57 protein-coding genes and 3 tRNA genes (2 of these 60 only partly in view) are annotated in these 54,494 nt (G+C 55.1%); 29 read left to right on the top strand and 31 right to left on the bottom strand.

Annotated elements, in window-relative coordinates; all coding sequences use genetic code 11:
* Window positions 1–131, bottom strand: partial view of a hypothetical protein gene (locus ACR0EO_RS06075; RefSeq protein ID WP_480687975.1) — the 5' portion only. Its footprint begins 52 nt before the window's first position; the window shows 131 of its 183 coding nt (coding positions 1–131); the start codon lies at window positions 129–131; its stop codon lies beyond the left edge, outside the window.
* Window positions 132–290: 159 nt separating this feature from the next.
* Here ACR0EO_RS06075 and ACR0EO_RS06070 point away from each other — a divergent pair, with 159 nt between their 5' ends.
* Window positions 291–1,694, top strand: coding sequence for an MATE family efflux transporter (locus ACR0EO_RS06070; RefSeq protein ID WP_480687973.1), 1,404 nt, complete (start codon window positions 291–293; stop codon window positions 1,692–1,694).
* 4 nt (window positions 1,695–1,698) lie between these two features.
* Here ACR0EO_RS06070 and ACR0EO_RS06065 read toward each other — a convergent pair whose 3' ends face one another.
* From ACR0EO_RS06065 to ACR0EO_RS06030, 8 genes are all read right to left on the bottom strand, one after another.
* On the bottom strand, window positions 1,699–2,793 hold the full coding sequence (locus tag ACR0EO_RS06065; protein ID WP_480687971.1) for a M56 family metallopeptidase: 1,095 nt from the start codon (window positions 2,791–2,793) through the stop codon (window positions 1,699–1,701).
* Complete coding sequence (locus ACR0EO_RS06060) at window positions 2,780–3,175, bottom strand: BlaI/MecI/CopY family transcriptional regulator (RefSeq protein ID WP_480687969.1); 396 nt, start codon at window positions 3,173–3,175, stop codon at window positions 2,780–2,782. Before ACR0EO_RS06060 ends, ACR0EO_RS06065 begins: the two co-directional genes overlap by 14 nt.
* A 66-nt stretch (window positions 3,176–3,241) precedes the next feature.
* Entirely contained in the window at window positions 3,242–3,511 is a 270-nt protein-coding gene (locus ACR0EO_RS06055) for a DUF2160 domain-containing protein (protein ID WP_480688247.1), read from the bottom strand.
* A gap of 143 nt (window positions 3,512–3,654) precedes the next feature.
* The gene (locus tag ACR0EO_RS06050; protein ID WP_008759087.1) at window positions 3,655–4,452 is read right to left on the bottom strand and encodes a carbohydrate ABC transporter permease; all 798 of its coding nucleotides are present in this window, start codon (window positions 4,450–4,452) and stop codon (window positions 3,655–3,657) included.
* Window positions 4,449–5,312, bottom strand: coding sequence for a carbohydrate ABC transporter permease (locus ACR0EO_RS06045; protein ID WP_058280832.1), 864 nt, complete (start codon window positions 5,310–5,312; stop codon window positions 4,449–4,451). Before ACR0EO_RS06045 ends, ACR0EO_RS06050 begins: the two co-directional genes overlap by 4 nt.
* The gene (locus ACR0EO_RS06040) at window positions 5,309–6,385 is read right to left on the bottom strand and encodes an ABC transporter ATP-binding protein (protein WP_480687967.1); all 1,077 of its coding nucleotides are present in this window, start codon (window positions 6,383–6,385) and stop codon (window positions 5,309–5,311) included. The genes ACR0EO_RS06045 and ACR0EO_RS06040 overlap by 4 nt, the downstream gene beginning before the upstream one ends.
* A gap of 1 nt (window position 6,386) precedes the next feature.
* Window positions 6,387–7,436, bottom strand: a complete 1,050-nt coding sequence (locus tag ACR0EO_RS06035; protein ID WP_480687965.1) for an ABC transporter ATP-binding protein — start codon at window positions 7,434–7,436, stop codon at window positions 6,387–6,389.
* A gap of 82 nt (window positions 7,437–7,518) precedes the next feature.
* Entirely contained in the window at window positions 7,519–9,258 is a 1,740-nt protein-coding gene (locus tag ACR0EO_RS06030) for an ABC transporter substrate-binding protein (RefSeq protein ID WP_480687963.1), read from the bottom strand.
* 243 nt (window positions 9,259–9,501) lie between these two features.
* Between ACR0EO_RS06030 and ACR0EO_RS06025 the strand changes: the two genes are divergently transcribed.
* From ACR0EO_RS06025 to ACR0EO_RS05995, 7 genes are read left to right on the top strand one after another with little or no spacing between them, the layout of a single operon-like run.
* Window positions 9,502–10,863, top strand: a complete 1,362-nt coding sequence (locus tag ACR0EO_RS06025) for a V-type ATP synthase subunit B (RefSeq protein WP_480687961.1) — start codon at window positions 9,502–9,504, stop codon at window positions 10,861–10,863.
* Window positions 10,841–11,446, top strand: a complete 606-nt coding sequence (locus ACR0EO_RS06020; protein WP_480687959.1) for a V-type ATP synthase subunit D — start codon at window positions 10,841–10,843, stop codon at window positions 11,444–11,446. Before ACR0EO_RS06025 ends, ACR0EO_RS06020 begins: the two co-directional genes overlap by 23 nt.
* Window positions 11,443–13,239 (top strand): V-type ATP synthase subunit I, encoded by a 1,797-nt coding sequence (locus tag ACR0EO_RS06015; protein ID WP_480687957.1) that lies wholly within the window; start codon window positions 11,443–11,445, stop codon window positions 13,237–13,239. The genes ACR0EO_RS06020 and ACR0EO_RS06015 overlap by 4 nt, the downstream gene beginning before the upstream one ends.
* Complete coding sequence (locus ACR0EO_RS06010) at window positions 13,236–13,679, top strand: ATP synthase subunit C (RefSeq protein WP_170324458.1); 444 nt, start codon at window positions 13,236–13,238, stop codon at window positions 13,677–13,679. The genes ACR0EO_RS06015 and ACR0EO_RS06010 overlap by 4 nt, the downstream gene beginning before the upstream one ends.
* Window positions 13,679–14,356, top strand: a complete 678-nt coding sequence (locus ACR0EO_RS06005; protein ID WP_480687955.1) for a hypothetical protein — start codon at window positions 13,679–13,681, stop codon at window positions 14,354–14,356. The genes ACR0EO_RS06010 and ACR0EO_RS06005 overlap by 1 nt, the downstream gene beginning before the upstream one ends.
* A 1-nt stretch (window position 14,357) precedes the next feature.
* Complete coding sequence (locus ACR0EO_RS06000; RefSeq protein WP_480687954.1) at window positions 14,358–15,050, top strand: hypothetical protein; 693 nt, start codon at window positions 14,358–14,360, stop codon at window positions 15,048–15,050.
* The gene (locus ACR0EO_RS05995) at window positions 15,047–16,888 is read left to right on the top strand and encodes a V-type ATP synthase subunit A (protein ID WP_480687952.1); all 1,842 of its coding nucleotides are present in this window, start codon (window positions 15,047–15,049) and stop codon (window positions 16,886–16,888) included. The genes ACR0EO_RS06000 and ACR0EO_RS05995 overlap by 4 nt, the downstream gene beginning before the upstream one ends.
* Window positions 16,889–16,897: 9 nt before the next feature.
* Here the strand turns inward: ACR0EO_RS05995 and ACR0EO_RS05990 are convergent.
* The 6 genes from ACR0EO_RS05990 to ACR0EO_RS05965 form a co-directional block, all read right to left on the bottom strand.
* Window positions 16,898–16,972, bottom strand: a tRNA-Glu gene (locus tag ACR0EO_RS05990).
* Window positions 16,973–16,994: 22 nt separating this feature from the next.
* Window positions 16,995–17,069, bottom strand: a tRNA-Glu gene (locus ACR0EO_RS05985).
* Between the two features lie 98 nt (window positions 17,070–17,167).
* Entirely contained in the window at window positions 17,168–18,910 is a 1,743-nt protein-coding gene (recJ, locus tag ACR0EO_RS05980) for a single-stranded-DNA-specific exonuclease RecJ (protein WP_480687950.1), read from the bottom strand.
* A 91-nt stretch (window positions 18,911–19,001) separates the two neighbouring features.
* Window positions 19,002–19,985, bottom strand: a complete 984-nt coding sequence (gene glpX / locus ACR0EO_RS05975) for a class II fructose-bisphosphatase (RefSeq protein WP_480687948.1) — start codon at window positions 19,983–19,985, stop codon at window positions 19,002–19,004.
* Window positions 19,986–20,054: 69 nt separating this feature from the next.
* Window positions 20,055–21,341, bottom strand: coding sequence for a homoserine dehydrogenase (locus ACR0EO_RS05970; protein WP_480687946.1), 1,287 nt, complete (start codon window positions 21,339–21,341; stop codon window positions 20,055–20,057).
* A 127-nt stretch (window positions 21,342–21,468) separates the two neighbouring features.
* The gene (locus tag ACR0EO_RS05965; RefSeq protein WP_480687944.1) at window positions 21,469–21,717 is read right to left on the bottom strand and encodes a hypothetical protein; all 249 of its coding nucleotides are present in this window, start codon (window positions 21,715–21,717) and stop codon (window positions 21,469–21,471) included.
* A gap of 99 nt (window positions 21,718–21,816) precedes the next feature.
* Between ACR0EO_RS05965 and ACR0EO_RS05960 the strand changes: the two genes are divergently transcribed.
* Complete coding sequence (locus tag ACR0EO_RS05960) at window positions 21,817–22,404, top strand: TetR/AcrR family transcriptional regulator (protein WP_480687942.1); 588 nt, start codon at window positions 21,817–21,819, stop codon at window positions 22,402–22,404.
* 29 nt (window positions 22,405–22,433) lie between these two features.
* Here the strand turns inward: ACR0EO_RS05960 and ACR0EO_RS05955 are convergent, their stop codons facing one another.
* Entirely contained in the window at window positions 22,434–23,345 is a 912-nt protein-coding gene (locus tag ACR0EO_RS05955; RefSeq protein WP_480687940.1) for a pirin family protein, read from the bottom strand.
* Between the two features lie 156 nt (window positions 23,346–23,501).
* Between ACR0EO_RS05955 and ACR0EO_RS05950 the strand changes: the two genes are divergently transcribed.
* Window positions 23,502–23,972 carry a hypothetical protein gene (locus tag ACR0EO_RS05950; RefSeq protein ID WP_480687938.1) on the top strand — a complete coding sequence of 157 codons (471 nt, stop codon included), beginning with the start codon at window positions 23,502–23,504 and terminating at the stop codon, window positions 23,970–23,972.
* Here the strand turns inward: ACR0EO_RS05950 and ACR0EO_RS05945 are convergent.
* From ACR0EO_RS05945 to ACR0EO_RS05935, 3 genes are read right to left on the bottom strand one after another with little or no spacing between them, the layout of a single operon-like run.
* Entirely contained in the window at window positions 23,959–24,555 is a 597-nt protein-coding gene (locus ACR0EO_RS05945) for a TadE/TadG family type IV pilus assembly protein (RefSeq protein WP_480687936.1), read from the bottom strand. The two genes, ACR0EO_RS05950 and ACR0EO_RS05945, sit on opposite strands and share 14 nt — an antisense overlap.
* A gap of 4 nt (window positions 24,556–24,559) precedes the next feature.
* Window positions 24,560–25,090, bottom strand: coding sequence for a TadE/TadG family type IV pilus assembly protein (locus ACR0EO_RS05940; RefSeq protein WP_480687934.1), 531 nt, complete (start codon window positions 25,088–25,090; stop codon window positions 24,560–24,562).
* On the bottom strand, window positions 25,087–26,745 hold the full coding sequence (locus ACR0EO_RS05935) for a TadE/TadG family type IV pilus assembly protein (protein WP_480687932.1): 1,659 nt from the start codon (window positions 26,743–26,745) through the stop codon (window positions 25,087–25,089). Before ACR0EO_RS05935 ends, ACR0EO_RS05940 begins: the two co-directional genes overlap by 4 nt.
* A 406-nt stretch (window positions 26,746–27,151) precedes the next feature.
* Between ACR0EO_RS05935 and ACR0EO_RS05930 the strand changes: the two genes are divergently transcribed.
* The 4 genes from ACR0EO_RS05930 (at window position 27,152) to rpoD (ending at window position 33,145) form a co-directional block, all read left to right on the top strand.
* A complete protein-coding gene (locus tag ACR0EO_RS05930; protein WP_480687930.1) occupies window positions 27,152–28,582 on the top strand; it encodes a Glu/Leu/Phe/Val family dehydrogenase in 1,431 nt (476 codons plus the stop codon).
* A gap of 136 nt (window positions 28,583–28,718) precedes the next feature.
* Window positions 28,719–29,015, top strand: a complete 297-nt coding sequence (locus ACR0EO_RS05925) for a hypothetical protein (protein ID WP_480687928.1) — start codon at window positions 28,719–28,721, stop codon at window positions 29,013–29,015.
* An 80-nt stretch (window positions 29,016–29,095) separates the two neighbouring features.
* Window positions 29,096–31,042 (top strand): DNA primase, encoded by a 1,947-nt coding sequence (gene dnaG, locus ACR0EO_RS05920; protein ID WP_480687926.1) that lies wholly within the window; start codon window positions 29,096–29,098, stop codon window positions 31,040–31,042.
* Window positions 31,043–31,156: 114 nt separating this feature from the next.
* Complete coding sequence (gene rpoD, locus ACR0EO_RS05915) at window positions 31,157–33,145, top strand: RNA polymerase sigma factor RpoD (RefSeq protein WP_480687924.1); 1,989 nt, start codon at window positions 31,157–31,159, stop codon at window positions 33,143–33,145.
* Between the two features lie 179 nt (window positions 33,146–33,324).
* Here the strand turns inward: rpoD and ACR0EO_RS05910 are convergent, their stop codons facing one another.
* On the bottom strand, window positions 33,325–34,344 hold the full coding sequence (locus tag ACR0EO_RS05910; RefSeq protein ID WP_480687922.1) for a helix-turn-helix domain-containing protein: 1,020 nt from the start codon (window positions 34,342–34,344) through the stop codon (window positions 33,325–33,327).
* A 340-nt stretch (window positions 34,345–34,684) separates the two neighbouring features.
* Between ACR0EO_RS05910 and ACR0EO_RS05905 the strand changes: the two genes are divergently transcribed.
* The 6 genes from ACR0EO_RS05905 to ribD all read left to right on the top strand — a co-directional run bounded on the left by ACR0EO_RS05905 (window position 34,685) and on the right by ribD (window position 38,271).
* Window positions 34,685–35,122, top strand: a complete 438-nt coding sequence (locus ACR0EO_RS05905) for a thiol-disulfide oxidoreductase DCC family protein (RefSeq protein WP_480687920.1) — start codon at window positions 34,685–34,687, stop codon at window positions 35,120–35,122.
* Window positions 35,123–35,662 (top strand): DUF4166 domain-containing protein, encoded by a 540-nt coding sequence (locus ACR0EO_RS05900; RefSeq protein WP_480687918.1) that lies wholly within the window; start codon window positions 35,123–35,125, stop codon window positions 35,660–35,662. It abuts the gene before it with no gap.
* Between the two features lie 87 nt (window positions 35,663–35,749).
* Window positions 35,750–36,151: a hypothetical protein gene (locus ACR0EO_RS05895; protein ID WP_480687917.1), complete on the top strand. Its 402-nt coding sequence runs from the start codon at window positions 35,750–35,752 to the stop codon at window positions 36,149–36,151.
* Between the two features lie 18 nt (window positions 36,152–36,169).
* The gene (locus ACR0EO_RS05890) at window positions 36,170–36,583 is read left to right on the top strand and encodes a secondary thiamine-phosphate synthase enzyme YjbQ (RefSeq protein WP_480687915.1); all 414 of its coding nucleotides are present in this window, start codon (window positions 36,170–36,172) and stop codon (window positions 36,581–36,583) included.
* A gap of 120 nt (window positions 36,584–36,703) precedes the next feature.
* A complete protein-coding gene (gene nrdR, locus ACR0EO_RS05885; RefSeq protein WP_170324479.1) occupies window positions 36,704–37,174 on the top strand; it encodes a transcriptional regulator NrdR in 471 nt (156 codons plus the stop codon).
* Window positions 37,171–38,271, top strand: a complete 1,101-nt coding sequence (gene ribD / locus ACR0EO_RS05880) for a bifunctional diaminohydroxyphosphoribosylaminopyrimidine deaminase/5-amino-6-(5-phosphoribosylamino)uracil reductase RibD (RefSeq protein WP_480687913.1) — start codon at window positions 37,171–37,173, stop codon at window positions 38,269–38,271. The genes nrdR and ribD overlap by 4 nt, the downstream gene beginning before the upstream one ends.
* On the opposite strand, the gene ACR0EO_RS05875 is transcribed toward ribD, so the two are convergent.
* From ACR0EO_RS05875 to ACR0EO_RS05865, 3 genes are all read right to left on the bottom strand, one after another.
* Window positions 38,268–40,265, bottom strand: coding sequence for a capsular polysaccharide biosynthesis protein (locus ACR0EO_RS05875; RefSeq protein WP_480687911.1), 1,998 nt, complete (start codon window positions 40,263–40,265; stop codon window positions 38,268–38,270). The two genes, ribD and ACR0EO_RS05875, sit on opposite strands and share 4 nt — an antisense overlap.
* The gene (locus ACR0EO_RS05870; protein WP_480687909.1) at window positions 40,265–41,398 is read right to left on the bottom strand and encodes a polysaccharide biosynthesis/export family protein; all 1,134 of its coding nucleotides are present in this window, start codon (window positions 41,396–41,398) and stop codon (window positions 40,265–40,267) included. Before ACR0EO_RS05870 ends, ACR0EO_RS05875 begins: the two co-directional genes overlap by 1 nt.
* 91 nt (window positions 41,399–41,489) lie before the next feature.
* A complete protein-coding gene (locus tag ACR0EO_RS05865) occupies window positions 41,490–42,788 on the bottom strand; it encodes a capsule biosynthesis protein (RefSeq protein ID WP_480687907.1) in 1,299 nt (432 codons plus the stop codon).
* A 136-nt stretch (window positions 42,789–42,924) separates the two neighbouring features.
* Between ACR0EO_RS05865 and ACR0EO_RS05860 the strand changes: the two genes are divergently transcribed.
* From ACR0EO_RS05860 to ACR0EO_RS05835, 6 genes are all read left to right on the top strand, one after another.
* A complete protein-coding gene (locus ACR0EO_RS05860) occupies window positions 42,925–43,512 on the top strand; it encodes a riboflavin synthase (RefSeq protein WP_480687905.1) in 588 nt (195 codons plus the stop codon).
* A gap of 111 nt (window positions 43,513–43,623) precedes the next feature.
* Window positions 43,624–44,745, top strand: a complete 1,122-nt coding sequence (ribB, locus tag ACR0EO_RS05855; protein WP_480687903.1) for a 3,4-dihydroxy-2-butanone-4-phosphate synthase — start codon at window positions 43,624–43,626, stop codon at window positions 44,743–44,745.
* Window positions 44,746–44,747: 2 nt separating this feature from the next.
* Window positions 44,748–45,299, top strand: coding sequence for a 6,7-dimethyl-8-ribityllumazine synthase (locus ACR0EO_RS05850; RefSeq protein ID WP_170324486.1), 552 nt, complete (start codon window positions 44,748–44,750; stop codon window positions 45,297–45,299).
* On the top strand, window positions 45,296–45,778 hold the full coding sequence (gene nusB / locus ACR0EO_RS05845) for a transcription antitermination factor NusB (RefSeq protein WP_171121002.1): 483 nt from the start codon (window positions 45,296–45,298) through the stop codon (window positions 45,776–45,778). Before ACR0EO_RS05850 ends, nusB begins: the two co-directional genes overlap by 4 nt.
* Before the next feature lie 59 nt (window positions 45,779–45,837).
* Window positions 45,838–46,134 carry a hypothetical protein gene (locus tag ACR0EO_RS05840; RefSeq protein ID WP_480687901.1) on the top strand — a complete coding sequence of 99 codons (297 nt, stop codon included), beginning with the start codon at window positions 45,838–45,840 and terminating at the stop codon, window positions 46,132–46,134.
* A 146-nt stretch (window positions 46,135–46,280) separates the two neighbouring features.
* Window positions 46,281–47,660 carry a PIG-L deacetylase family protein gene (locus tag ACR0EO_RS05835; protein WP_480687899.1) on the top strand — a complete coding sequence of 460 codons (1,380 nt, stop codon included), beginning with the start codon at window positions 46,281–46,283 and terminating at the stop codon, window positions 47,658–47,660.
* 208 nt (window positions 47,661–47,868) lie between these two features.
* Here the strand turns inward: ACR0EO_RS05835 and ACR0EO_RS05830 are convergent, their stop codons facing one another.
* Complete coding sequence (locus ACR0EO_RS05830) at window positions 47,869–48,294, bottom strand: SRPBCC family protein (protein WP_480687897.1); 426 nt, start codon at window positions 48,292–48,294, stop codon at window positions 47,869–47,871.
* Complete coding sequence (locus ACR0EO_RS05825) at window positions 48,291–48,611, bottom strand: ArsR/SmtB family transcription factor (RefSeq protein WP_480687895.1); 321 nt, start codon at window positions 48,609–48,611, stop codon at window positions 48,291–48,293. The genes ACR0EO_RS05830 and ACR0EO_RS05825 overlap by 4 nt, the downstream gene beginning before the upstream one ends.
* A gap of 113 nt (window positions 48,612–48,724) precedes the next feature.
* Between ACR0EO_RS05825 and ACR0EO_RS05820 the strand changes: the two genes are divergently transcribed.
* Window positions 48,725–49,156: an MmcB family DNA repair protein gene (locus ACR0EO_RS05820; RefSeq protein WP_480687893.1), complete on the top strand. Its 432-nt coding sequence runs from the start codon at window positions 48,725–48,727 to the stop codon at window positions 49,154–49,156.
* Window positions 49,157–49,160: 4 nt separating this feature from the next.
* Here the strand turns inward: ACR0EO_RS05820 and ACR0EO_RS05815 are convergent, their stop codons facing one another.
* Window positions 49,161–49,349 (bottom strand): DUF6324 family protein, encoded by a 189-nt coding sequence (locus ACR0EO_RS05815; protein WP_480687891.1) that lies wholly within the window; start codon window positions 49,347–49,349, stop codon window positions 49,161–49,163.
* Window positions 49,350–49,426: 77 nt separating this feature from the next.
* Between ACR0EO_RS05815 and ACR0EO_RS05810 the strand changes: the two genes are divergently transcribed.
* Both ACR0EO_RS05810 and ACR0EO_RS05805 read left to right on the top strand, forming a co-directional pair.
* Window positions 49,427–49,909, top strand: coding sequence for a GNAT family N-acetyltransferase (locus ACR0EO_RS05810; RefSeq protein ID WP_480687889.1), 483 nt, complete (start codon window positions 49,427–49,429; stop codon window positions 49,907–49,909).
* Between the two features lie 47 nt (window positions 49,910–49,956).
* A tRNA-His gene (locus ACR0EO_RS05805) sits at window positions 49,957–50,033 on the top strand.
* Window positions 50,034–50,166: 133 nt separating this feature from the next.
* On the opposite strand, the gene ACR0EO_RS05800 is transcribed toward ACR0EO_RS05805, so the two are convergent.
* The 5 genes from ACR0EO_RS05800 to ACR0EO_RS05780 all read right to left on the bottom strand — a co-directional run.
* Complete coding sequence (locus ACR0EO_RS05800; RefSeq protein ID WP_480687887.1) at window positions 50,167–51,126, bottom strand: DUF6492 family protein; 960 nt, start codon at window positions 51,124–51,126, stop codon at window positions 50,167–50,169.
* A gap of 78 nt (window positions 51,127–51,204) precedes the next feature.
* The gene (locus ACR0EO_RS05795) at window positions 51,205–52,011 is read right to left on the bottom strand and encodes an ABC transporter permease (RefSeq protein ID WP_480687885.1); all 807 of its coding nucleotides are present in this window, start codon (window positions 52,009–52,011) and stop codon (window positions 51,205–51,207) included.
* Window positions 52,008–52,895: an ABC transporter permease gene (locus ACR0EO_RS05790; RefSeq protein WP_480687883.1), complete on the bottom strand. Its 888-nt coding sequence runs from the start codon at window positions 52,893–52,895 to the stop codon at window positions 52,008–52,010. Before ACR0EO_RS05790 ends, ACR0EO_RS05795 begins: the two co-directional genes overlap by 4 nt.
* A gap of 91 nt (window positions 52,896–52,986) precedes the next feature.
* Complete coding sequence (locus ACR0EO_RS05785; protein WP_480687881.1) at window positions 52,987–53,712, bottom strand: transporter substrate-binding domain-containing protein; 726 nt, start codon at window positions 53,710–53,712, stop codon at window positions 52,987–52,989.
* A gap of 32 nt (window positions 53,713–53,744) precedes the next feature.
* A protein-coding gene (locus ACR0EO_RS05780; protein WP_480687879.1) for an ABC transporter ATP-binding protein crosses the window boundary here: on the bottom strand, window positions 53,745–54,494 show its 3' portion. Its footprint extends 27 nt past the window's final position; only the last 750 of its 777 coding nucleotides appear in the window; its start codon lies beyond the right edge, outside the window; its stop codon occupies window positions 53,745–53,747.

Here is a 54,494-nt window from a genome sequence, read left to right as displayed (position 1 = left end):
TTCAACTCGGGGGCCGTGCGCCGAGCGTAAATAGCCGTGTTCAGTGTATCACCTGCCACGCCGACCCGAGCGTCTGAGCCGATGGCAGACAATTCAATCATTGCTTCTCCGATGCAGGCAATACGCACCATTTTTAATCCTTGGTTCCATGGACCCCGGTGTAGCTAATCAGGATTGCGTTTTAATTTGAAACGGAAATCCGGGAATGCCGGAAAGAACTCCGGATTTGTTGTTGCGGCGGTTGCCCAATCACGGGCAGTTTGTTGGCTAGGGAAAAGGCTAAGAGCATCATGGCAACACAATCCGAAGCTAAAGCGGTCTTTCTAACAGGCAGTTTGATGCGTCATGTCACTCGCATGTCGTTGACAACAAGTATCGGCTTGATGGCCATTTTCGCCGTTGATTTCGTCGACATGATTTTCATTTCGATGCTTGGCAATGACGCTCTGGCAGCGGCAGTCGGGTATGCAGGAACGCTGCTGTTTTTCACCAACTCGATTAATGTAGGCTTGTCGATCGCGGCAGGCGCATTGGTGGCTCGAGAGCTTGGCGCTGGGCGGCCCGAACAAGCGCGGCGGTTCGGAACCAGCGTCGCAATTCTGGGCATACTCATCGGCTTGGCTGTTTCCGCTATTACCTTGTTTAATATATCGTTCTTCTTGTCCTTGTTGGGAGCGGAGGGTGAGGTTCTGCACCTCGCGTCCAGATACGTTTCCATTATTTTGCCGACCATGTGGGTTATGGCGGTTGCGATGACCGGTATGGCTGTGCTGCGTGCGCACGGCGATGCAAGACGCTCAATGCAAGCTACGATTTACGGCGGGGTTGCGAATGCCGTATTGGATCCCATTTTGATTTTCGCTGTTGGGCTTGGATTGGATGGCGCAGCTATCGCATCAGTAATTGCACGTATCTGTATTCTTGTTGCTGCGGTCAGGCCGGCAGTGCGCGTACATCGTGGATTTGCTCGTCCATCGCTCGGGCAGGTTGCGTCAGACTTTGGTCCGGTTCGAGCGATCGCTATTCCCGCCGTTCTGACTAACGTCGCAACGCCGATCGGAAATGCAATCGTCATTCGGGAAATCGCCCAATTCGGAACTGATGCCGTGGCTGGCATGGCTGTCATCGGACGGTTAATACCTGTTGCCTTTTCAGTCGTCTTTGCGTTGTCAGGGGCTATCGGGCCAATAGTCGGACAAAACTTCGGCGCAGGACAATACGATCGTGTCAAAGAGGCCTTCATCGCAGGGGTCAAGTTCACCGCTGTTTATGTTTGCCTGATGGCAGCCACGCTGTTCCTACTGCGCGCACCGATCGCGGACTTGTTTCAGGCACAGGGCGAGACAAGAGCTTTGATCTACTTATTCTGTGGGCCTTTGGCCCTCGCGTCTTTCTTCAATGGTGTGATCTTTGTTGCGAACGCCAGTTTCAACAACCTAGGTCACCCGGTTTATTCAACTTGGGTCAACTGGGGGCGCCATACACTGGGGACATGGCCCTTTGCCGTCGCAGGGGCGTACATTGCAGGCGCACCAGGAGTTCTGTTGGGGCAAGCGTTAGGAGGCGTCATTTTCGCCGTAATATGTTGGTTTTTGGTCCGTCGTGTTGTTTCAAATCTGACGGCACCACAACCGGTCGATCCTTTTGCAGGGCAGAACCGGTTGCAGGCATTGTTCGGAAGACGCGGTTGGTAGTCGGTCAGTTCCCCTGATTCCGTGCTTCCAACCTTTCCAGATTGACCACGGTTGAGAGCATTAGACGATCATGACTCCAATCCTCGGTCTGCTGGACCGAGGCAGCACCGAGGCCTAGAACTACCGCGAACATGACGGTGAGGCCCAAGAACATGAAGGGTGTCGTCTGGTCTGACGGGGCATCGGCCAGGGCAATTACCCGTTGGCGCAAAACACGCTTGGCTTTGCCACCAGTGACCAGAGCCACGTTCAGAACTTTTGGGCTTCCGCGAACAACCGTGCGGGTACAGTAATCCAGCAGGCAACTTGTGTAATCTCGCGCATCTATTCCTTTGCGCGCGACCACGGATTGGTCACAGGCCAGTTCTCTTAGGCGGTCGAACTGGTACTTTAGGACCACATAGGCGGGGTTCCAGAACAACAGCGGACGCAAGAGTTCGAAGCCCAGCTCCCATTCAACGTCTCCGGCGCGAACGTGCTGAAGCTCATGGGCCAGCGCGAACCGGAGCTCTCGGGGTGTGTCCAGTAAGTGGCTGGGCAGTACGACATGACGTCGGCGTAAACCGCGAACGGCAAAAGGTACGGCAATTCGGTCGGACAAGCGGATGTCCACTTTGGCCGAGTGGCGCCACAAAAAGCTGGTGTTCACTGTCTCACGGATTGCCAGCCCGTCACGGATTACACGTAGGGCATAGACCAAAGCAGCCAGTGCCATCAGGACAAGGATCGCGGAGACCACAGGGTGCTCACCGCCGGCTAAAACATCCACCCAACGCTGGCGGGTGTTCAGAAGCGCTTCGAATTGGGTCGCAGGCATAGCGATGTCGCCGCGCAGATAGGCAGCTACGGCAATATCTCCGATCGCCAAGGTGCCCTTGGCCGACGTATGCGTAGCGAGCGCAGAAACGCCCAGGGCCAGTAGTGGGCTGAGGACCACGCAAAGGCAAAGCGCCTTAAGCGTACGCAACTGCGCCACAAATCCGTGGCTTAGTGATGTTCGGGATAAGACCCCTCGTGCCACCAGCCAGACAATCGCAGCCAGGCCAAGGACGAGATTCCATTCCAGATATGCTTCGAGAACCGGTTTAACCGCTGTCATTATGCAGTCTCCTCTCTACCAGTGCTCGAATTTCCTCCAGATCGGCTTCGCTAAGGCCTGCATCGTCGACCAAACGTGCAACCAGCGTGGCAGGCGTGTCGTCGAACAGTGTCCGCGACAGGTTCTGCAGCGACCGCGCTTGATACCTGTCCTTTTCCAGAAGAGGCGTATAAATCAGCGTTTTCCCGTCCTTGTGGCTTTCGACAAACCCTTTGTCGTCAAGAATCCGCAGGATGGTTGCACCGGAGGTGTAAGCCAGATTGCGCTCTGGAGGCAGGCGATCAAGCACGTCACGGACCGAGCCCTGACCAAGCGCCCAAAGTTCATTCATGAACTCAAGTTCTACTTCGGTCAGAAGGTTTGTTGTCTTTTTCTTTCGCATCGGTCTTTCGTGTCGCATTATTTAGTATGCCTGACAGACAAGCATCCTTTCGCTGTTTCGCAAAGCTTAAACTTTCCAGAAGACAAAGACGCCCCAGCCGATGGACAGGAAAAGTGGTGTCCAAACGGGCTGCCCCACCAATCCAAGCCAGGCCAGGAAGATATATGCAGAACCCAATAGGGTGATGAACAGCCGGTCGCCCAACGTGGTGGTCAGCCCGAGCACGCCTTTTCGCTCGATCCCGTCGCGGTATTTGAAACCTTCCAGAACACCTATCAGTGCGATCGCAGAGAAGATGCCGACAAACACAGCCAGCGTTGCCGGGGTCCAGGCCATCCAGAAATCTGGCCAAAGGGGATCGGTCCATGAGAACCCTTTTTCCTCCTGTTGGCCGACACTGCCCCAACCAGCCTGTGCCTGAGCAAAGGCCGCAGAAGGCATGAAGGGGAGGGTGAGAAGTAGTTTACGCATATCGAACCTCACACACGTCCCATCGCGAAACCACGCGCGATGTAGTTGCGGACAAACCAGATGACGATGGCGCCTGGGATGATGGTTAGAGTTCCGGCGGCAGCCAGCAAGCCCAACTCGTACCCGGCGCTGGATGCAGTGCGGGTCATTACGGCGGCGATGGGTTTCGCTTCGACAGCCGTGAGCGTCTTGGCCAACAGCATTTCCACCCATGAGAACATGAAGCAGAAGAACGCCGCCACGCCGACACCCGCTTTGATGTTAGGCAGGAAGATCGTCACGAAGAAGCGCGGGAACGAGTAGCCATCGACATAAGCGGTTTCGTCCAGTTCTTTCGGAATACCGCGCATGAAGCCTTCCAAGATCCACACTGCCAGCGGCACGTTGAACAGCGTATGCGCCAGAGCAACAGCCAGATGCGTGTCGAACAGACCGATCGACGAATAGAGCTGGAAGAAGGGCAGTGCGAACACTGCGGCAGGGGCCATACGGTTCGTAAGCAGCCAGAAAAACAGCTGCTTGTCTCCAAGGAATCTGTAGCGCGAGAACGCATAGGCCGCAGGCAGCGCTACACAGACCGAAAGCACTGTATTGATCGTCACGTAGATGATCGAGTTGATATAGCCCCAATACCAGGTTGGGTCGGTGAAGATGGTGATATAGTTCTCCAGCGTAAAGGTCTGGGGAAATAGGGAAAAGCCCGACAGGATCTCGTTCGTAGTCTTGAAGGACATCGCCACCAGCCAATAGATCGGCAGCATCAAGAACGCGATATAGAGGATCGGGATGAGGGACCGCTTCTTCATTGCGCGTCATCCTTTGTCATCAGAGTGTAGAAGACCCAGCTAACCAGCAGCGTGATAGCGAAATAGATCAGGCTCATCGCGGCTGCAGGGCCAAGGTCGAACTGTCCCAGAGCGATCTTCACAAGGTCGATCGACAACAAGGTGGTTGAGTTGCCGGGGCCACCACCGGTCAGAACGAAGGGCTCGGTGTAGATGTTAAAACTGTCCATGAAACGCAACAGAACGGCGATGGTCAGAACTGTCTTCATCTTAGGCAGCTGGATATAGCGGAACACCGACCACGGGCTGGCGCCGTCGATCTTTGCGGCCTGATAGTAGGCATCCGGGATCGATACGAGACCCGCGTAGCACAACAGCACGACCAGTGAAGTCCAGTGCCAGACATCCATGACGATGACTGTGATCCAAGCCGAGATCGGCTGTTGCGTCATGTCATAGTTGATGCCCAGAACATCATTCAGAAAGTACCCGAGCAGGCCGATCTTAGGCAGGGTGAAGATGTTCCACATCGAGCCGACCACGTTCCACGGGATGAGCATCGGCAGGGCCATCAGCACCAGACATACCGGCACCCAGAATCCTTTGCGCGGCATCGACAGGGCCACGATAATTCCTAGCGGAACTTCGATCAGCAAGATCAAGAAAGTAAAAAGAAATTGTCGGCCCAAAGCAGCCTGGAAACGGTCGGATCTGAGGATTTGTTCGAACCAACCTAACCCTTCCCAGAAGAACTGGTTGTTGCCAAAGGTTTCCTGCACCGAGTAGTTGACCACCGTCATCATGGGCACCAGCGCGTTGAACGCGACCAGTGCTAGAACCGGCAGGACAAAGAACCATGCCTTTTGGTTTTCTGTTCTCATTGCGCCCGCTCCTCGGTTGCGATCCAGCCGTCGCGGTAGACGCGGGATTGTTCAGGTTTGAATTGCAGGAAAACCTGCGAGCCCGGTTCAGGCACGCTGTGCTCAGTCACGGCCTTGAGGGCAGTGTTGCCGACTATCGCGCTAACAACGTAGTGGCGGCCAATGTCAGAAACCTTTGTCACGTGCGCCGGGATACCGTTGTCGCCAAAGCTCACATATTCAGGCCGGATACCCAGATCAGTTCGGCCTCCGTCGCCATGGGTTGGGCCTTCCAGCATCACTTCATGGCCTTCGAACACTGCTCGGTCGCCTTTGGCTTCACACGGCAGGACATTCATGCCGGGTGATCCGATGAAGTGGCCTACAAACGTATGCTGAGGGCGCTCGAACAGTTCGACCGGGGTGCCGATCTGAACCACTTCGCCTTCCTGCATCACCACAACCTCATCAGCAAAGGTCAACGCCTCGGTCTGGTCGTGGGTCACGTAGATCATTGTGGCTTTGACGCGCTGGTGTAGTTCTTTGAGTTTAGAGCGCAGCTTCCATTTCAGATGGGGATCGATCACAGTCAGCGGCTCATCAAACATCACCGCGTTAACGTCGTCGCGTACAAGGCCGCGGCCCATCGAAATCTTTTGCTTGTTATCCGGGCTGAGGCCGCTTGCTCGGGTATTCAGCATTTCCGTAACGTCCAGCATCTCGGCAATCTCATCGACGCGCCGCTTGATCGTTGTCGGGTCAACACCCCGGTTCTTTAGGGGAAAGGCCAAATTCTCGCCCACGGTCATGGTGTCGTAGATAACAGGGAACTGGAACACCTGCGCGATGTTGCGCTGATCGGGGGGCAGGGCGGTCACGTCCTTGCCGTCGAAAAGGATTTGCCCTTCTGACGGCGTCAAGAGACCCGAGATGATGTTCAGCAGAGTTGACTTGCCGCAGCCGGACGGCCCCAACAGTGCGTAAGCTCCGCCATCGCGCCAAGTCACGTCGATTTCTTTCAGCGCATAGTCCTCGGGGCCTTTTGGCGTCGGCATATAGCTGTGTCGCAAGTTTGAAAGTTTGATCTGTGCCATGTCAGGCCACCCTTTTGCCGTCTTGGCCGAAATACCGGCAATGGGCCGGGTTCATGTAGAAACTGTGGTCTTCGCCAACCTGATACGGATGCACACCCGCGGCGAGCGACACCCAGGCATCGTCTCCGTGTTGGAAATGCGCGCTGGAATCCGAGCCGGAGAGTTCGGTCACAATCACCCGGCCAGTCAGCTCGACGTCTGCATCAGAGGTCCGAAACGGAGTTACCCGGTGCGGGCGCACAGCCACCATGTACTCGCCATCCGTCATATCGGTAACAGGCCAGCCGCCTCCGCCTGCCAATTGAGCCTGAGCGCCTGATACGGTGATATGGGCCACATTGATTGGCGGATCCGAGAACACGCGCGCGGCGGCGATGTTTTCAGGGTTGCGGTAGATGTCGGCTGTTGGTCCGAATTGGGTTACGCGGCCATCCTCCATCAAGGCAGTGTACCCGCCCAGCAAGAGGGCCTCTTCGGGCTCTGAAGTCGCATAGACTACAACAGCTCCACGTCCTGCGAACAAGTCAGGCAGTTGCTCACGCAACTCTTCGCGCAGCTTGTAATCAAGGTTGGCCAGCGGTTCATCTAGGAACACAGCGCGGCTTTCCTTTGCGATGGCACGCGCCAGCGCGGTTCGTTGTTGTTGTCCACCCGACAGCTCATGCGGGCGGCGGTGCAGCATGGGGCGTAGTTGCAGCAGGTCAGCGGCCTCTTCAACACGGCCTTCGATCTCGGACTTTGCCATTCCTGCAACGCGCAGGGGCGAGGCGATGTTGTCAAAAACAGTCATATGCGGGTAGTTCACGAAGAACTGGTGGACCAAGCTGATCTGTCGCTTTTGCGTGTTCAACCGAGTTACATCCTGCCCGTCCATCAAGACCTTACCCGAGGCGATCGGGTCCAGCCCGGCCATCATCTTGATCAGAGAGGTCTTGCCCGATCCCGTCGCTCCCAACAGCACATTGAAATGGCCGGTTTGCAGCGTCAGGTTCGTGGGCTTGATATGTATAACGTTGCCAACCCGTTTGGTGGCATCTTGAAGTTCGATCATGTCCGTGGGTTCCGGTCCTGCAGTGCATCGCACTGGTCTTTTGGGTGGGGATGCCGCAAACGGCACCCCCGGGTTTCGTAAGTTACTGAGACTGCCAGCGCTGAACCAGTTCGTCATAGTTGACGGTCTGACCCTGCGGCTTTTCATTCTCAAGCTTGGCCTTGGGCGAACCCTCTTTCTCCAGCCAGAAGGCCGGGTCTTGTGGTTCGTTCAGGCGAGGACCACAGCCTCCGTAAACACCGGCGCTTTCATCCGCGGCCTGCATACGGGCCATGGTGATGTCCATCTCTTCAGCCAGACGGTCCATCGCCTCTTGCGGCGTGAAGGCACCCGAGTTCACGTCACCGATCTGCTGCCACCAGATCTGGGCCAGCTTCGGATAATCCGGAACGTTGATGCCGGTCGGCGACCATGCGACGCGATCAGGCGAGCGATAGAACTCGACCAGACCACCCAGCTTGGGTGCGCGTTCGGTGAACGACTCGTGGTTGACCGAGCTGTCGCGGATGAAGGTCAGACCCACATGGGACTTCTTCACGTCGACCGTCTTGGACGTCACGAACTGGGCATAGAGCCACGCTGCCTGAGCACGATCCTCGGGGGTCGACTTGAGGAACGTCCAGGAACCCACGTCCTGATAACCAACCTTCTGGCCGTCTTCCCAGTAGGGGCCGTGTGGGCTGGGCGCCATCCGCCACAGCGGCGTACCCTCATCATCCACGGTGTTGTTGCCTTCGGACTTCGGCTTCACCATGTCGGCAGTAAAGGCGGTGTACCAGAAAATCTGCTGAGCCACGTTGCCTTGGCTGAGTGCCGGTAGCGACTGGTAGAAGTCATAAGACGCCGCACCCGGAGGCGCATAATTCCGCAGCCATTCGTCCCACTTGCGGATCGCATAGACCGCAGCCGGACCGTTCGCTGCTCCACCACGCGAGACGGACGCACCAACAGGGTTACAGGTGCCCGCTTCCATGCGGATGCCCCATTCGTCAACGGGAATACCGTTCGGCTCTCCCTTGTCGCCTGCACCGGCCATCGACAGCCAGGCATCGGTCATACGCCAGCCAAGGTCAGGCGCGCGTTTGCCGTAGTCCATGTGCCCGTAGATCGCTACGCCGTCGACTTCCTTCACGTCATTGGTGAAGAACTCGGCGATGTCCTCGTAAGCTGACCAGTTGACTGGCACGCCAAGGTCATACCCGTACTTTTCTTTGAAGGCAGCTTTGTTGGCTTCATCATCGAACCAGTCTTTACGGAACCAATACAGGTTCGCGAACTGCTGGTCGGGCAGCTGATACAGCTTGCCGTCTGGGCCAGTGGTAAACTGAATGCCCATGAAGTCATCCAAATCTAGCGTTGGTGACGTTGTCGCGGCCCAATCACCGCTCATCATGTCGGTCAGCGGATAGGCCAACTGCAGACGAGAGTGCGTACCGATCAGGTCGCTGTCGTTGACGTAGCCGTCATACAGGTTCCGGCCGGTCTGCATCTGGGTTTGAACGGCCTGAACCACTTCGCCCTCACCGAGGATCTGGTGATTAACCTTGATGCCAGTGATCTCTTCGAACGCCTTGGTCAGAACCTCGGATTCATACGAGTGGGTCGGAATGCCTTCGGACAGGACGTTGATTTCCATGCCAGCATAGGGTTGTGCAGCTTCGATGAACCACTTCATCTCGCCCATCTGTTCGTCTTTCGACAGAGTCGATGGCTGGAATTCGTCGTCAATCCAACGTTGTGCTGCGGCTTCGTCGGCCCAAGCGGTACCGTGCCCCGCAATGACGGCAGCCGCCGCCACTGCGGAAAGTAGATGTCTCCGCATCTGTTTCCTCCCAAAAACTATGGTTGTCCGGCGCTAACCGGATGGCGATTAGCATCAGCGATTTTTTGCGTACGTGTCAAACTAAATTTTTAGTAAATGGATTCTTTGAGTGATCCTAAGCGGGTACTCATCATCGGTTGCCAATTTTTGAATTCGTTGTAAGCTGTGCCTACGATTGAAAAAATGCTGCCGACGATTGCAGCGCTGATTAGCGAAAATCACTTGGACGAATGAGGATAGGCAATGTCCCAGAGTCTGTTGAAATATACGCGTGTTCTAGAAATTGTGGGGGACACGATAAAGGTCAGAGTGCCCTTGGATGGCTCTGCTGACGCGGCGGTTCGGTTTAATGATTTGGCGGTCATCGAAACGGTCGATGGGCATAAAACCTTGGCTCAGGCGATCTTTATCGACCACGATGTCGTCACGCTGCAGGTGTTTTCCGGCACCAAGGGAATCTCCACCGAAGCGACGGCCACTTTCCTTGGCCACCCAATGCAGACACCTTACTCGGCCAACATCCTGGGCCGTGTTTTCGACGGTGCCGGAGTGGCTATAGACGGTGGTCCGGATCTGTCTGCCGAGCCAAGGATTGATATCGGTGGACCTACCGTGAACCCGGCTGAGCGCGCGGTTCCCAACAAGATGATCCGCACCGATGTGCCGATGATTGATGTGTTCAACACACTGGTAGAAAGTCAGAAAATTCCGATTTTTTCGGTGTCAGGCGAGCCGTTCAACGCGTTCCTAAGCCGAATCGGTATTCAGGCTGACGCCGATATTGTGGTGTTCGGTGGTCTGGGGTTGATCTTTGATGACTACCACACATTCCGGACGTCTTTCGAAGATGCAGGTGTGTTCTCGCGCACGGTGATGTTCGTCAATCAGGCTATGGATCCTTTGGTGGAGCGCCTGTTGGTGCCTGACATGGCGCTCGCTGTAGCCGAGAAATTTGCGGTGGAAGAGGGTAAGCGGGTGCTTGTCCTGCTGACAGACATGACCGCCTTTGCAGATGCTATGAAAGAAGTTGGCATTAGTCAGGAGCGCGTGCCCTCTCAACGCGGTTATATGGGTGATCTCTATTCTCAGTTGGCGCGGCGGTATGAGAAGGCGTGTGACTATGCCAAAGGCGGATCGGTGACTGTTCTGACGGTGACCACGATGCCCGGCAATGACGTGACCCATCCGGTACCGGACAACACAGGCTATATCACCGAAGGGCAGTTCTATTTGCACTCGGGTGTGATTGATCCGTTTGGTAGTCTGTCGCGCCTAAAGCAGAACGTGATAGGCAAGACCACGCGCGAGGATCACGGGCAGATCATGAATACCATGATCCGCTTCTACTCTGAAAGCCGTGATGCCGCGCAGAAACAGGCGATGGCATTTGATCTGTCGGACTACGATCACCAGCTGCTGAAATTCGGCGCATTGTTCCGCACGCGGTTCATGGACATCAACGTCTCAATCCCGCTGGAAGAGGCGCTGGATTTGGGGTGGAAAACCCTGGCCGAGTGTTTTGCGCCTGAACAATTGCTGATGAAGCAGGCTTTGGTCGACAAGTATTTCCCGAAGGATGCCAATGGCGCGGTTGCAGCTGAATAAATCGTCGCTGGCGCGCCAGCAGACGCAGCTGAAAAGCTATGAGCGGTTCTTGCCGTCGCTGGACCTGAAGCGCCAGCAGTTGATGGCTGAGCGCGCCAAAGCGCGTGAGGATGTGTCACGTCTGGAGCAAGAGGTGAATAACCTGGCCCAACAGGTTGGAGCCAAGCTACCGATGCTGGCGCAGCAAGGTGTTGATCTGGACGGCTTGGTCGAACTGAAGGACTACAAGGTCAAAGAGGTCAACGTTGTCGGCGTCAAAATGCCGGCTCTCGATCGGATTGAAGTGGCTGTGCGTCCTTACTCTTTGCTTGCCAAACCTCATTGGGTCGATGCCGCGGCGCAATTGCTGCACGACATGATCGAAGCGCGCCTGCGGGTCAAAATCGCCGAGGAAAGGGTCAAGATTTTCGATAAGGCGGTCGCCACGATTACTCAGCGCGTGAACCTGTTCGAAAAAGTTCTGATCCCGCGGGCTAAGGCCAACATCAAGAAGATCCGCATCTACTTAAGCGATGAGCAGATGCAGGCAGTCGTGCGCTCGAAGATTTCTAAACGTAAGCACGCGCAGGAGGCCGTGTCATGAGTGTTGCGCGTCTCAAGAAATTATCTTTGGTTGGACGCGCAGGGCAGAAGACCGAAACGCTTGAAGCGTTACAAGAGCTGGGATGTATGCACGTCTTGCCTTTGGCACCTCCGCCGGCTGAACCCGAAAAGATCAGTGAAAGGGGTGCAAGAGACGCCTATAAGGCTTTGCGTTTCCTGACAGATGTTCCTGAACCACGGCGGCAAATACAACGCGATCCAGAGTTCAACATGGACCAGTTCGTCAAGGATGTTCTGGATCTGATGCAGCGCACGCGCGACATGTCAGACAGAAGGGATTTTTTGGCTCATCGGATTGCACAAGTGCAGCCTTGGGGGGATTTGGATTTCCCACCTGATGATGTTCTGGCGGGCAATCGTCTGTGGTTCTACCAACTGCCGGTAAAGCATCGAGACGCGCTGTCTGAGCTAAAGCTGCCTTGGGCCATTTTACAGCAGAACCATCGGTTTATTTACGCCGTGTTGATTGCGCCAGAGGAACCGGCAGATGATGTTTTGCCAGTTCCTCGTACCCATACCGGTTCACTGCCGATTCACGAACTCGAAGCGCAACTGGAAGAGGCGGAGATCGCTATAGAAGCGCTCGAGGCTGAAAGGGTTGCGCAGACCCGGTATCTGACGCTGATGCGACGAAACCTGTCCGTGGCGGAAAGCGCTGCGGAACTGGCCCACGCAACTCAGAAGGTTCGCGACGAACAGGCAATGTTTGCCCTGCAAGGGTGGGTGCCAGAGGATCGTGTAGATGCCGTACTTGAAATGGCAGAGGCTAAAGATGCCGCCGTGTTAATCGAGGAGCCAGGCCCAGACGACTCGCCGCCCACATTACTTGAGCAACCTGAAAAGCGCAGTGCCGCCGTGGACTTGGCGCTGTTTTATCAAGTGCCTGGTTACAAAGATTGGGACCCGAGCGTCATCGTTGCCGCTTCCTTCGCGATCTTTTTCGCTATGATCGTGGCCGATGCCGGGTACGGCGTTGTTATTCTGCTGGGCCTGCTTCTTTTCTGGAAACGGATGGGTGGCACAGTCGGACACAGGTCATGGCGACGGTATTTGCTGATCATTTCTGGCGCGACGATTGTGTATGGTGTTCTGGTCGGCAGCTACTTTGGGGTTTCACCTCAGGACGGCTCAATTTGGGCCAAGCTTAAGCTGCTCGATATGAACAATTTTGGCGCCATGATGATGGTGTCGATTGTTGTCGGTGTTTTGCATTTGGTTCTGGCCAACGCATTGGCCGCTCGGGCGGCGTGGGGGCAACGGAAAGCTATCGCGAACCTAGGTTGGATCGCTGCGCTAATTGGCGGGTTTGTTCTGTGGCTCAGCTATATGAAAGGGAACTCCCCAACACCGGGGGTAGTGATCCTGTTGGTTGGAGTTTTGGCGATCCTGCTCTTCTCTAGCGAGAGGGTCATCAACAAGCCGACGGACTGGATTTGGCGCCTGATTGACGGTGTGCAAGGCCTTGCCGGGGCGATGGGCGCGTTCGGAGACGTGCTCAGCTATATGCGCCTTTTTGCACTTGGGCTGGCCTCTGCTTCACTAGCAATAACCTTCAACGATTTGGCCATGTCTGTGATCCATGCGCTGAAGGGGCCCGGTATTCTATTCGGTCTGTTGATCCTGATCATCGGCCACATCCTGAATTTTGCCCTCGCGTTGATGAGCGGTGTCGTTCACGGATTACGTCTCAATTACATCGAATTCTTTAAATGGGGTCTGCCGGACGAAGGCATCGTCTTTCGTCCGTTCGCCCGCAAGGAGGTTCAGGAATGAATGAGCTTGTTCTTACATTGGGTTGGCTGGGGATTTACGCGCCCATGGCGCTGGGTGCGGCGGCAAGTGCTATTGGTTGTTCCATCGCGGGGATGGCCAGTATCGGCGCCATGACCGAAACCGAAGGCGGCTATGGTCGGTTCGTCGGCGTATCGGCCTTTCCTTCAACGATGGTTATCTACGGAATTGTCATCATGTTCACCCTGAACAGGGATGTAACACCGGAAAATGCTGGGGGACTGTTTGGGATCGGTATCTTGTCCGGTATTGCCCTGATGTACTGCGGCATATGGCAAGGCCGGGCGTGTGCTGCAGCGATCAACGCGACCAAAGAAAAGCCTGAAATCTTCGGTCTTTCGTTAGCGCCTGCGGCGATAATCGAAGGCTTTGGCGTTTTTGCCTTTGTCTTTGCATTGGTCATTAGCGCGGGGATCAGCTGATGGCACAGGATGGCATGATTTCGCATGGTGTCGATGCCCTGATTGACAAGCTGCGGAACGATGGTGTGGCGGCCGGGCAGGCGGATGCTGAAAAGCTGCGTGCAGATGCCAAGGCCGAGGCCGCAAAGATACTGGCAGACGCGAAGCGAGAAGCGGACGAGTATCAAAAGAAGGCACGTAGCGAGTCCGACAACTATCGCGCAGCCGGCGAAGAGGCGTTGAACACAGCCATGCGTGATGCGGTTTTGACCATGAAGGCAGGGCTTACAGATCGCTTTCGTGAGGACGTTGAGCGGCTGGTTACAAAGGAAATGGCAGACCCGGACCTGTTGAAGCAGATGGTTCTTGAGGTAGTTGGTCGCGCAGCTAGTGATGCAAAGCTGGATGGTAAAGTGCAGGTCATCCTTCCTGCCAAGGTCGCAACGCAAGAGGACATCAAGCAGAACGCCGACGATATCCAATCCGGTAAGCTGACCAAGTACGTGCTGGGCCTGACTGCGGACATGTTGCGTGAGCAGGTTGAACTGCACGCCTCTGACGACGCCCAGGACGGCATCCGCATTAAGGCTGAGGATCAAGGCGTAGTATTGGATTTGACCGACAAAGCTGTGGCCTCGCTGCTTATGGAACATCTTCAACCCCGTTTCCGCGCGGTGTTGGAAGGGGTGATCCGTTAAGATGTCAGATCCCGACGCCTATATCGCGCTCGTCAGTAGCCTCCCGGGTTCGGAACGGTTGTTTGTCGCAAAACAGCCGCCTCTGTCACGGTTGCGTTTAGATCGGCGTCTTACGGCCCTTAAGGCCGAGAATGCGCGTGTTTTGAAGGTGTTGGAACACGCTCTGAACTGGGGCGATTACGATATGGATGTCACCGATGCACAGGCCATCGAACGCTGCAAAGAGGCCCTAAGGGACATCCCGCAACAGACCTTGCGCGATCTTTTCCAAGAGAGGATGGATCTGCGCACAGCTGTAGCCGCGCTACGTCTGCGCAATCGGGGGGGAAGCCCACCGACAGGGTCGTTTGGAATGGGGCGGTGGACGCGCCACATACCTGCCAACTGGGGCGACCCGACTTTCCGTCTGGAAGGCCCGATGCCATGGATCAAAGAAGCAAAGCAGCTTTTGGATGCAGAAGATCCGCTGGGATTAGAGCGATTGCTCTTGTCGGTCAGTCACAAGCAACTGAAAAAACACGCCGCTCGCCATCTCTTCGATTTCGAAGCCGTGGCGATTTACGTGTTGATCTGGAACATTTTCGACCGCTGGGCGCAAAGCAATGCGCAGGACGCGGCCAAGAGATTTGAACATTTGGCGCAGCAGGCCATGGCCAGTGTAGCCGACATAGAATTTGATGGAGCAAGCGCATGACAGCCCCAACACCCGCCAAGCAGACCGCAACCGCCCGCGTCGTCTCTGTGCAAGAGGGGTTGGTGCAGATTCAGGCGAACCACGATGCTTCGGGAGTGCCCGGGCAATTGGTCAAAAACGAAGTGGTTTTCATCCTGCCAACACGCCCCGGTCCCAGTGGTCGCCAGGAACGCCTGAAAGCTGAGGTGCTGCGTGTGCGTGGCGATACAGCAGACGTGCAGGTTTATGAAAGCACCGACGGTGTGGCCGTTGGTGACCCTGTCGAACAATCCGGGCAGTTACTGTCGGTTGAGCTCGGCCCTGGCTTGCTGGGGCAGGTTTTTGACGGGCTGCAATCGCCGCTGCCAAAAGTGGCCGCAGAATATGGTACTTTCTTACCGCGAGGGGCGGACGTGGCGCCCCTTGATACGCAGGCTAAGTGGTCGTTCACGCCGTCGGTAAAGGTCGGTGATACGGTTACAGCCGGGGATAGCATTGGAACCGTGCCCGAGGGTCATTTCAATCACAAGATCATGTTGCCGTTCAATTGGGTGGGTGATTACAAGGTTGTCTGGGTCCAGAAAGGCGCAGCCACGATTCACGACATTGTCGCGCGCCTTGAGGATGAGCAGGGGGGCGAACACACTCTGACCCTGTCTCAGAAGTGGCCTGTCCGGCGTCCGTTGCCAGAAAGCATTCTGAAACGCGCCCTGTCTGAACGGCTCTATCCAACCGAGCCAGTTCTGACATCTCAGCGCTTGATTGATACCTTCTTTCCCATCGCGCGCGGTGGCACGGCGTGTATTCCGGGGCCATTCGGGGCCGGAAAGACGGTGCTGCAGAACCTGATCGCCAGAAACGCGAAGGTGGATATCGTTATCGTTGTGGCGTGTGGTGAACGTGCTGGCGAAGTTGTGGAGACAATTCACGAATTTCCCAAGATGACCGACCCGACTACGGGTGGCAGTTTGATGGATCGGACAATCATCATTTGCAACACTTCCTCGATGCCTGTTGCGGCCCGCGAGGCGTCGATCTTTACCGGCATCACGTTGGGGGAATATTACCGCCAGATGGGGTATGACGTCCTGCTAATCGCTGACAGTACTAGCCGTTGGGCACAGGCAATGCGCGAGACGTCCGGTAAGCTAGAAGAGATCCCGGGTGAGGAAGGTTTCCCTGCTTATTTGGAAAGCTCTATCAAGGGATTGTACGAACGAGCGGGTGCCGTCAAAACCAACGATGGTGATTTGGGCAGTCTGACCCTGATCGGAACTGTGTCTCCTGCGGGTGGCAACTTTGACGAGCCGGTCACGCAGTCGACTTTGTCCACGGTAAAGTGCTTTCTCGGATTGTCGTCTGAGCGAGCGTACAAGCGGTTCTATCCAGCAGTCGATCCTATGCTCAGCTGGTCGCGCTACACGGATCAGTTATCGAATTGGTATGACAAAAACGCCGAGCCGGGCTGGACTGGTAAAGTGCGTGATCTGCTTGATCTGATCGAAAAAGGCGAGCAGGTCGATCAAATGATGCAGGTTACCGGTGAAGAGGGCGTCACGATTGACGACTTCGTAACACAGCAAAAGGCGCTTTTCGTCGATATGGTTTACCTGCAGCAGGACGCATTCGACAAAGTTGATGCAACTGTTCCTCTGGAACGTCAGAAGATGACGTTCAAGCTGGTTTATGATGTAACGCAGTCCTCAGCCAACTTTGCAGATAAATCCGAGGTGCGTCAGGTGTTTACGCAACTCACGGGTCTAATAAAGAACTTTCACTATGCAGCAGAAAACACACCAGAATTCAAATCGATTTGGGGCCAGGTGCAGGATCTGTGTCGCGAAAAGTTCGGATTGTAACGCGGAAAATGGCAGCCCGTAGGGGAATCGAACCCCTCTTTCCAGGTTGAAAACCTGGCGTCCTAACCGATAGACGAACGGGCCATTTAATCCAAACAAGCACAAGTGGCAGCCCGTAGGGGAATCGAACCCCTCTTTCCAGGTTGAAAACCTGGCGTCCTAACCGATAGACGAACGGGCCACGCTGGCTTGTGGAGGGCCTTTTACGGTTTCACTGAGACCCCCGCAAGCCGAAAAATGCAAGGATGTGAAAGTTTTTTGCCAGGCCAGAAATTGGGTTCAATTTGCCTCGGCAGCGTCTTCGAGCCTGAGCTGTACACTCTGCCGTCCTCCCCACGTGTTTACCTCAAGCCGACCGGCGAAATGAAACCGTGCACCGCCGTGATTTGACAGCTTTTCGCCCATCGGGCCGTCGAAGGCCCCAAATGCGATGGCGTCCAATCCGCCACCTACGCCGTCAGACAGGGATAACTTGAGATGGGATTCGCCGACTCGCTTGGCGAACCGAACTTGAAGATCAGGCAACGCATAACGAGGGGCAGGGGCGCTGGCCCCGAATGGCCCGGCCTTTTCGATCTGTTCCATCAGGTCTATTGTTGCAGCACCTGGCATCAGGGTGCCGTCCAATTTCAAATCAGCGGGTCCGCCTTCGCCCGCGCCTTGTTTGGCAAGCAATTCACCGAGCCGTTCCATTGCGGGTTCCAGTTTATCCCGCATTACGGTGAGACCGGCCGCCATTTTGTGGCCACCTCCTTTGACCAGCAACCCTTCAGCAGCCAATCGCTGAATCGACGCACCCAGATCAACGCCGGAGACGGATCGTCCTGACCCTTTACCTTCGTCCCCGTCAAACCCGATTACGATGGCCGGACGGTTCGCGTTTTCTTTCAGGCGCGAGGCCACGATGCCAACAACACCGGGATGCCAACCTTCACCCGCGGCCCAGACCAGAGGGGCGTCCAAACCGCGCTCTTCGGCTTGCTCTAATGCTGCCGCGCGCACTGCGTTTTCGATGTCACGACGCTCAGTGTTTAACGCATCAAGGCGCTGTGACAGGGCTTCAGCCTCATGCATCGAATCCGTGCTGAGTAAGCGTGCGCCCAGATCAGCTTGCCCAATCCGCCCGCCTGCGTTCACACGCGGTCCCAAAAGAAAACCCAAGTGGTAGCTGCTAGGTGCTGAATCCATGCGTGATACGTCTGACAATGCCACAAGGCCCGGGCGCTGCCGTTGGGCCATGACCTTTAAACCTTGGCGTACCAGTGCTCGGTTCGCGCCGATCAGGGGGGCAACATCGGCCACAGTGGCCAACGCGACTAAATCCAAAAGGCTGATCAGTTCGGGGCCTTTGACGCCAGCTTCACGTAGTTGCCGTCCGGCCTCAACTAGCATCAGGAACACAACTCCAGCGGCGCAGAGGTAGCCCAGATCGCCACTTTCGTCCTGCCGGTTCGGGTTAACGACAGCGACGCACTCAGGTAGGGTTTCACCACCAAGGTGGTGGTCCAAAACAATCACATCTGCGCCTTCAGCGGCGGCAATGGGCTCGTGGCTGAGTGTCCCGCAATCTACACAAATGATCAGGTCGTGAGCTGCCGCCAATTCCTGCATTGCGGGCACATTCGGGCCATAACCCTCATCGATCCTGTCCGGGACATAAAGCGTGGCCTGAAGCCCCATTTGCCGCAGCCAAACAAGCAATAACGCCGCCGAACTGCCCCCGTCAACGTCATAGTCTGCGAACACTGCGATCCGTTGTTTGTTCCGCACGGCAGCCAGAAACCGAGTTGCGGCAGCTTCCATGTCTTTCATCGACCGAGGGTCGGGCAGCAGTTCCTTTAACTTGGGCTCCAGGAACCCTTGTGCCTCCATTGCGGGGACGCCTCGCCGTGCGAGCACCTGACAAACGGCGCGCGGCAAACCTGCCTGTTGCACCAACATTTCGGTCGCGCGCTCAACCTCGGCTGTGGGGCCGACCCACCGTCGCCCGGACAATGACTGTTCAACCTTCAGAAAGCTCATGACCTGTCCCCGATATGCTAAGGCCGGACCCTCTCGGACCCGGCCTCTTTGTCAGTATGGATACCCTTGCGCGCATTACAGGCGCAAGTGGTTAAGCTTTGTCGTGTGACCACATCGGAGTGCGATAAGACATCCGGCGAACCGATCCGGTTTTCGACCGCATCAGCAGGGTAGTGGTCTCAACCCAACCCGGTTCACGCTTGATGCGCGGCAGAAGCGAACCTCCGGTTACACCTGTTGCGGCAAAGATTACGTCGGCGGTGACCATTTCATCCCGCGAGTAGATGCGGTCCAGATCGGTGATGCCGGCTTTGGCGGCACGACCACGCTCGTCGTCGTTGCGGAACAGCAGGCGACCAAAAATCTGTCCGCCCATGCATTTCAATGCAGCGGCAGCCAGAACACCCTCGGGTGCGCCGCCCTGGCCCATATACATGTCGATGCCGGTTTCTTCGCTTTCGGCGCAGTGCATGACGCCAGCCACGTCACCATCGGTGATCAGGCGGATCGACGCACCGGTTTCACGCACCTCTGCAATCATTGCTTCGTGACGCGGGCGTTCCAGAATGCAGACCGTGATGTCAGCGGGTTTGCAGCCCTTTGCGGCGGCCAGCGCTTCAACGCGCTCGCGGGGGGTCATGTCCAGATTGACGACACCCTCGGGGAAACCAGGCCCAATGGCCAGTTTGTCCATATAGACGTCGGGTGCGTGCAGCATAGAACCGCGCGGCCCCATAGCAATCACGGTCAACGCGTTGGGCATGTCCTTGGCGGTCAGCGTGGTGCCTTCCAGCGGGTCCAGCGCGATGTCCACACCTGGGCCTTCGCCAGTGCCGACTTCTTCGCCGATGTAAAGCATTGGGGCTTCGTCGCGTTCGCCTTCACCGATGACCACGACACCTGCGATGTCCAGCAGGTTCAGCTGTTCACGCATTGCGTTAACGGCCGCTTGGTCTGCAGCTTTCTCATCGCCGCGACCAACCAAAGAAGCCGATGCCAGTGCAGCCTGTTCTGCAACCCGCGCGAGGCCGAGAGACAGCAGTCGGTCGTTAAAATCAATTTTGGCAGCACTCATTTTCGGTATCCTCAGGTCAGTAAAGGCGTTCTATTCGGCATAGCCTGCGATTCATGCGGGCCGCAAGGGTCAAACCTCTTCGATGCGCAATGCAACGGGCTCTCCGGCGACAACGTCAGTCTCTCGCAGCCCTTCCAAAGCAACATCCAGCGTGGCGCGTGTTGTTTTATGCGTTACGATCAAGACCGGTGCGGTGCTTTCGGAATGGCCGTACTGACGCATACGGTCGATGGAAACGCCTGCGTCGCCCAGAATGGCGGCCACTTTGGCTAGCGCACCGGGTTTGTCGTACAGCGCTAAGCGCAGATAGTAAGGAGCAGGCAAACCAGTTACGGCAGGGGTTGCGTCTTGCAGGCTGGTCGCCGGGCGACCAAATGTTGGGATGTGCAAGCCACGTGCCAGATCGCAAACGTCGCCCATTACAGCACTGGCCGTTGGGCCTTCGCCGGCGCCGGGCCCGCGCAGAACGACCTGTTCAACCGCGTCGCCTTCGATCACTACCATGTTGGTGCCGCCTTCCAGCTGGCCCAATGGAGAGCCACTGGGGACTAGGCAAGGCTGCATCCGCTGCTCAAGACCGCGCGCCGTCCTTTGTGCCACGCCAAGCAGCTTGATGCGGTAACCCATATCCGCTGCCTGATGAATGTCGTCCAGGCTAATGTGCTGAATACCTTCGATCTGAATTCCGTCGAAGTTCGGTTTGGTGCCGAAAGCAATCGAAGACAACAGAGCCAGCTTATGTGCGGCATCAATACCACCAACATCGAGGTTTGGGTCTGCTTCCAGATACCCCAACTGCGCACATTCTTCGAACAGCGCGTTATAGCCCAACTCCTGAGACTGCATCCGGGTCAGGATGTAGTTACAGGTGCCGTTCATAACGCCCATGACCCGGGTGATTTCGTTGCCGGCCAGCCCTTCGGTCAGAGATTTTATGACTGGGATTCCGCCTGCTACGGCAGCTTCAAAACGGATAACCTGACCAGCCGCTTCTGCTTTCTCGGCCAGTTCCTGACCGTGAATGGCAAGCAGAGCTTTGTTGGCCGTGACCACGTCCTTACCGCTTGCAAGCGCGGCCTCGACCGAAGCCTTGGCCGGGCCGTTTTCGCCGCCCATTAGCTCGACAAATACGTCGATATCATCGCGTTTCGCCAATGCTACGGGATCGGTTTCCCAAGCATAGTCAGACAGGTTCACACCGCGGTCTTTGTTCGCATCGCGGGCTGACACAGCAGTGATTTCTACGCGCCTGCCAGTGCGATCCTGCAACAGATCTGCATGGCGGCGTACGATCTTTACGACACCCACGCCAACAGTTCCCAAGCCCGCAATTCCCAGCCGCAGCGCCTGTGTCATCCCGTGGGTTCCTTTCCGCTCGAATTTCCGTAGTTTCAGGCATGTGCCTGTTTAGCGCTGCCTTAACGGGTTCAGCGCGTGGGTGCAATGCGTCGCGGCGCTTGACAGGCCGTCGATTTGCAAGTCGTCAGTTGATTTCAGCTTGCTGGAGTTTCTCTGCTTTCTTTTGCAGCTCTTCGCGGCGTGCAAGAAGATCTTCTTCAACCTCTGCAGCTTCGTTCACTGGATCGGCTGGCGGGCCAAGTGCTTCTTGCAAAGGAATAAGCTTTGGATAGCGCGCGGATTTCACGTCGGGCTGTTCACGTCCCTCCAATTCCGGGAAATCAGCGCATGCCGTGCAGGCAAGAAGCAGGATCAGCAAAGGCAGGGGCTTCATGCAGAACCCTTTCATGGTCAATCGATACTGTGATGCACCTTTTACACCTTTGGTTCAAGCGGGGTTCTATCTGAACAAACGTTCAGATACGGTGGGCAAATGGCACGTACTCAGGGTTCTCATTCCGACATCACCGGCCCACGCATACGCTCTGCGGCATTGGCTCTGTTCGCTCGTCATGGTTATGCGGCCGTGTCGATGCGTCAGATAGCGGCCGAAGTAGGCGTTCAGGCAGGCGCTTTGTATAACTACACACCAGACAAGCAGAGCCTTTTGTTTCGTTTGATGAATGAACACATGCAGGATCTGTTGGCTGCATATTCTAAACTGGAAAAGCCCAAAGACGTCTCGGAAGCGTTACGCCAGTTTGTCGGATTTCACATTCGCTTTCATATGGAGCGCCCCGACGAAGTATTCATCGCCTATATGGAGCTTCGCAATCTCTCGCCCGAAAACTTCAAGGAAATAGAAGTATTGCGCGGGAAGTATGAGAACTCTCTTGAAGCAATACTGCGCGATGGACACGAGATAGGCGTGTTTAACATTGCGGATACCAAAATTGCCACGCTGGCTGTCATTGCGATGTTGAACGGTGTGATGACCTGGTACCGCTCGGGTGGCAGGCTGTCTTTGGATGAGGTTGAGCAGGTCTATTGGGATATGGTTCATCGCGCTGTAACGGCCTGATCCGCCCTGACAGGGCGGATCAGAGGGATTTAACGCGATGGTTGGATGAACGTCCCATTGCGTAATTCGCGAAAGGCTTGCTCAAGTTCAGCGCGCGTGTTCATGACGATGGGACCGTGCCATGCCACCGGTTCATCTATTGGCGCTCCTGAAATCAGCAAGAAACGAACACCCTCCGGGCCAGCTTGAACGGTTATCTCGTCTCCTGTCCCAAAGCGAATAAGAGTTCGATCACCCGACATATCCCGGATATTGAGCTCCTGTCCTGCGACTTCCTTTTCTAAAAGGACGCCAGTCGGTTGAGACGCATCGGCAAATGCCGCCTCACCTTCGAAAACATAGGCAAATGCGCGGCGATATGTATCGATGCGAATGGTTTTTCGGACGCCGGCCGGAATTTGAACATCCAGATATTGCGGGTCGGCCGCTATACCGTCCACCGGACCGGTTTTGCCCCAGAATTCACCTACGATCACGCGCACAGTGGTTCCGTCGTCATCAATGATTTCCGGAATGTCTTTGCTTTGGACATCCTGATACCGCGGAGCTGTCATTTTCTGATCGGAAGGCAAGTTACCCCACAATTGAAACCCGTGCATTTGACCTGACTGGTTTCCGTGCGGCATCTCTTGGTGCAGGATGCCAGATCCGGCAGTCATCCATTGGACGTCTCCTGCACCCAAGGTGCCGCTATTTCCCAGTGAATCCGAATGCTCGACCGTTCCGGCCAGCACATAAGTGATAGTTTCGATCCCTCGGTGCGGGTGCCAAGGAAAGCCTGCTTGATAATCCTGTGGACGTTCATTGCGAAAGTCGTCGAACAGAAGAAACGGATCCAACTCAGAGGGATCCTGAAACCCGAACGCCCTATGTAATTTGACGCCGGCGCCCTCTACGGTCGGCACAGATTTGCGAGTTTCCAAAGTAGGTCTAAGGGACATCGTAGCCTCCTGATGCTTTGGAATAGAATTAAGCTGTGCGTGTGCGCAGTCAATTTGCATCAATGAACGTCGAATGTGCGAAATATCTCAGTAACCGGGGCTCTGTCTTTCCGCCGGAAAAGAGGCTAAACCCTGTCGAAAAGGGCAGGGGTACCAATGCAACAAGAAGTTCTGGCAACCATTAAGACTTCGTCTGGCCGACGTTGGATCGGTGTAGTGATGTTAGGCGTCGTCGGGGCGATGTCTGTTTTGGTTGCGTTGGCTCAGCCGCCAGAGCCGCAATGGGTTGTGTTTCTGTTACTCGTGGGTGCCGCAGCTTTCTGGCTTGCCTATCGGATGTGGAATGCCACTAGCGATTGGATCGAACTCACTGAAACCGAACTCAGAACTGGGGGAGGGGAAGTGATCGCCAATGTTCAGGACATCGAAGCGATCGATCGGGGCGTGTTTGCGTTCAAACCTTCGAGCGGGTTCTTGGTGAAGACACGAACCAAAGGAGCTTACACTTGGTCGCCCGGGCTGTGGTGGCGGATGGGGCGACGGATTGGTATCGGCGGCATGACAGCAGCCGCCGAAAACAAGTTTATGTCAGAAGTTCTTTCTGCGCTGATTGCTAACAGGCGTTAGCCGAAACGATCCCGTCGATCTCAGTAGTGAAACGCGGCCGGGTGAACACAAAGTTCTTAAAGGTACGGTCCCTCGCAACCCAGCTCGTTTTGAACAAAGGCGTGCTGAACAGGGGAACATACGGGTTGGACGTCTCGACTAGGATCAGGGTGTCTTGGTCGGGCATCGGGGGAAGGAAATCCTCCAGAAGCTCGATGTTGCTATCTTTCCAGATGTCCTGACCTTCGTACCCACATTTGGACGACCAGCGGACATAGTGACGGTCGTCTTCTTCGTCAAAACGAATGAACGTCACGCGCAGGTTCATTTTGGAGCCATTGTCGACCATTCTTACCATGAGCTCATGCATGGACTCGACATACGCATCCGTCACGGTTTCCGTCTCACGCGAGATCAAGTCACCGATTGTATACGCAGCTTTCAGGTTCGAAGCACTTTGGCGGAAACCGTCGAAGAACGTAAACGTTGAAGTGATGAACCACACCACCATCGGGAAAATGATGATGGCGTCCACCGAAAGCAAACCGCTTTCGTTACGCGAATAAGAACTGGCGCGACGTCGGATATTTTTGAAAAGTCGCATTGCTTTACGGCTCCTGAACAAAGGCTGTCGTCACGGTCAGTTTGATCTTACCGGTGTCGTCAGCCAGCGCGCGGCCAAAGGATGATGTCGGAAATACCGGATCGACCATCGCGCATGCGCGCAGGATCATCAGGGCATTAGCCCCGCCGTTTGAGAACTCGCGAACAGGTTTCACCTCTTCGGAAGTGTCTGTGCAGTCGGCAACAGCTGGCAGGGTAACACCAGCGCGCGGATTCTGAATGATCATTTCCAGCTGGAGGCTGTCCGAGCAATCCCTGATCATACCGGACTTGGCGCAAATGGATTCTTTGATTTCGTCATGGGTAGGGGCGGTGCCGGTTCCCAGGCGAATTTCGCGTACAGTCCTATCCATTGAGTGATCGAGCATCGCCTGCTGCATTGTAACCAGCGAGTACTCGACCGTGCTCAGAATAAAGAACATGTAGACGGGAAAGATGATCACGAACTCAACGGTCGCGATACCATCTTCCGTACGCCTGAACCGCGCCAATTTACCCAAAGTCTTGAGGATCATTGCGTCAGCCTCAGTCTCTTGATGGACGATGCGATAGATACAAAAGCCTCTTCCAGAGTGATTGGCTCTCTGCCCAATCCGCCATCGAGTGCACCATCCGCGTTCACGGCATACACATGGCTGGCTGAACTTGCGCAGTCTTTAATCGTGTTCAAGCCATGCTCAGGCGCTTCGAACGCGATGCCATAAACGATTACGCCTTTGTTTTTGGTCGCAGTACAAGCGTTAGAGGTGCGCGTGTCCTTTGTGGAAGAACCAACCCAGTTGTACGCATTATAATACCACGTGTTGATGTTGTTATCCTGCCAGGCGTAGTTGAACTGCGCGTTCCAAGCCAAAGACACCTGGTTGAAGAGTTCCGGGTAGGTCAGACGAGCCGCTGTTCCATCTTCCCAGTCCGCAGAACCGTAGGCATGGTCTCTGTAGACGCCTTGACGGCTCCAATAGTACAAGGGCGGGCTGGTTGACAGACGAACACTGTACTCACCCTTTCCGCCGTATCCATCGTCATAGTCAGCATTATACCAGACACCCGAGTTGCCGCTGCGGTAAGACGATTTCAGGCGGTACTGGCTGGTGTTCTGACCATCGGTCATGACGATGACCACCTTCACCACGTCGGCCTCATAATCCATAGGGCGGGCGCTGAATTTGGTTGGGACAATTGTCTTTGTCGAGTCCGGTGCCACCAACTGCTTTGACAATTGGTTAACAACGGGCCGGAATGTCGGGTCAAGCATAGCTGAACCCCATTTCATTCCGATATCGATCGATGTGTTGCCCTGCGCGCTCAACGCTTCGATCTGCTCAAACAGAACATCAACGTCATCGGTTACAGCAGTGATTTCACTACCGCTACGAACTGGGCAAGTTGGATACCGGTTTTCATCCCAAGCATCTGAGTAATTGGGGAAATAACGCGGTGCGTAGCGGTCAAAATGTGCGGTTCTCTGCAAGCTCGAAGATGTCGCCAAAGCGGCTGTATTGAAGTCGGATCCCACAAAGTTCACGCAGTGCGAGTAGTCATGCTCTGACGTGACGTTGGTGAACTTGTCCAGAATGTCTGCACCAGCGTTCACCTGCGTTGCATAGGGGATGATCGACATTGAGATCTTGTCGGCATTCTCTTTGTTGATCATCGTCGTGACAAAGGTTTTCGCCGCTTCCTGCAGAACCTCAATCTTGGTTTTACCTTCAGTAGCTGACTGACGTCCCATAGAGCCCGACATATCCAAAACCAGAGAGATTTCGACAGAGCCAATGGCTTCTTCCGCCGCACTAGCAACGTTGGCAGTCAACGACGGAACGCCTGCGAACGACATAAAGTGAGTGGGCACGTCCACCTTGGCTTTCGCAGATACGCGCTTCGACCCGATGCCCTCTTCGACTACAAAGTCGCCGGGGTTGTCAGAGAGTTTCCCCGCGAGACCTGCTTTTTCTAGGTAAGAGTTGACCACGTCCTTTGCGGGGAGTGTTTGATCAAGGTCAGCCGCTGCAAGCACAGCTCGGTCCAAAGTGGCCTGAAGGTTCGCTCTGTCCCGCTCAAAGTTCATAATATCGACGCCGATACCGGCTGTCGCAAGCATAATGAGAAAGCCGAGCAACACGAAGACCGTGAAATTCCCATCTTCATCTGTGGCGAACCGTTGGGACATTTTCGCGCTGTCCTCAATTCTTTTAGTGCCACTTAATAGTACGCGCGTAAACATCATGATGACCTCGCTGAGCAGGGATCCAAAAAACTGCTAAGGCAATATTAACGAAAAGTTAACAATGGGAAGTTAGCTTCAAATCGTGGCGGGATTTAGGCAGGATCGTCGCGCTTTTTGCTTCTTTTTGTATATTTAAGAGATAATTGGCCCGGGACGGCACATCTGTTCCTGTATGCGCTACAATCGATTGGGAGCTTCGGAGAAATCGACTCAGGGGCCATTCGACTCAGGAGCAAATCGACAGTTCTGGAGACTTTTTGAATTTTATTTTTGCTTAATTATTGATCGTTTACCCGTAGGGTGCGACAAAACGTCAGAACGCAAGTCGTTCGTTGGCACGGAGGTTTAAATGACGGCCACAAGAGAACCCAGCTTTCGCGAAAGTGTAGATCTTATGTTTAACAGGGCGGCGTCCTTGATGGACCTGCCACCGGGGCTGGAAGAGAAAATCCGAGTCTGCAACGCCACCTACACAGTGCGGTTCGGAGTTCGGCTGCGCGGCGAAATTCATACGTTTACTGGTTATCGTTCGGTTCACTCCGAGCATATGGAGCCGGTGAAGGGCGGGATTCGGTACGCTTTGGCTGTGAATCAGGATGAAGTTGAAGCGCTCGCTGCGCTGATGACTTACAAATGCGCTCTCGTGGAAACTCCTTTCGGTGGATCCAAGGGCGGGCTTTGCATAGATCCACGGCAGTACGAAGAGCATGAGCTAGAGCAGATAACACGCCGTTTTGCTTATGAATTGGCGAAACGCGATCTGATCAATCCTTCTCAGAACGTGCCCGCTCCGGATATGGGAACGGGCGAGCGTGAGATGGCTTGGATGGCTGACCAGTATGCACGAATGAACACCACCGATATCAATGCGCGTGCCAGTGTGACGGGCAAGCCGCTGAACGCCGGGGGCATTTCTGGGCGTGTCGAGGCAACTGGGCGTGGCATTCAATACGCTTTGCGTGAGTTCTTCCGGCACCCCGAAGACGTGCAGATGGCGAACCTCTCGGGCAAACTGGAAGGCAAGCGCGTCATCGTACAGGGGTTAGGTAACGTGGGGTACCATGCGGCCAAATTCCTGAGTGAGGAGGACGGTTCTCGGATCGTAGGTATCATTGAGTGGGACGGAGCGCTGTATAATCCCGATGGGATAGACGTTGAATCCGTGCGCCAATGGATCGTGAAGCATGGCGGTGTGAGCAACTACCCAGATGCGACGCATTCGGCTGAGGGGGCTGAGGTCCTTGAAGCAGATTGTGACATTCTGATCCCTGCTGCGCTGGAAGGCGTGATCAATCTGACCAACGCCGATCGGATCAAAGCGCCTTTGATCATCGAGGCAGCCAACGGTCCTGTTACCGCTGGAGCGGACGAGATCCTGCGCAAGAAAGGCACCGTTATCATTCCTGATATGTATGCAAACGCAGGTGGTGTGACGGTTTCTTACTTTGAGTGGGTCAAAAACCTCAGCCACATCCGCTTTGGCCGAATGCAACGCCGTCAGGAAGAGGCGCGGCATGAACTGATCGTCAGCGAACTGGAGCGGTTGGATCGCTACTTGGGCGATGCATGGTCTATGTCTCCGGACTTTAAGGCCAAATACCTCAGGGGTGCTGACGAGTTGGAACTGGTACGGTCCGGCTTGGATGACACCATGCGCATTGCCTATCAGTCCATGCGTGAGGTTTGGCACAGCCGTGACGATGTCGAGGATTTGCGTACAGCGGCCTACATCGTGGCCATCGACCGCGTTTCGAAAAGCTATCGCGCTAAGGGTCTATGACCAACAATCTGCGGAGCAGGGCGGTTTTAGCCGGCTTGCTCCGCAGAGTTAAAGTGTCTTCCCTCTAAATGGAGATTGGCGGCCAAGCCTTCATGCGAGTAAGCTGCCGCGACTGAAACGAATCCGGGAGACCCCCATGTTGCGTATCGCCATTGCGGCCGTTGTATTGGCCACGCCTCTGGCTGCTGAGGAAACCAAAGAGCAAAGCTGCAAATATCAGGCTGACGTTGTTGCAGCGATCCAGAAGGCGCGTTTGGACAAGGTCAAAGAGCGCGACGTGCCGCAGGCAGTGGCTGATAGTGGCCCGACATGGCCGGAAAACTATAACAATGCCATCCCGCTGATCACGCCTTGGGTCTACGAACAAAAGATGCGCGATGTCCGTAAAAAGGACTTGGGTGCAGCCTGGTTGGAGCTGTGCCTGCAGCAATAATCCACAGGATGCCGAATTCCTTGTGGACAACCGCGCGTCATCCCCTTGGCGCGCGTTTTCATTTCTGTCAGGTTTGACCCATGTCACTGCCCCCCGGATTTCTTGATGAACTACGTACCCGCCTGAGTCTGTCTCAGGTCGTTGGGCGCAAAGTCATGTGGGACCAGCGAAAGTCCAATCAGGGCAAGGGTGACATGTGGGCCCCGTGCCCGTTTCACCATGAAAAGACCGCGTCCTTCCATGTCGATGACCAGAAGGGGTTCTACTATTGCTTCGGTTGCCATGCTAAAGGCGACGCAATCAACTTTGTGAAAGAGACCGAGAATGTCTCGTTCATGGAAGCAGTTGAGATTCTCGCGCGCGAGGCCGGTATGCCGATGCCAGCGCGTGACCCGAAAGCGCAAGAGAAACAAGATCGACGTGCGCAGCTGGCCGTGGTCATGGAGCAGGCGGTGCAGTTCTTTCGCCTGCAACTCAAGACTGGGGCCGGTGGCGCCGCTCGCGACTACCTGGCCCGCCGGGGATTGAATGCGCAAGCGTTGGAGCGGTGGGAAATTGGCTTTGCCCCGGATGGCTGGCAGGCCCTATGGGATCATCTGCGCGGCAAAAATGTAGCTGAGGATTTGATCCTTGGGGCCGGTTTGGCCAAGCCCTCGAACAAAGGTAAAAAGCCCTATGACACTTTCCGCAATCGGATCATGTTTCCGATCCGCGACCCGCGTGGGCGGTGTATCGCCTTTGGCGGCAGGGCGATGGATCCGAATGATAATGCCAAGTATTTGAATTCGCCCGAGACTGAGTTGTTTGATAAAGGCCGAAGCCTCTACAACCAAGGGCCTGCGCGTCAAGCTGCGGGCAAGGGGCAGCCGCTGATTGTGGCGGAAGGTTACATGGATGTGATCGCGCTGGCCGAGGCCGGGTTCGGTGCCTCTGTCGCGCCCTTGGGCACTGCGATTACCGAACATCAGCTACAACTGCTCTGGCGTATCTCGGATGAACCGATCATCGCACTGGATGGCGACACCGCCGGCCTACGGGCCGCGATGCGCGCCGTAGATTTGGCCTTGCCGTTGCTAGAGGCTGGAAAATCCCTGCGCTTTGCTCTGATGCCTGAGGGCAAAGACCCTGACGACCTGCTTCGCGCCGAAGGGGCAGGAGCTGTTCAGGAGGTTCTTGAGGGCGCCATGCCAATGGTTAAACTGCTGTGGCAGCGAGAGACAGAGGGTATTGTGTTCGACAGCCCCGAGCGTAAGGCCGCCTTGGACAAATCCCTGCGAGAAAAGATCAAGTTGATCCGCGATCCTTCGATCCGCGCGCATTATGGGCAAGAGATCAAAGACCTGCGTTGGCAACTCTTTCGACCGCAGCGTCAGCCTCAGAACCGTCAATGGCAACCGCGGGGCAAATGGCAGCCCAAGCCTAACGCGACACCGGGCGCGCGCGCCTCTTTCCTGGCTTCATCCGAAAACGCCGACATCCAACTGCGAGAGGCGGCGATCCTTGCCATAGCAATTCTCAATCCAATGGTTGTTGTGCAATTTGAGCATCAACTGGAAGAAATGGATTGTCATGATCCCGATCATGCCGCGTTGCGTCAGGCGATTTTGCGGCACGCGATTGATGATCCAGAAAACTTAAAGGACCATATCGTCGAAACTTTGGGGCATGAGCCCCTTGAAAACCTGCTGGCGCTTCGCCATGTCGCAATTATCCCCTGTGTGTACAAACCAGGCGACGTTGAAAAGGCCGAGATGACGCTGGCCGAGGAACTCGCAAAGATCAAAGCGCTCCGGGGGTTAGATGCTGAGATTGCTGAAGCTGAAGAGGAACTGTCCGATCTGGCCGATGAGGCGCTGACTTACCGGCTGGCGCAAGCAGCCGAAGAGCGCAACCGCACGAGCCGCAGTCAGAACGAAGATAGGGCCGTTTTTGACATCGCAGACAACGGTGCGCGAATCAACCGCGACGAGAAAGACGCGTTTAAGGCAATCATGTCTGGTATCAATTTCGAACGAAAACGCCGATAAAGTGGTGTTTTCGTAAGGCACTGGAAAAGAAAAACAGGTAAACGGGTAGCCGAATCACTTCTACGCGCTAATGATTCGGTTCATACGAATCACCCATCCCTGCAGGAGCATTGAATGGCCGCCAAAGACACGACCGAAGATCGCAAATCCGACGAGCAGGAACAGGAAATCTCGCTGGACATGAGCCAGGCCCAGGTCAAGAAGATGATCGCTGAGGCTCGCGAGAAAGGTTACATCACCTACGACCAGCTCAATCAGGTTCTGCCGCCCGATCAGGTCAGCTCGGAACAGATCGAAGACGTTATGTCGATGCTGTCCGAAATGGGCATCAACATCATCGAAGATGAAGAGGCCGAAGAGGAAGAGAATAAGGGCTCGACCGAACTGACCACGACTGAAAGCAACCGCGAGGTTGCTCTGTCAGGTGCTGCCACTGAAAAATTGGATCGCACCGATGACCCAGTCCGCATGTATCTGCGTGAAATGGGTAGTGTCGAACTGCTGAGCCGCGAAGGCGAGATTGCGATCGCCAAGCGGATCGAAGCCGGTCGGAACACGATGATCCAAGGGCTTTGCGAAAGCCCGCTAACGTTTCAGGCGATTACCATCTGGCATGACGAACTTCTTTCCGAAGACATTCTACTGCGTGACGTAATCGATCTCGAAGCCACCTTCGGCAATCAGATGGACGAAGACGGCGACGTCGAAGAGCCTGTTGTTGATACGTCTAACGTTCAGGCTGCCAAACCCGCCAAAGACACCGGCCCCGAGCTGGATGCCGACGGCAACCCACTGAACAATGACGACGACGATGACGAAGACGATCAGGCCAACATGTCGCTTGCGGCAATGGAAGCGGCCCTGAAAGATCAGGTTCTGACCACGCTGGAACGTATTTCGACCGACTTCTCTATGTTGTCTGAAATGCAGGACAGCCGGATTTCGGCAACGTTGAACGAGGATGGATCGTTTAGCGAGAAGGACGAAGAGACCTATCAGAAGCTGCGCGCCGAGATTGTTGAACTGGTGAACGGTCTTCACCTGCACAACAACCGTATCGAAGCACTGATCGACCAGCTTTATGGCATCAACCGCCGTATCATGTCGCTCGACAGCTCAATGGTGAAACTGGCCGACCAAGCTCGTATTAACCGTCGTGAGTTCATTGACGCCTATCGCGGTCGCGAACTGGACCCGAACTGGCTGGCCGAAATGGCCGAAAAGCCGGGTCGGGGTTGGCAAATGTTCATCGAACGCTCGACCGCTAAGGTCGAAGAACTGCGCAACGACATGGCTCAGGTTGGTCAATATGTGGGTCTGGACATCCCTGAATTCCGCCGCATCGTTCAGCAGGTTCAAAAGGGTGAGAAAGAGGCGCGGCAGGCCAAGAAGGAAATGGTCGAAGCCAACCTGCGTCTGGTGATTTCGATCGCTAAGAAGTACACGAACCGTGGCCTGCAATTCCTTGATCTTATTCAGGAAGGTAACATCGGCCTGATGAAGGCGGTGGACAAGTTCGAATACCGCCGAGGTTATAAGTTCTCGACTTATGCGACGTGGTGGATCCGTCAGGCGATCACACGCTCGATCGCGGATCAGGCGCGCACAATTCGTATTCCGGTGCACATGATCGAAACAATCAACAAGCTGGTTCGGACCGGTCGTCAGATGCTGCACGAAATCGGTCGTGAGCCAACGCCGGAAGAATTGGCCGAAAAGCTGCAGATGCCGCTTGAGAAGGTGCGGAAGGTGATGAAAATCGCCAAGGAGCCCATCTCGCTGGAAACGCCGATTGGCGACGAAGAAGATAGCCAGCTGGGAGATTTCATCGAGGACAAGAATGCCGTGCTGCCTCTGGACAGCGCCATTCAGGAAAACCTCAAGGAAACCACGACACGGGTTCTGGCCTCGCTCACGCCGCGTGAGGAACGGGTTCTACGGATGCGCTTTGGCATCGGTATGAACACTGACCACACACTAGAAGAGGTTGGCCAGCAGTTCAGCGTGACCCGCGAACGTATCCGTCAGATCGAGGCGAAAGCGCTGCGGAAGCTCAAGCATCCCAGCCGGTCGCGAAAACTACGATCCTTCTTGGATCAATGAAATTCAAAGGCGCCTCAATAGAGGCGCCTTTTTCTTTCCCGGTTCACGTTGTCCGCAACGACAATCAAATTGGCGGGAACTCACAAGTCGTAAAGATGTCGCCTGCATATATCTCGTCTGTCCACTCATGGGACAGGCCGGGGCGAGGCTGTGCCGCTGATGACCCCCGGCCACCGGTTTCAATTCTTAATTGGAAAATCCAGCCGGCTGCGAAATGCACTGGGTGCTTGGCCGGTCCAGCGTTTGAAAGCGGTCGAGAATGCTGGTTGGTCTGCATATCCAAGTGAATATGCGATTTCGGCGAGGGGCATGCCGTTAGTGATAAAAGTCTGTGCCAGATCGCACCTTAAGTCTTCAACGATATCACGATAGCTTGCTCCTTCGTCTTTTAGACGGCGTGCAAAAGTCCTGGGACTCATCCCAAGGCTTAAGGCGGCTTCGTCCGCTTGAATGATCGTACCGGGTAGGGACCGTGTGATGAGGCCTTCAACTTGGGCACGCAATTTCTGTTCGGGTGAGGTCGCTTCAGCTAGGATGCGCTCTCCGTATTCCAGTAGGTGCGAGCGCAAATTCGAGTCATAAGTTGGAACTGGTAAGTCCAGTGTAGATGGAGCCAACACAATCTCGATCCGCTCGGCTCCGAAGGTAACGGGAAAGCCAGCTGCTTTTTGAAATAATCTACTGCTTTCACCCACTTCGTGCTGAAAACGCATCTCAATCGGGTAGAAATTCGATTGGGTCAGACTGCGCATGCGGGACAGGCCCGCGAAAATAAGGAATTCGGTTCGTCTGTGATATCGAGCGTAGCTTGCGTCCTTCCAATCAGCCTCAATGGTCGCGAAATTGCCGGCAAAACGCAGGCTGAAATAGATCGCCGGGTCGATCATTCCATGAAAACGGGACGTGTTTTCAATGACCTGTTTCAGATCCCGCGAGTACTTACTGATATACGCAGTCAGGCTTGAAGAGGACGTGAATTGCAAACCGGCCTTCGCAGCAAAGGTAATGTCCCCCAGTGCATCACAGGCATACCGCACGAACAGCGCTTCTTGCGAAGCTTTGTATGTCTTTGCCGGAGGTGAAACCAGTTCGCGGTTGAGACCGCATTTTTCGAGAATGCGGTCTGTCACATCGGGATCGTTCGCCCATTCATCAAGCGTTTTGGTCAATAACTGGATGCGGGCGATATCGACGTCCATGGTTCTTTCTACAATAACTGCCTTGAACTTGCACCTGGTCGCGACCGTTTAGTCTATGCGCAACTTGGCTATGAAATGAGTTTGTTTGACAGGAAATCAAAAACATTTGTCATAAACGCGCAAGCCCTAGTGGGTGTGTATCGCATAGATGCTGTTCGTTGCCGGGTCAGTGCCTTTTAGGGGATGAGGCCAGAGCCAAGGAAGTATGTCGCACCAACATCAGTGGCTCCCCGGCACGTCTGCAATCAATCGCATAGATCCGGATGGCCTCTTGTCGCATTGCCCGGCTTGGGTGTCGATGAGAGGGTGCAGTATATTGTTATGGTCGGACGCGGATGTGATGCCGAACCCTGTCATTTTTGAAATGCCAAAGAACCAAGATTTCATCGTATTTGATGGGGAGTGTGTTCTGTGTTCCGGTTTCTTCCGCTTCATGGTCGCACGGGATAAGTCGCAGCGCTTTCAGTTCGCTACAGCGCAATCCCCTTTGGGGCAGGCTATGTACGCCGAATTGGGTTTGCTGACTGACGATTTTGAAACAAACTTGGTGGTGGTTGACGGAGCGGTCTATCAACGTTTGGACGCCTTTGCTGCAGCAATGCGTGCTTTGCCGGGGGGATGGCGGGTATTGTCTTTGTGTAGGTACTTGCCTGGGTTTGTGAAGAACCCCCTTTATTACGCAATAGCGCGGAACCGATATAAAATCTTTGGACGCACTGCAGTGTGTATGGTCCCGGATGCAGGCTTGCGTTCCCGGTTTCTGCCCGAGGGGTTTTGAATGGAACCAGATCCCTTCTGGCAATCTCTGCCTGACGGCACAGTTCTGCCTCCGGCAGTAGGGACTCTGCATGGAGTGCCCGGTCATTATAGCGGGCGTTGCAGTGTCCAAAGGGGTGGGGGACGTTTAGTTGATCTGATGTTGCGATTGGGCGGCTTCCCGGGAAATGCCGACGACACAGCCGTCACGGTCAAGATTAACCGCACCACACAAGAATGGACGTGGGAGAGGGACTTTGACGGGCATACCACATGCTCGCGTCTGACTTTTGATCCCAAGTCAGGCTATGTGCGGGAAAAACTGCGCTGGGTCACTCTTTGGCTACAAGCTGAGATTTCTGACGGCAAAGTCTTGATCCACATCCAGCGGCTTAGCGTGTTCGGGATTCCATGTTCTGGATTTCTTTTGCCTCAGTCATCAACGGCCGAGTGGGAAGGTAAGGATGGTCTGTTTAGGTTTGACGTGTCAGCTAAAATTCCGATGCTTGGGCAATTGATCCGATATCGTGGCTGGTTGGCGCCTGTTCACGCGCAGACGTGAACTGCCTGAATTCATCGTGAACCGGCTTTGTCAAATTTATATGTAAACTAGGTCAATACTTACCTCGAAACAGGAAAGAGTATGATTATGAAACAGGTTATGCCTTACGCAGTATTAACTGCGCTTTTGTTGAGTGTTCCAGCATCGGCTGGAAACGCTCGTTTTGGCTTCCAGACGGTTGCGCTAAGCAACACCGTGTTTGAAGTGATCCCAAGGGGGCGCACGGATGTGGATGGATATTGGTGCGCAGCTGCTGATTTCGCACGCAGAACACTGGGGGCAGGCTGGCAACAGCGTATCTATGTAAAACGCGGTTATGGCCCAAGCGAGGCGACGGGGCGCAAAACTGCGGTGCAGTTTTCACTCACACCTCCAGAAAGTGCTCAGCAGCAAAGCAGCCGCTCGTTCTCTTCGGGCTTCCAGGCAGGGGACAGTATGTCGGTTCAATCCGCCAACGGCAGGTGCAATATACGCCCATTCCTAAATTAACAGAAAGCTGATCGCCTAATGCAGACCGAGTTTACAATCCGAACGCAGGGTCCTGGCCTCTATGAGTTTACCTCGGATGTTCGCAACTGGATAAACTCGGTCGAACGCGATGGTCTTCTGACGCTGTTCGTTCGACATACGTCTTGTTCGCTGGCCATTCAGGAAAATGCGGATCCTGAGGTTCAAACAGATTTACGGGCATTTTTTGAGCGTCTGGTTCCGCCCTCTGATCATCCCTCCATGTCTTATCTTCGACATACGTATGAAGGCCCGGATGACATGCCAGCTCATATCAAGGCGGCGCTATTGCCGGTATCGGTGTCTGTCCCGGTTTCAAACGGGCAATTAGCCTTGGGCACTTGGCAAGGGGTTTACTTGTTCGAGCATCGCTCAGCTCCGCATTACAGGAAGGTCGCTGCCCATTTCGGCTGACCCTTTATATTGCGGTTAAAATTTCCGACTACCCAAATCCTAGCGGCTGCCCTATAGTTGTGGATAAGTAAGCCAAAGCGCTTACAAAAAGAGGCCGAACAAGGGACGAGGAGACGGCGGATGCGCTGCCCGTTTTGCGGAAATATCGACACTCAGGTCAAAGATTCACGCCCGGCAGAGGATCATGTCGCGATCCGCAGACGCCGGTTCTGTCCCGCTTGTGGGGGGCGTTTCACCACGTATGAACGCGTTCAGCTGCGTGATCTTGTAGTGATTAAGACCAACGGCAAACGAGAAGACTTCGACCGGGACAAGCTCGAACGTTCTATCCGGATATCGATGCAGAAACGTCCGATTGAGCCGGACCGAATTGATCAGATGATTTCTGGCATCGTTCGCCGTTTGGAAAGCATGGGTGAAACCGATATCCCGTCCAGCAAGATCGGTGAGATCGTCATGGAAGCTCTGGCGCGGATTGACACCGTGGCTTATGTTCGCTTTGCAAGTGTGTATAAGAATTTCCAGGCGGCCGATGACTTCGAGGAGTTTGTCCACGAACTGCGCCCGCCGCAGCCTTCGACGGACGAGTGAGCGAAACTGATAAGCGATATATGGCGCTGGCCTTGTCACTGGGGCAGCGCGGTCAAGGCACGTGTTGGCCCAACCCGGCTGTCGGGTGCGTAATTGTGCGCGACGACCGGATTGTCGGTCGTGGATGGACACAGCCGGGCGGACGTCCACACGGAGAAACCCAAGCGCTGGCCCAAGCCGGAGAAGCCGCGCGCGGAGCGACGGCGTATGTTTCGCTAGAACCGTGTTCTCATCACGGGAAAACGCCACCTTGTGCCGAGGCATTGATAAAAGCTGGCGTGTCCCGCGTTGTTTCGGCGATTGAGGACAGCGACCCGCGTGTTGCAGGTCAAGGCTTTGCCATGCTGCGAGAGGCGGGCATTGAGGTGACCACCGGAGTTCTGGCGGAACAAGCTGCGCGGGATCATGCGGGTTTCTTTTTAAAAACCGAACAAGGGCGCCCATTCGTGACGCTCAAACTTGCCAGCAGTTTTGATGGTCGGATCGCCACCTCCACAGGGCATAGTCAGTGGATCACCGGCCCAAAGGCTCGACGCGCTGTGCATGCCATGCGGGCTCGTCATGATGCGGTAATGGTCGGGGCAGGGACTGCACGCGCCGACGACCCATCGCTCACCGTGCGCGATCTGGGTGTTGATGCTCAACCCGTCAGAGTGGTCGTATCTCGCCACCTCGATATTCCGCTAATGGGGCAACTAGCGCGCACAGCGTCAAAGATCCCTGTATGGCTTTGTCATGGTCCGTCCCCTGATGCCGAGCGCGCGCGTGCTTGGGAGGGTTTGGGTGCACGGTTAATTCCATGTGTTCTACGCGACCACCACATTGATGCCGCTGATCTACTTCAGCAACTGGGGCAGGCCGGCCTGACACGGGTGTTCTGCGAAGGCGGATCGGCTTTGGCCGCGTCGTTACTGGCCGATGATCTGGTCGATGAACTGGTCGGTTTTACTGCCGGCCTTACGATAGGTGCCGAAGGACTGTCAGCTATCGGGGCGCTCGGGTTGGAGAAGCTGGATTCAGCTCCGCGATTTGATCTCGTTGAATCCCGCGTCATTGGACCGGACGTGTTTCATCGTTGGTCCCGGCAGTTCCGTTAACGCCGCCACAAATGGGCGTGAGTGGCAAACGCGCCCTGAATTTTCGACAGCAATCGGAGCGAGAGGCCACCCTTGGTCTCGTCCCCGCTGCTGAGCCGGTCCAGTGCAACTTCGACCGGGCAGGGTTGGTTGGTGAGCGGGTCCAGATAACGCGGGTAGTCGATTAACGCTGCATGCACCAATCCCATAAGCGATGGGCGCGCACCGCGACGTGCCGGGACTTGGCCCAAGTCTTGTGTCAGTCCCCATCCCGCATAAAAGGGCGCGCCTAGCGTCGTGACGCTGACGCCGCGCAGCAAGGCTTCGAACCCTAACAAAGAGGTCATGGTCCAGACTTCCTGCACTTGTGACAGGAGTGCTGCCGGATCGCAGTTGCTTGCTATGACATCTGCAAGGTGCTCATCTTCGAGTACTCCTTCACGTAGACCTGCTTCGACATCGGGATGTGGCTTATAGACTAGGACTGCATTCGGGTTCGCTTCTCGCGCGGCGCCTAATAATTCGGTATTTGTGCGAACCGTTGTTGTTCCCATCAGGATCGAGGCGTCATCCTCGACCTGTCCCGGCACAAGTATGCGGTGACCTGTGGGCAGTTCAGGAATTTCTCCGCCCAAATTGTACTTGGTCAGCCCGGTCGCAGCGATCTTAGCTGCCAAACGTTCAGCTCGTATTTCCTGGTCGGGGCGTAGGTTTTCGCGAGAGGCGATAAGCTCTTCCAACTGGCTGGGATGGGTTGGGTCATAGTAAATGCCGATATTGTCCGTTGCCAAAGAAAGGGGCGGTACGAGACTGGCACCCAGTCCACGCGACCTCAGAAAACCATCCTCAAGTCGAACAGCGCTTTGAGCGTCGCGTGCATGGCTGGCCCAAATCATATGTGGCCTGTCAGGCTGCTTTGGCGGTTCTGAGGTGAAACGGATATTTTTCTCGCGGCCAAACATCTTTTGTAGATGTTTGCGTTTCCACAATCTCATTCCTGAGGCGGTCCAACCGTTATGATCCTGCCGCCAGGCTCGGGTTTGGGCCTCTAGAGTATCCAGGACAGTTTCGAATTCGCACAGTTTTTGCCGGTAGGGATCGTACCAGGTGGGGTAAAGGATCATTGAGGCGGCAAACAGCTGTGCTCGGGTGAGGTTGCGCTGCCGACGGGGCAGGTGATCTTCATCCTGCGTCAAGCCCCAGCCTGCATAGAACGGGCGGCCGAAAACTCTGGGCTTGTGACCGGCCATGATGGCCTCAAACCCAAGTTGGGAGGAAAGAGTGTAAACGCCGATTGCCCCGTCGAGTAAAGCCCAAGGGCTGATCGGAGCGGTCATCAAAGAGACCCGGTTGGTCACGTCCTGTTCTGTGAAATACCCCTCGCGGTATCCTGCTGCAGTCTCAGGGTGTGTTTTAATCAGAATGCGGGCACCGGGGTTTTCTTCCTGCGCCATGACCAACATTTCGCGGAAGCGAGCAGCGTCACCGCCGCTGGCGATTACGGAAGCATCATCCTGCGCCTGATCGACCACCAGAACATACCCGGGGTCAGGCGGAGCAATATCTGTATCAAAAGCAGAGTACTTACTGAGGTGCAGCTCTCGCAAACGGTCGATTCCGTAACGTGCGCGGTTTAGTAGGGACGTATCATCCAGCGGTTGTGTGCTCAACAATTCCTCAAGATCTGAGCGTTGCTCAGGATCAAAATGCACACCGGATCGATCGATAAGAAGACCAAGTGGCGGCTCGCCACTGCGACCCGGATGGAGCGAGCGGAGAAAGGCGTCTTCGATTGTTAAAAGGGGGGCGTTGTATCTGGTCGCTATAGATCGTCCACGGTGGGCTGTTGGGCTGTTGCCCCAAACCCCAACAACGTCGCCGTCTTTCGGAAGACCGAGGCGAATGCCGTAACCATTTAGTTCAAGTATGCGCCGAATACGGCGCTGCGTTAGAAAGCCGGCGTTGTATACAAACAGCCGAGCGCGCTCTGACCCGGCTGTTGTCCCAGTCTGCATCAGCCGCCCGTCAATGTGGTGACATTCGCAAGCGGGGTCAGGCCGCCTGCGATGAGCGAGATAGATTTGCTCCATTGTGCATAGGGGGCTTCGGTCACGTAAACCGTATCATCATCTCGGATCACGAAGTCTCGGGCGACGAACAAACCGTTCGGTGCTGTGAGGTTCAGCACGTAAATCATGCGCTGGTCTCCCCGTAGGTCCGAGCGCCCCATCACTGAACGCGCGATGTCCTGCTCTTCTCTCCGCAGGACGAAAATTCCAGTCGGATCAGAGGAGAGCGGAAGCAGGCCGCCGACCTGTGCCAACGCTTCAAGTGCTGACAGGTCTTGTGTGTCGAACGCCACACGGGATTGACCGCCAGTCGCGCCAAGCGCGACATAGGAGCGGCTGTCTGCTTCGACGAGAATCCTGTCCCCACCGCGCAACGCGACGTCCAGTTTGGGATCGCGGAACAGATCTTCGTACCAGATTGTACCCCGTTGATTGCCGCGGATCAGTGTTACCAACGCGATTTCCGACCCGAGCCCAACGCCCCCAGCCGTTGAAAGCATCCCGGAAAGTGTGCGGCTAGGACGCTCGATTGGATAGATGCCCGGTGCGCCGATTTCCCCGGTCAGCGTAACTGTTGATCCATCTCCGGCCGTACGACGCACCTGCACTTGCGGGTCGGGTGTTTGTTCGGCGAGCTTGCTGGTGATCAACTGGCGCAATTGTTCTGGTGTATTGCCCGCAGCGCGAATCCGGCCTGCGTAAGGAACGAAAATGAAACCATCACTATCGACCTGAACCTGATCTAGAACGGTTGCCGCTCCAACGTCGCCGGATAACAGGCCATCGTCTACATTTTCCCAGATTGTCATGCCCAGTATATCGCCGGGGCGAACTGTGTCTGCTGTCAGGTTAGTGGCACTACGAAAGGCGTTTGAGAATCCGAACTGAGGAACAGCTGAGGTTGCACGGGCGACACGATCATCGACTTCAACGATAAAGGCGTCACCGCCGTTTTCGACAGAACCGGCCAGTATTTCACTTTTGTTGGGGCCCGCTTTGGGAAGTTGGCACGCGGCCAAAAGGCCAATTGCCGCGATGAGGGATGCCCCTCTAATCCATCGGGTCGAAAAGCGCTGCACTGCTGGTTATCCTCAGTCGTATTGTTGTGGTCTTTTGCTTGCCGCAAACTATCCGTTTCGTTTGGCAAGTTCTAGCATCTATGGGGGTGATCTATTCAACGAGCCTTAACTGTGGCGTTGACGCCTCGTTGCCGGTCAACACCGTCTGATAGGGGTCTTTTGAATGCAGCATCATGTCAGTAACGCTGCGAAGCAATTGACGACGCCCCCTGCGGGAATAGAACCCACCGGGCACTTGGCTGGTCTTCAATAAAAAGCGTCGATACCCTTGGTATGCTGCGCGATCAGGCGCCATCGGCGCAGAGAAGAACTCTCCCATCGGCTGCCGCGAGACGAATTCGGGTTTGTCATAAACAGAACGTCCGAAGATGCGCAGCGGGATACCGCGCCAGAGAACTTGCTGACCAGCGGTCGAGTTTATGGTGACGGCCGAACTCGCGTCGTCCAACAGTCTTGCGAGCTTGCCGCCGGGTATGTAGTGTACACGGTCATCGATTCCGTGTGCTTTCGCTATTTCACGAACACGTGCGCGCAACGGTTCGCGGTGGTTTTCAAGCGGATGCTCTTTCACAACTAGGCGATGATGCGCTGGTGCGCCTTCCGCGAAACCTTTGACCACGTCCTCCAGAAAATCCGACATGCAGTCATAGTCGGAATGGGATTGGACCGAGCTGTCATGCCCAAGCTGCAACAAGGCCAGATGATATGGAAATCCGCAGTGGCGAACGCGGGAGGTGGCCCAACGCCGTTGTACGCGATGAAAAGGCATCAACGCCAAGCGCTTGAAGTACAGCTTGAATTCTTTGGAGACGGGCAGCGCTCGGTGCGGTCGGAAGTTGCGGTATCGTCCGTTCAAGAACATCACAAACCAGTGGTACACGGCGCCATAGAAAATATGCTGTCGCATATCCCCCCAATGCGATGGCGGAGGGGGGCTCTGCGTAAGCGGGTGATCTAATGCGCGCTGCATCTCGGCGACGTCCAGAGACATCAAACGAGAGTTTCCGTTAGAGCCAAAACGCTCATACGTTACCCACCAAGGACGCAAGTAACCTTCTTCGAATACATGAACAGTGATGCCCTTTGTTCGGGCGACGTCGACGGCGCGTGCATGAATTGGGCGGGTGTCGCCATAAAGCACGATATCCGTAACCCCCAAATCAGCTATTAGGCTGGTTAGTTTTTCCGGCCAGTCTTCCGGTTTGCCAAGGAAGGGGATGTAAGTGGATTTGTCGAACCAGAATGCCTGATCTCCGGCATTGAATCCAACACGCCAAACCTCTGCGCCAGAGGCACGCAGCATCCGACCCAACCCGTTGAAAAACGGCCCGTGTGGTCCCTGCAGAAACAGGAATACGCGGCGATTTAGGCCTGGGGTGAGGGGTGACATCGTAACTGCTCTTATTTGGTTGATGAATTTATGCCTGTTTGTGCCTTTCACGGCAAGGTGGGGCTTGTTCGACAGGCCGCTTGGGCTTAGTTCGGCTGTGAACACTGGGCCAAGATATGAACTGAAGGTTAGCGGAATGTTTACAGGGATCGTCACCGATATCGGCACCGTCACCGAACTGGATCAGCAGGGTGACCTGCGGGCCCGGATCAAAACGGCCTATGATACAGCAGGCATTGATATCGGCGCATCAATCGCCAGCGATGGTGTGTGCCTGACCGTGATCGCATTAGGCGACGATTGGTATGATGTGCAGATCAGCGCAGAAACCGTGTCGAAGACCAACCTGGACAGTTGGCAGCTTGGTAAACGCGTCAATTTGGAACGCGCACTGAAAGTTGGCGACGAACTGGGCGGACATATCGTTTCGGGGCACGTTGATGGCGTAGCCGAAGTAGTTGCTGTGCTTGATGAGGGTGACAGCACGCGCGTTACCCTGCGCGCGCCCAAGGATCTTGCGCGGTTCATTGCATCCAAAGGATCGGTCGCCCTAAACGGAACCTCTCTGACAGTTAATGACGTGGATGGTTGCGACTTTGGGATCAACTTCATTCCGCACACCAAAGAAGTGACGACATGGGGTTATGTTGCAGTCGGTGACAAGGTGAACCTTGAGATCGACACATTGGCTCGCTATGTCGCGCGTCTTGCCGAGATGTCCTGAAGCACTCGCTACAACGTCGCGTCCTGACCGGCCGGTGCCGTATGCGGTCTGGCCTTTGAGCCCGTGGTGGTCTATCCACCCGTTCAAACCTGCTCTGCGAAAGGCTGCCTCATGAGCTTTGAAACCCCCGGACCCGTCGAAGCGCAATTGCGCGACGCGATCAGCCCGATCGAAGAGATCATCGAAGAGGCGCGTAAAGGCCGGATGTATATCCTGGTCGACCACGAGGACCGCGAAAATGAAGGCGATCTGGTGATCGCGGCTGAATTTGCGGATGCCGAGGCGATCAACTTTATGGCCACCCACGGACGCGGATTAATTTGCCTTCCGATGACGGCTGAGCGTGTGGATGCTCTGGGTCTGCCGATGATGGCTGTTAACAACTCTTCGCGCCATGAAACCGCGTTTACAGTTTCGATTGAAGCGCGTGAGGGCGTGTCCACCGGTATCTCTGCAGCCGACCGCGCGCTTACGGTCGCAACAGCGATCAACGAGCAAAACACGATGGCGCATATTGCCACTCCGGGTCACGTCTTCCCGCTTCGTGCGAAGCGGGGCGGAGTTCTGGTGCGTGCCGGGCATACCGAAGCCGCCGTGGATATTTCGCGTCTGGCGGGGCTGAACCCCTCGGGCGTGATCTGTGAGATCATGAAGTCTGATGGAACTATGGCGCGCCTACCTGACTTGGTGGAGTTCGCCCAAGCCCATGACATGAAAATCGGAACGATCAGCGACCTGATCACTTACCGCTCTCGCAATGACAACCTTGTGGTCGAAACATCGCGAGAGACCGTCACCTCTGAATACGGTGGTGAGTGGGAAATGCGCCTGTTCACCGACCAGACACACGGTATCGAACACGTTGTGATGATCAAAGGTGACATCACCACGCCAGAGCCGGTGCTCACACGCACTCACGCATTGCATGAAGCACCGGACATTCTAGGGCTTGGTCCTAAATCTTCTCGCGAACTGCCCCAGGCGATGGAAAAGATTGCTGCGGAAGGCCGAGGCGTCGTATGCCTCTTCCGCCAGCCGCGCAATTCGCTCTATGCGGCTGAGGACGAAGGTCCGCGCACCATCAAGCAAACCGGCTTGGGAGCGCAGATTCTCTCCAAGATGGGCATTCAGGAGCTGGTGCTGCTGACAGACTCGCCGGAAACTGTATATCTGGGGCTCGACGCGTTTGGCTTGTCCATCGTCGGCACCCGCTCCATTCTCAAGGAAGACTGATCGTGGCTGAACAAGACAAACACGGCGTTCTGCCGACCCCGACCTTCGACAAGCCGGTGAAACTGCTGCTGGTTGTGGCTCCGTTCTACCGCGCCGTCGCCGACAACATGGTCGCCGGCGCCAAGGCCGAGATCGAAGCCGCTGGTGGGACCTGCGACGTGGTCGAAGTGCCCGGCGCGCTGGAAATCCCAACTGCCATCGCTATGGCAGACCGCCAGTGTAACTACGACGGCTATGTTGCGCTGGGCTGCGTCATTCGCGGTGAGACTACGCACTATGAAACCGTCTGCAACGACTCGAGCCGTGCCATCCAGCTGATGGGTTTGCAGGGGCTTCTCATTGGCAACGGCATCCTGACGGTCGAGAATGACGATCAGGCCGAAGTCCGCGCAAACCCCGAAAAGATGAATAAAGGCGGCGGAGCAGCCGCTGCGGCCTTGCATCTGATCGCACTCAGCCGTAAGTGGGGCGCTTCGAAAAAGGGCGTTGGCTTTAAGCCACCGTCCGAGTCCATCCTTGTGGCGGGCGATAGCAACGGACCCACGACAGCATGACCCAGACAGACGCGCCAAAACCGGCCAACCAGAAACGCCTGATGAAATCCGCAGCGCGGCTGTATGCCGTGCAGGCGCTGTTCCAGATGGAGCAGTCGGGCCAGACGACCGAGCAGGTTGTGAACGAGTTTCTGGATCACCGTTTTGGCGCTGTCTATGAAGGTGAGGAAATGCTGGACGGCGATATCCGTCTGTTCCGTAAGCTGGTTGAAGACGCCGTGAACTACCAGGCGCCGATTGACCAGATGACTGACCGCGCTTTGGTCGCCAAATGGCCCATCGCGCGCATTGACCCGACTCTGCGCGCGGCTTTCCGTGCGGCGGGGGCTGAATTAACCCAAAGCGATACTCCGCCCAAAGTGGTAATCACCGAATTCGTTGATGTAGCCCGCGCCTTCTTTCCTGAAGGAAAAGAGCCGAAATTCGTTAACGCAGTACTGGATCACATGGCGCGTGAGGCCCAGCCCGAGGCGTTCTGACGCCTTTACCCCGAACTGATATGCGCTAAGCTGAATATCAGAGCGTAAGGAGGTTCACCATGCCCAAACTGATCCGTTTGTACATCACTCAAGTCGTTTGGGGATTTGTTATCTCGGCGGTGTTTGTTGGCGTGCTATTGGCACTTAATGTCGCCAACCTGCGCAGTTTGATTGCCGGGTCTGATATCGGCCTTATCGCGTTGCTCATGATCTGGTTTATGAATGGAATTGTCTTTGCTGGCGTTCAATTTGCCTATGCCATCATGAGCATGGCAGAGAAGCCCGGCGGACCGCGCCGCGGGACGCCCGTGGCTGTGAACTTCGAACCTGTACCGGTCAAAGCTGAAAACAACTGAGAACAGGCTCCACTCCGAAAAAGTTCAAGTTCGCTTGGGGTTTTGATGTGATCATTGCGCTAAACTTTCAATCCGCTTGTATCTCTGCAGATGTTGCCGTCTGATGCAGGTTGAACACTTCAACTGGCATCGAAAGAGTTCTGTCTGTGAATACCGACACCTATGAAGAGGTCATTGCGTCCCGTGCTTTTCGGGAGGATCTCGCTAGCCTTAATAATGCGATTGCGGACGGGTTGAGACAGGCAGGAGAGCCTGTCGCGATCAACGGGAATGTTTGTTACAGCCATATGAAGCAAGATTTTCATATGGGTGATCTTGAGCCGGGCATGGAGCCCAAAAGGCGTGGATTGCACATGTTGGCTAAGAACAGCTCGTGTTTTGCAGAGGTCGGTGTGGCAGGAGGGCATGCAGCCTTGGTCGCATTACACTCCAACCCCTCTCTTTCGTATATCGGTATTGATCTGGCACAACGCCTCAGGCCCTCTTGGCCGCCGGTGAATATTTATGTCCCAATTGTTTATGATTGGTTGGAAAACCGGTTTCCGGGCCGAGTTAAACTATACCAGGCGGATGCTGTAGATGGCCTACGCCAGGCTTCGATAGAGCGGCCATTTGGCCCAATTGATTTAATGCATCTGGACGCCATGAAGAAAACCAGAGCTGCAGAGGTTGACGCCGTGTGGCCCGCGTTGGCTGGACGGTGTTACCTCATGCAGGGCGACAACAAGAATGGTCACGTCCGTGCCAGTTCCGAGGAAATGGTGAACGAGGGCAAAGCTCGTCGGATTACTACTTCGAGGTTTCAGAGTGTCCAAAGCGCCAATTATGAAGTGCTGGCGATCGGCCCCGATGTTGTTTCCGGTGAGATTAGCTTGCAAAGCCTTGAAGATGAAAGGATTTTGCTTTGCGTGTGCCATCAGGACGACGAAACGCTTTTCTGTGGCTCGACGCTCGCGCATTTGAAGGACAAGGCCGATGTCACGGTAGCCAGCTTTTTCCGGCCGGCGCCGAACCGCCGCGATACAAACACGCGCGAGGCCGCAATGCAGCGTGTCTGTGATGCGGTTGGAGCCCGCAGGGTTCAGTTTCCCTTTGCTGTGGAAAGTGACCATCGTAGGCTGCAACGTTTTATCAAAATGCCGCCTAAGAACAGTGGGGGGGCTCCCGAGTTATTGCGCCCCTTGGCCAAGCACCCCTTGTATGAGTTGTTGAGCGGGTCTGCTTTTGCCCTCATGCGGCAGTACCGGCCGACAATCGTGATTACCCACAATCGCGTCGGAGAGTATGGCCATATAGAACACGTTCTATTGCATCATGCGGTAGCAAGGGCAGCGCGGAGGTACCAAGATGCTCAGGTTATGAATTTCGGTATCGGGCTACCTGAGGCCGACCTCGTAGTACCGTCCTGGCCGGAAAAGAAGAACCTGCTTTACGACGAATATATGCCTCAGTGGAAGGGCCGAAAACTCTATGATTTCGCGCTTTCGGACGAGGCGTTTGTCAGGCAGCCGATTTTAAGCGGCTAGTGTGATGATGTGGCGGGACCACCAGTCAACCGTGCGGTGTGATTCCCGAGGACCTGTATGTACAGGTGGGCGCCAGGTAATCAGGCCAGGACCTGAACAGAGCCAGCCCCCTCGGAATTGCTTAAGGCCACCAGAATGCTACCTATCACAAGAAGGGCAGAACCCGCCACGCGACTAAGTAGGGCGTGCAGCGGGTTTGCACAAGGGGTCAGGCGTCAACTGTTTCGTGCAAAGCAGAACGCATCTGGCCAAAGTGCTCGTCCCAGCCTTTGTCCAGCGCCAGGATAAGGCCAAAGGCGTCAGCGCCTTGAGGTAATCCTTCGTGCTGTAGTTCAAGCCGTGTTCCACCTGAAACGGGTTCCAGCGTCCATTTTACAAGGCTGACAGCGTCACCCATTGGTTTGACGGTGAACGTATATTCAAGATACTTCGGAGGGCGCGCGACGCGTACATCTCCCCAAATTAGTAAGTCACCGCTGGTTGTTCCAAACATCTCAAGCTTTTGACCTTCGGTCAGTGGGCGTTCGGGCTTATGGAACCATTCGGCCAGCCGCTCGGGTTGGGTTAGGTAGGCCCAAACCGTCTCGGGATCAGCTTTCAAAAAGATCGTTTTTCTCAAAACAGCTTCGGTCATTGTTCCTTCCTTTCAATAACTTCCTTCAGGTTGTTCAGGCGAACATCCCAGAACTTGTCGAAATAGGTGAGCCAATCCAGAACAGGGGCCAGGCCCTTGGGCTCAAGTCGGTTTATGCGTTCGCGGCCGCGTGCTTCTACAGTGATAAGCCCGCCATCCGACAACACCGTCAGATGCTTTTTGACAGCCGCACGAGTCATGTCGAAACGATCAGTAAGTTGGGCAATCGTCATTTCATTTGCTGCCAGTATCTGAATGATTTCCCTACGAGTTGGGTCGGCAAGCGCACGAAAGGCGTTTTGAGTTTGTGTCTGCATCCTTCACACCATAAGAGATACCATTTGGTATCATCTTATAGGAAACCAAATGGTATCATGTCAATATCCTTGGTGATCTTGCAATTTGTTCACCAATTGTTCACACTTGGGGTATGACGTTGGTTCTACAGCCTGGACAGAGACTCGCGCGTGGTGTTTCCCGACACCTGACAGCACATGGTTTTGTTTCTATTGAGGAGTTTGTGCCGGCGCGCGGTTTGCGTGTTGATGTGTTGGGGTTGGGGCCAAAGGGTGAGTTGTGGGTGATCGAGTGTAAATCGAGCCGAGCAGATTATCAGTCGGATTCCAAGTGGCAGGGTTATATGGAATGGTGTGATCGCTTTTTTTGGGCGGTCGATACTGACTTTCCAACCGATCTATTGCCGCAAGAAACCGGTTTGATAATTGCTGACGCTTATGATGCTGAGATCGTGCGCATGGCACCCGAGGATAAGGTCGCGCCAGCACGGCGGAAGAAACTCATCCAGAAGTTTGCGACGGACGCGGCCCGTCGATTGCAGGCCTTGCGAGACCCTCGAATCTAAGAAATTAGCTCTTAACGAGACGAGCAGCCTGAGCAGCAGCACGGATCTCGTCTGCAATTTCCTCTGCTTCTTCAGGTTCGAAGTCCATTGGAATTTCGACGCCATCTGCCTCGATGAACAGCCGAACCATGCCGTGATCGGTCGGTCCGATTTGTAGGTTCGCCTGAATGTCGCGTTCGGTATTGATGCCCATTTTCGCCTCCGAGACTGAGCGTTCCTGCTAGCGCGCAAAGGGTTGAGAATCAAGCCGCCTTTGCGTTCAGATAGACTATGGCCGACATTCAGATCAGATCTTTTTGTGCCGCAGATGTGCTTTGGCTGGTTGAGCAGCATGACAAACTGTACTCCCGCGATGAGGGGTTTGATGCGTCCTTTGGCGCTTTGGTGCAGAGTATTTTGAATGACTTTGTTACCGACCACGACCAAACGCGCGAGAGGGGGTGGATTGCCGAAAGAGCAGGGCAAAGGTTAGGCAGCATTTTTTGTGTTTCGCTGGATGATTGCACCGCAAAATTACGCCTGTTCCTGTTGGTTCCAGAAGCACGGGGGCAGGGGCTGGGGAAGCGAATGCTGGACACGTGCATGGGCTTTGCGCGCCACGCTGGATACGAAGAAATGCGGCTTTGGACCCATGAAAGCCACCGCGCAGCTTGTGCTCTGTACCGGGCCAATGGTTGGGAGTTGCTAGATAGCGAACCAGTGAATTCCTTTGGTGTCGATCTTGTCGAACAAAGCTGGAAAATTCGGCTTTAATCCTCTTGCATTCCTTTGGCGCGTTCGGTAAATCGCCCCTCACGAGTGCCGCCTTAGCTCAGTTGGTTAGAGCGCTGGATTGTGGATCCAGAGGTCCCCTGTTCAAGCCAGGGAGGCGGTACCATTACCCCCTAAATCGCTTGGGTGTTCAGAAAAAAGGCCTGACAGGCCGTCCTGCTACTTTGTGTGTGCGTGTTTTGGGGAAATCGGTTTTCTAAGGCGAACAACTAAACGTAACTCACCCATTCTTTTCAAACCTACTCCGCGGTAAACAACGGTTCTAGGTCAAGCCCACGCGACGCGAATAAAGCAATAAGGCGTTGACGTTGCTGGGTATTCAGCAGTCCAATCGCCTTTCTATGAATGCCGAAAGTCGGCGACGGGTTTGTTTCCGCTTGGGTAATAGTTTGGTCGATAAATGCCGGAGAGTACTCTTTCCAGATACCCAGATGCCGGCTAGGGAATTCACCAAAGTACCGATCAACATTTCCTTCGTTGCGGATGCACGAAGCAAACAACAACATGAATTCGGTTGGGCGTTGTTTTGACGCAAACAATGCCTGAACTGATCCGTGAGACTCTGCGACCTCATCCAATACGCGCAAAACCAACTGTCGATTTACGGGGTAGGGCGTTTCGTATCCTGTCGTGGCTTCGATGTCATCGGCAGTCTTGTCCAGTCCCATAACCTTGAGGCTTTCATTCAACCAGCCGCGGTGGAAATCGGCCTTGGGAGGGTGGAACGTGGACAGGCCCCGGTCTTGATCATCGAAGAACTCGGCAGGTTCAAAGTCTCGCAGGAAGATATTTTTTCCATCAAGAATAAGCATACGATCGCATTTCGCGATCCGAGCTGACGCCAGTTTGAGGGCCTGCTGCATTCGATAGCCGTTCCCGCCGCGCCAGCCCCCGGCAGAGACAAAGGGAAGGCGGTGGCGGTTATCTACATACAACCATTCATGCAGGCTTCGACGGTGTTTTCGTGGAACGTTCAACAGAACCTCATCCCCGCCTACAATTCGAACCTTGGATGCGTGCGGGCCATATTCCGAGCGCAAGTCCTCAAGCGCGCTGCGTATCTGTTCTTCGTTCACGTCGTTGATGATCAGGTTGATATCAGAAAGAATCTCTGGGCGAACCAAGAGCGCCAAGGAGCGCGCTTGATACCGAAGCAGATCCATGTCGCCGGAAAAAACAATAGTGACGAGGCTGATCATGAGTGCTCTTTCCTAAACAGTATTTTTTGCACCCATCGAGGTGCTGTCGTAGTCAGGGCGCCCTCAATAGATTTGCCATCAGCGCGCCAGGTTCAAGCGGAACCTCATTTTTGCTTTTTGTGCCGTTGGTAGGTGCCGATTAAGGCGCCGGTTCACCAAGCCAAAAAGTCCAACAATAATCAGAGTCAGCATGATGAAGTAGAACGCCAGAATCGGATATGGGATGAATGGGTTGAACGTCTTATCTGCGAAATAGGTGGCGTAATACAGCGCATCCCCTCTCTGTTGCCATGCAGGGAAGGCAGAGAAGAAGACCAGCGTAGTGGACTGAAAGACAAAGATCGCCTCGTTGGTGTAGGCGGGCCAGGCCAGCCGCAGCATTGTGGGCCAGATGATCCGGCGGAAACGCGACCAACCAGACATACCATAGGCATCAGCGGCCTCGATATCGCCCTTGGGGATCGAACGTAGCGCGCCGTAAAAGATTTCACCCGAGTAAGCAGCGGTGTTGAAGAAGAGGACAATCAATGCCCCCAGCCACGCTGAGGTGAAGGCGTCGAACATCGGGTAGGTTTTCTTCAGTGACAGGAACAAGAAGTAGGCAAAGAAGAACTGGATGAATAGCGGAGAGCCCCGGAACAGAAAGATGAACCACTCCGAGGGTTTGCGGAACCACTTGTTGCTGGACGCTTTGCCAACAGCGACAGCCGTGGCCAGGAAAAACCCAGTCACCATCGCCATGATCCCGAAATAGATGTTCCAGATCATCCCCGAACCGATCAGGGTGAAGTGCTCGCACAGTGTAAAATCGGTCTTTGGAAGTAGCCGTTCACCGATACCGATCGAGCGCAGGCCGTAATCCTGGATGGTTTGCAAGCAGCTCATGCGGTGGTCTCCTTGCGCAGCAGCTCTCCGCCGGATGTGGCCTGACCGTGGGACAGGCGGCGCATCAGTCTCTCAAGACCGATCTCGGATACGCGGGTCATAGCAAGGTAGAAAATCAGAAGCACGAGGAAGTACCACATACGCCAGTCACCATGCGGATAGTCGGTGAAACGTGAGGTCTTGGTGCCGCCCAATTCGCGCGCCCAATAGACGATGTCTTCGATACCCAGAAGGAACAGAAGCGGCGTGGCTTTGATAAGTACCATCCAAAGGTTAGACAGACCGGGCAGGGCGTAAACCCACATTTGTGGCACGAGGATGCGCCAGAAGGTCTGGCGGCGCGTCATGCCATAGGCCTCGGCGGTTTCAAGCTGTGCATGCGGAACAGCGCGCATACCGCCAAACAGAACGTTTGCAGCAAATGCGCCAAAAACGATCGAGAACGTGATGATTGCCAGAAAGAACCCATAGGTCTCATGCACCCATTCCGGTGCTGTCCCCAATGGCATCTTAGCGGCCTGACAAACGAGGAAGTCGTTGCCCTGACGGATTGGATCGGTCCACTCCGGGCACAGCGCTTTATGGCGCAACCACTCGAAAGCCTGATCCAGGGCAATGACGAAAAACATGAAGAATGCGATATCGGGTACGCCACGCACGATGGCGATATACCCTTTGCCCAGCCAGCTGATCGGCAGGATGTGTGACCGCGCAGCCATCGCTCCGGCGAACCCGAAACTCAGAGCGACCGGGGCGGTCACTGCCAAAAGTCCGAGAACCTTAAGGAACGACAAATAGAACGACAAATGCACGCCGGTGGTCAGGTAGCACGAGAACCAGCGAATTGTGCCGAGCGTGTCGGGATCAGCGCAGTAGGAAAACATAAATGGGCCTTTGCGGGCGGGCAAGCGAACCGGTCAGGCCGGATCGAAAACAGGCCTGCATTCAATTGGAATGCAGGCCTGCAGTTTGGGATTAGTTATAGACGGCGGCGTCTTCGCCGAACCATTTCTTGATCATCGCGTTCAGGCTGCCATCTGCTTTCATCGAGTCGATGGCGGCGTCGAACTTGCCACGCAGTTCGGTGTCGGACTCACGCAGGCCCATGCCAACACCGTCACCCAGAGGGATGTCTTCACCAACGATCAAAAGTTCTCCGCCCGATTCTTCGACGATCGGCATCAGGTAATCCTTGTCCGCGAATACCGCGTCAGCTTCACCGTTACGAACAGCTGCAATGGTTTCTTCCGGTGTTGCGAATTCAACCAGGGTTGCGCCGCTGTTGGCAACGTAAGAAGCCTGAGTTGTACCTGTCTGAGTGGCGATCACGCCACCTTCCAGATCAACACCGTCAGATGTAGCAACAAACGACGAAGCGGTCGGCGGCAGGTAGTTTTGGGTGAAGTCGATGACTTCGTCACGCTCATCAGTGATCGACATACCAGCAATGATAGTGTCGTAGTTGCCCGAGGTCAGGTTCGGGATAATCGAATCCCAGTCATTTTTGACCCACTCGCACTCCAGTTCGGCGCGCTTGCACAGCTCATCGCCCAGTTCGCGCTCGAACCCATCGACTTCACCCGCATCGTTGATGAAGTTGTACGGAGGGTAGGCGCCTTCGGTGCCCATGCGGACTGTGTCGGCCATAGCGATACCGGCGGTCAACGCCAGCGCCGCGGTGGTCAAAATCAGATTCTTCATTGGTTACTCCCCAGTTAGGTACTGTTTTGATTTTATGCCGCCTTGGTGGCGGAGAGAAAACCCTGAAGCCGTGCAGACTCAGGGGTAGTGAAAATATCCTCGGGCAGACCTTCTTCTTCGATCAGGCCTTGATGGAGGAATACAACGTGGCTTGAGATATCAGCCGCCATTTTCATGTCGTGGGTCACGATGATCATGGTGCGACCTTCGGCGGCAAGATCCTTGATCACCTTGATTACCTCTTGCTCCAACTCAGGGTCCAAGGCTGATGTCGGTTCATCAAAGAGCAAGGCTTCGGGCTCCATGCACAATCCACGGGCAATTGCCGCGCGTTGTTGCTGACCTCCGGACAGTTGTGCGGGATAGACATCGCATTTGTCACCAATGCCGACCTTTTCCAGGTACTTGCGGGCACTGTCCTCAACTTCCGCTTTGTCGCGGCCCAAAACTGTGACAGGCGCCTCCATCACATTTTGCAGGATGGTCATATGAGCCCACAGATTAAACTGCTGGAAGACCATTGAAAGGTTGGTGCGAATGCGCAGAACTTGTTTTGGGTCTGCCGGGCGTCGATTGTGGCCACTGCCGTTCCAGCTCACGGGTTCGCCCTTGAACAGGATTTCGCCCTGTTGGCTATCTTCCAAAAGGTTGCAGCATCGCAGGAGGGTGGATTTGCCCGAGCCGGACGATCCGATCAGGGATACGACATCCCCGCGTCTCGCTGTAATATCGACCCCTTTCAGCACTTCAAGATTGCCGAAACTTTTGTGGAGGTTTTTGAT

It is taken from the genome of Ruegeria sp. BE9 (assembly GCF_056538765.1).
This window is presented reverse-complemented; position numbering and strand designations above follow the sequence as displayed.

Excerpts from the sequence above, each read along its gene's own strand:
- ACR0EO_RS05945 (WP_480687936.1), bottom strand. The coding sequence starts at position 24,555 with ATGCGACTTTTCAAAAATATCCGACGTCGCGCCAGTTCTTATTCGCGT.
- ACR0EO_RS05830 (WP_480687897.1), bottom strand. The coding sequence starts at position 48,294 with ATGACCGAAGCTGTTTTGAGAAAAACGATCTTTTTGAAAGCTGATCCC.
- ACR0EO_RS06070 (WP_480687973.1), top strand. The coding sequence starts at position 291 with ATGGCAACACAATCCGAAGCTAAAGCGGTCTTTCTAACAGGCAGTTTG.
- ACR0EO_RS05825 (WP_480687895.1), bottom strand. The coding sequence starts at position 48,611 with ATGCAGACACAAACTCAAAACGCCTTTCGTGCGCTTGCCGACCCAACT.
- nusB (WP_171121002.1), top strand. The coding sequence starts at position 45,296 with ATGACCCAGACAGACGCGCCAAAACCGGCCAACCAGAAACGCCTGATG.
- ACR0EO_RS05950 (WP_480687938.1), top strand. The coding sequence starts at position 23,502 with ATGCAACAAGAAGTTCTGGCAACCATTAAGACTTCGTCTGGCCGACGT.
- ACR0EO_RS05890 (WP_480687915.1), top strand. The coding sequence starts at position 36,170 with ATGCAGACCGAGTTTACAATCCGAACGCAGGGTCCTGGCCTCTATGAG.
- ACR0EO_RS06000 (WP_480687954.1), top strand. The coding sequence starts at position 14,358 with ATGTCAGATCCCGACGCCTATATCGCGCTCGTCAGTAGCCTCCCGGGT.
- glpX (WP_480687948.1), bottom strand. The coding sequence starts at position 19,985 with ATGAGTGCTGCCAAAATTGATTTTAACGACCGACTGCTGTCTCTCGGC.
- ribB (WP_480687903.1), top strand. The coding sequence starts at position 43,624 with ATGAGCTTTGAAACCCCCGGACCCGTCGAAGCGCAATTGCGCGACGCG.
- ACR0EO_RS06050 (WP_008759087.1), bottom strand. The coding sequence starts at position 4,452 with ATGAAGAAGCGGTCCCTCATCCCGATCCTCTATATCGCGTTCTTGATG.
- dnaG (WP_480687926.1), top strand. The coding sequence starts at position 29,096 with ATGTCACTGCCCCCCGGATTTCTTGATGAACTACGTACCCGCCTGAGT.
- ACR0EO_RS05970 (WP_480687946.1), bottom strand. The coding sequence starts at position 21,341 with ATGACACAGGCGCTGCGGCTGGGAATTGCGGGCTTGGGAACTGTTGGC.
- rpoD (WP_480687924.1), top strand. The coding sequence starts at position 31,157 with ATGGCCGCCAAAGACACGACCGAAGATCGCAAATCCGACGAGCAGGAA.
- ACR0EO_RS06020 (WP_480687959.1), top strand. The coding sequence starts at position 10,841 with ATGGCGCGGTTGCAGCTGAATAAATCGTCGCTGGCGCGCCAGCAGACG.
- ACR0EO_RS06030 (WP_480687963.1), bottom strand. The coding sequence starts at position 9,258 with ATGCGGAGACATCTACTTTCCGCAGTGGCGGCGGCTGCCGTCATTGCG.
- ACR0EO_RS05910 (WP_480687922.1), bottom strand. The coding sequence starts at position 34,344 with ATGGACGTCGATATCGCCCGCATCCAGTTATTGACCAAAACGCTTGAT.
- ACR0EO_RS06040 (WP_480687967.1), bottom strand. The coding sequence starts at position 6,385 with ATGGCACAGATCAAACTTTCAAACTTGCGACACAGCTATATGCCGACG.
- ACR0EO_RS06045 (WP_058280832.1), bottom strand. The coding sequence starts at position 5,312 with ATGAGAACAGAAAACCAAAAGGCATGGTTCTTTGTCCTGCCGGTTCTA.
- ACR0EO_RS05925 (WP_480687928.1), top strand. The coding sequence starts at position 28,719 with ATGTTGCGTATCGCCATTGCGGCCGTTGTATTGGCCACGCCTCTGGCT.
- ACR0EO_RS05940 (WP_480687934.1), bottom strand. The coding sequence starts at position 25,090 with ATGATCCTCAAGACTTTGGGTAAATTGGCGCGGTTCAGGCGTACGGAA.
- ACR0EO_RS06025 (WP_480687961.1), top strand. The coding sequence starts at position 9,502 with ATGTCCCAGAGTCTGTTGAAATATACGCGTGTTCTAGAAATTGTGGGG.
- ACR0EO_RS05865 (WP_480687907.1), bottom strand. The coding sequence starts at position 42,788 with ATGTCACCCCTCACCCCAGGCCTAAATCGCCGCGTATTCCTGTTTCTG.
- ACR0EO_RS05840 (WP_480687901.1), top strand. The coding sequence starts at position 45,838 with ATGCCCAAACTGATCCGTTTGTACATCACTCAAGTCGTTTGGGGATTT.
- ACR0EO_RS05790 (WP_480687883.1), bottom strand. The coding sequence starts at position 52,895 with ATGTTTTCCTACTGCGCTGATCCCGACACGCTCGGCACAATTCGCTGG.
- ACR0EO_RS06010 (WP_170324458.1), top strand. The coding sequence starts at position 13,236 with ATGAATGAGCTTGTTCTTACATTGGGTTGGCTGGGGATTTACGCGCCC.
- ACR0EO_RS05800 (WP_480687887.1), bottom strand. The coding sequence starts at position 51,126 with ATGATCAGCCTCGTCACTATTGTTTTTTCCGGCGACATGGATCTGCTT.
- ACR0EO_RS05930 (WP_480687930.1), top strand. The coding sequence starts at position 27,152 with ATGACGGCCACAAGAGAACCCAGCTTTCGCGAAAGTGTAGATCTTATG.
- ACR0EO_RS05820 (WP_480687893.1), top strand. The coding sequence starts at position 48,725 with ATGACGTTGGTTCTACAGCCTGGACAGAGACTCGCGCGTGGTGTTTCC.
- ACR0EO_RS05810 (WP_480687889.1), top strand. The coding sequence starts at position 49,427 with ATGGCCGACATTCAGATCAGATCTTTTTGTGCCGCAGATGTGCTTTGG.
- nrdR (WP_170324479.1), top strand. The coding sequence starts at position 36,704 with ATGCGCTGCCCGTTTTGCGGAAATATCGACACTCAGGTCAAAGATTCA.
- ACR0EO_RS05895 (WP_480687917.1), top strand. The coding sequence starts at position 35,750 with ATGAAACAGGTTATGCCTTACGCAGTATTAACTGCGCTTTTGTTGAGT.
- ACR0EO_RS06060 (WP_480687969.1), bottom strand. The coding sequence starts at position 3,175 with ATGCGAAAGAAAAAGACAACAAACCTTCTGACCGAAGTAGAACTTGAG.
- recJ (WP_480687950.1), bottom strand. The coding sequence starts at position 18,910 with ATGAGCTTTCTGAAGGTTGAACAGTCATTGTCCGGGCGACGGTGGGTC.
- ACR0EO_RS05785 (WP_480687881.1), bottom strand. The coding sequence starts at position 53,712 with ATGAAGAATCTGATTTTGACCACCGCGGCGCTGGCGTTGACCGCCGGT.
- ACR0EO_RS06065 (WP_480687971.1), bottom strand. The coding sequence starts at position 2,793 with ATGACAGCGGTTAAACCGGTTCTCGAAGCATATCTGGAATGGAATCTC.
- ACR0EO_RS05795 (WP_480687885.1), bottom strand. The coding sequence starts at position 52,011 with ATGAGCTGCTTGCAAACCATCCAGGATTACGGCCTGCGCTCGATCGGT.
- ACR0EO_RS06005 (WP_480687955.1), top strand. The coding sequence starts at position 13,679 with ATGGCACAGGATGGCATGATTTCGCATGGTGTCGATGCCCTGATTGAC.
- ACR0EO_RS05860 (WP_480687905.1), top strand. The coding sequence starts at position 42,925 with ATGTTTACAGGGATCGTCACCGATATCGGCACCGTCACCGAACTGGAT.
- ACR0EO_RS05935 (WP_480687932.1), bottom strand. The coding sequence starts at position 26,745 with ATGTCCCAACGGTTCGCCACAGATGAAGATGGGAATTTCACGGTCTTC.
- ACR0EO_RS06035 (WP_480687965.1), bottom strand. The coding sequence starts at position 7,436 with ATGATCGAACTTCAAGATGCCACCAAACGGGTTGGCAACGTTATACAT.
- ACR0EO_RS05900 (WP_480687918.1), top strand. The coding sequence starts at position 35,123 with ATGGAACCAGATCCCTTCTGGCAATCTCTGCCTGACGGCACAGTTCTG.
- ACR0EO_RS05905 (WP_480687920.1), top strand. The coding sequence starts at position 34,685 with ATGCCGAACCCTGTCATTTTTGAAATGCCAAAGAACCAAGATTTCATC.
- ACR0EO_RS05960 (WP_480687942.1), top strand. The coding sequence starts at position 21,817 with ATGGCACGTACTCAGGGTTCTCATTCCGACATCACCGGCCCACGCATA.
- ACR0EO_RS05965 (WP_480687944.1), bottom strand. The coding sequence starts at position 21,717 with ATGAAGCCCCTGCCTTTGCTGATCCTGCTTCTTGCCTGCACGGCATGC.
- ACR0EO_RS05815 (WP_480687891.1), bottom strand. The coding sequence starts at position 49,349 with ATGGGCATCAATACCGAACGCGACATTCAGGCGAACCTACAAATCGGA.
- ACR0EO_RS06015 (WP_480687957.1), top strand. The coding sequence starts at position 11,443 with ATGAGTGTTGCGCGTCTCAAGAAATTATCTTTGGTTGGACGCGCAGGG.
- ACR0EO_RS05995 (WP_480687952.1), top strand. The coding sequence starts at position 15,047 with ATGACAGCCCCAACACCCGCCAAGCAGACCGCAACCGCCCGCGTCGTC.
- ACR0EO_RS05955 (WP_480687940.1), bottom strand. The coding sequence starts at position 23,345 with ATGTCCCTTAGACCTACTTTGGAAACTCGCAAATCTGTGCCGACCGTA.
- ACR0EO_RS06055 (WP_480688247.1), bottom strand. The coding sequence starts at position 3,511 with ATGGCCTGGACCCCGGCAACGCTGGCTGTGTTTGTCGGCATCTTCTCT.
- ACR0EO_RS05875 (WP_480687911.1), bottom strand. The coding sequence starts at position 40,265 with ATGCAGACTGGGACAACAGCCGGGTCAGAGCGCGCTCGGCTGTTTGTA.